We start from the raw sequence: 57,671 nt of genomic DNA, 5'->3' as shown, positions 1-57,671 counted from the left end.
TTCAAGAGCTGCGTCCAGGTGACCATCAGTATAAATTTCAGCTACCTCCATAGCAGTACTCATTTGCATCCAGGCATCGTAGTTGTACCCATAGGAGCCATCGCTAGAGGAGAAGTAATATCTACTGATGGTGGCAAAGAGTCGGTCAGTCAGATCAAAGTTACGGCTATCACAGGTTTCACCTGTATGAGAGTCGAGACTGCCTGCACGGCAGAGGAATTGCCCGAGCTTCTGCACCACAGGATCTTCGTTATCATCGCTAAGTCTCTGGTTATAATCGGCTAGCGAATCACTATTATTGATAAACTGCTCTGTTATCTGGTCATCACTAATCGCCGTAGAACCACAGTCGACATCGCCGTAGGTGTAATCTGCATTGGCATGACAAATCAGCTCTTGCAAGCGATCTAACCGGGTGTTGTTGCCTTCCATATTGGACTGGCCTGCCATAACCACAACTTTTACAACATCCTCATATGAAGTATCACCCACTGGATCGGTATTTACGTCACCACCAGATGGATAGATAGCAAAATCATAATCATAAAACTCAAAATCCCTGAAGGTGTCAGGAGTTGTGACTACGAGAGCATAGAGTTCATGATTGGCAGGTACCGGTACTACGGTACTTGAATCTTCCCCGGAGCTATCAATATCAAATGGATAATAGCTACGAGAGCCAGTAGATGGGTTGTAAACCACTGCACGACCACGGAAGTCCGCATGAGCTGGGTTATTTTCAGCATCAACCCTAACCGCAATGGTGTAGTTACTGTCTTCAGTAATACCTTCTACCTTAAAGGCATTAAAAGCCCAAGAGCCTGGTACAAAACCGGTATCCATATCAGTCCAGCTGTTACCCGTCCCCTCCTGATCAAATGTTTGAGTGTACTTATTATCGTGGGTGCTGGCATCAGGGTGCTCACTCAACATCCGACTCAAAGAGGCTGCCTCCGATACCTGGTAGGCCTCACTCTCAACCATATCCCAGGTCGTGATTTGTGCGGCAAAATCTGCAAATAGGGCCTTCATATCGTGCCCTTGTGCTGTTAGATAGGCATCCGCTGCTTCCAGGTCGTTGAGCCCATCCCTGGAGTCACGGAATACACCTCCCATCAGATCCTTACTCACAGCATAATTAGTCAGCCAAGACCAGAAAATATATGCACCGTACTGATGCCCGCCTTTAAAGTCATAACCATATTGGTGATCGACGGGAGAGTCTTGAATGGCCCAAAGGGTAATATGTGGGTGGAGGGTGTAGTAACCCAGCAAGCTATCTTTAACGCCCGGGATATTGTGATCCGCGCCCCAGCTTGCGGAGGATTCCAGGGTGTACTTACCACTGGACTCACCTGTAACCCTGTTTAGCTTACCCTGATAGGAGTGGAAGTTCTCATGCATCCAGTGCTGGGCGTTAGACTGGGTAAGCGGGTTATCCTCCAGGGTGTAATTCTTAACGAACGTATTACTAATTGAGTCATTGAGTTCTAAATCACGGGTGGAACCTTCATCACTGAAGTAAGTGCAAAGCTCGCCTTTTCCATACATGCCGGCTTCAAAGATATTCCTCTCCCATACCCGCTCTTGAGCCACAATATAATGCTCAAAATTAGCCATGGTTTTGTCGGTATCATCCGACCACCATTGGCACTGGTACGTTGAACAAAGATAGTTGTTGTAACCATCATAGGGGCTGGTAGCAATCATGGATTCATTGCACTTACTGCCACCCAGGTCCATGACTTCATCGTATGTCAGCACACGCTCATAGAGTCGCGCATCCCAGATTTTTCCCGCAAAGGGCCCAAATTGCAGCATGTCGCCCAAGTAAGGATAGCTATCACCATCAACAGATATCGAAGTAGAAGCCTCACCGTTTACGTACACGGTTAGCGTGCCATTGTCGACCGTAACTGCGACATGATTACAGCTACGGGTTTTTAAAGTACTTTCTGCGTTAGAAAACTGCTGGCTGTCTTGGCCGCCCAATTGCCCTACAACAACCTCATCACTGATGCCTATATAAAAGCTGCCGGAGTTATTATCACCATTAGTATCGGCAATTGATCTCACCATCACTTCATCGTCTTCAGTACTATCCGGGATGAACTTAAAAGACAAGCTAAAATGCGCGAGGCCATCTTTCTCAGGAAGAGCCACCGTCATGTCTGCATTATTAAAGTCGTTGCGACTGACAAACATTGTGCGCCCTTCTACATCTGGATCCGAAGATGCACTTTCTGTTAGCGCAGTACCCTCAACAATCACAGAATTTCCACCCGCTACATCACGGAATTCCAAGTGAGACGGGACATGCACCAGAAGGCTGTCAGCTGGTCCATCCAGGAAATCGCTGGCACAATCATTTGCCGCAACTTCAATAGTAACTGTCGCAATATTACTAGCACCACTACTATCTGACGCTAGATATGAGAAGCTATCAGTACCCGTAAAGTCTGTTGCAGGGAGGTACTCCCAGCGACGCCCACTTCCTGTTAAAGTGCCATGCGCCGGCTCCGACTGAATAGAATATTCTAGAGAATCCAGATCTTCATCATACGCAGCAAGAAATATAGATTTTGCAAGTCGGCCGTGTGCGGCCATCTGTACCAACTGATCATTGGCAATGGGCAGCGTGTTAGAATCATCACCTTCATCCGGGGTATCTACCACTCCCCCACCCGAATTTCCACCGCCTGAATTTCCACCACCCGAGTTATCACCGCCAGTGTTCTCTTGCGGTGTCGTCTCATCGTTACTACTACCTCCGCCACCACAGCCAAAAAGTAGTGCGCTTAATAATAATACGAGGGGGGCCTTAAATGCCTTTTCGGAGCGATTTGTTTTGCTGATACGTATAAACATTACTTGTCATTTAGAAATACTGAAATTAACAAACGAAGCTTATCCGTATCTCCTCGCGGGTACCGTGAACCAGTTCTTTGATTGAGTCACCCTGACTTAAAATTAAAGCCACCACTAAAATTTATTGACTTACTTAACTTTTCCACGACGGCTCTTTTTGACTACTAAGGCTTACAAATCTATTGGCTATTTATAGAACATAGAAAATTATCAGTCTTCTCTTGAGGCTTGATAACTAGCTATCTAACGAAAGCAAGGCGTTATAAGTGCACTTAACTTAGCCTTCCCTTGAGTTAGCTTCCCATGCTCATTCATCAGGCAATTAAGGCATACCTTGAGTATTTCAACATCTACCAAGACACTGGACCCTAAGCTTGCTGCCAATGTTGGAAATATATTTGATATCAGAAAGAGTACGACAAGACAGGTTAGACGGTTAACCAAGTCGCACTTAAAAAAACGCTTCTTTATCTCTCAGGTTTTGCAGACCATATCACAGCATTATAAACAAGGCTCTTGCAGTAAATCTTTTGCAAAGCGTTGGGCATAACTTCTCTAGTTATTCACAACACAGCCTAGTCAATTAAAAGTAAGAAGGTATAAATTTTGCTTACCCAATACAGGAAAAAGACACAACCCCAGCTTCATAAGATTGAAAATATAATTATGCTCTTTTCACCCGCAATCAAAAAGTAATTATTGATCACATGGATAGAGGTGAGTGTCCACAAAAATTAATACTCCTATTTTTGCACGATACGAAACCCTAACCCCTTACAAAGAAAAGGCAAGCCAATTTTCTACATTTTGTAGAAATCGATCCGCACCGAAAAAAGAAAATTTATTCGCAACAATCATCAACTTGACTACACTGTAGCTCCTACAAAAAGCCCAATTTGATATAAGAACACCTTTATGTCTAGCAGAGAAGATTCTCATCAAATTAGAATCTGTAATGCTCAGAAATGACAATTGCTGTTCACATGGATGTTTGCGATAACTACAAAATTAGTTGAAAAGACTTGCGAGCCCTTTTTGAAATGCAAGACATAGCTGATCAGTTTATTATTTCGTTTTATGGGGAAGCTTTAAGACTCATATACGAGGCAATAGCCGGCTCTATTCTCGAGCACTAGCTTCGCAAACTACACAGATATAATCCAGGGATTTACAGACAGCTTGCCCGCCAATTTCAGCGCCCGTGTAGCTTATTCAATGATTTAGATCGATAATATAGCTAAATCAAATACCGCCCGGTGACGTTAACTATCGAGCATCTTTAATCAAAATTATCCGCGGCTTGTCTTGAATGCCACCCACTCCTGGCACTCGCGAATTGTTTTCAGCTATTACTCTGTAAGGAGCCCTCTGAATACTGCGCTTCTGGCTGCATACTCCATAGAAGCGCTAATGCCATCTGTCACCATTTGGCTGCTAAAGATGGCGGCAATGGGCACTCTCTACTAACGCATTGCACCAACCAGTCTAAGGGTCGCTAGTAAATGGCCATCCCAAAAGAAGGCCAATTATTTGGTTGCAAATGAAACCCTCGCCCTATTCTTGATGGCAAAGTAGGATAGGTACTCCGCCTGCAGGTGCAGCGCGGCACTAAGGAATAGAGAAACCAGAAGACACCATGACCACACAGCAGTTCGACGACTTAAATGTTGTCTCCCAGGAAGTACTGATCAGCCCGGAGACGCTGAAAGCAGAACTCCCCATTAGCGATGCCGCCGAGGCGACTGTCGCTGGAGGACGCGCCGCCGTGCGCGACATCCTAGATCGCAAAGACCACCGCCTGATGGTGGTAATCGGGCCATGCTCCGTTCACGATGTGAACGCCGCAATGGATTATGCCAAGCGCTTGAAGGCGATTGCGGACAAGGTTTCCGATACCCTGCTAATTGTAATGCGCGTCTATTTTGAGAAGCCCCGCACCACTGTTGGCTGGAAGGGCTTGATCAACGACCCTCACTTGAACGACTCCTTCAAGATTGAGGAGGGGCTGCATATTGGCCGCAAGCTGCTATTGGATGTTGCCGAGCTAGGGTTGCCTACTGCAACAGAAGCACTAGACCCAATCTCCCCTCAGTACCTGCAGGACCTAATTTCATGGTCTGCCATTGGCGCGCGAACCACAGAGTCACAGACCCACCGGGAAATGGCCAGCGGCCTATCCTCTGCCGTGGGCTTCAAGAATGGTACCGATGGTGGCCTGGAGGTGGCTATCAATGCCCTACAATCGGTCGCCAACCCCCATCGTTTCCTCGGCATCAATAAGCACGGTCAAGTTGCGATTATCCACACCGCGGGCAACCCATACGGTCACGTTGTACTTCGCGGGGGCAATGACAAGCCAAATTACGATTCAGTGAGTGTTGCAATGTGCGAGCAGGAGCTGCGTAAGTCTAATATCGTGCCAAACATTATGGTCGATTGCAGTCATGCCAACTCCAATAAAAACCACGAATTACAGCCCCTGGTGGTCGACAATGTGACTCACCAAATCCTCGATGGCAATCAGTCGATTATTGGCATTATGGTGGAAAGTAACCTGAAAGCCGGCAACCAGAAAATTCTGCCAAACCTAAGCGATATGGAGTATGGCGTTTCGGTAACCGATAAATGTATCGATTGGGAAACTACTGAGTCCCTGCTATTAGGCATGGCCGAACAGCTACGCAAACCCCTTAAAGCACGCTCCTCTTAGATCTCCCCCTGGAGAGGCCCATAGCGGGCCTCTTTCCTTCCGAAAAGATAACCGCCACAGCTTGATCTCCCTACAAATTACGCTATCCACTTGATAAAGACCCTACAAAAAGAGTACTTTTGCCCTGCCGTAACAGATAGCTGTCGTATGTTTCCTTCAATCAGCTAAATAAAAATAAGCGGCTTACTAACTGAGGTTGAAATCTGGCACCTAATTTTACATTTATGGGAAATAGGAAAGCAGCACATATGGAACTGCAGTCCAACAAAGTACCAATCTATATCTTTGGTGGGTTTACTCTGACCTGGCTACTTGTCAGCCTAAGTTTTGCTCTCGATGGGGGCTCCACCATCTCCTGGCTGGCCACCGCACTCTGTACTCTTCTCGCAGTAATCACATTCTCCTTTCGGGCAACACATTACATTGATGGAGAATCAAAAAGCTATGTTTCCAAGAGACAAGCCCTCTGGCATAGCTGGACCGAGAGGCAATCGCTAGCGGCGTTCAAAGGGGTTAAGGTTGTCTCCTACTCACCCCATACCACAGACCGTAAAAGTAGCCACTCCAGCTGGCGGGTAGTACTGGTCCCCCGCCAAAGTAACGGTAGCAATAGTATCCAGGCGCAGGCCTTCCACTCCAAGAATGATGCGCTGGCCTACGCGCATGAACTCGCGCTCTTTACCGCGCTCCCCCTACTGGACTAAAGAGCCAGTACTCTTAAGGCACAAGTGGGGATATAGCCCTTCTCACTCTAACCTCCTTTGTTAAAGCTGTTGCCACCCAACTCCGCAGGGGTGCACAAATCAACTCTACTCGACCCTCCAGTCGAGACACAAAAACAGAGGAGCCTCGAAATGGACCCAATTCAATGGGAAATGTCGAGTTCTACCATCGTTCGCAAGTTGGACGAGAATGCACTCCAAGTAACCTTCCCTCCCCCTCACCTCGATAAGGTGAAACAAGGCGAGCTGCTGAAGTTTCACGCTCATATTAATGTCGAACAAATGCCTGAGGGGCATCACCTAAAAAAAGCCACCATATTTTCCAACGTTCCTAATGGTGGAACATGGGAGCTTATCTGTGATGAAGGCACAGCCGTCGGCGGTAGAGGCAGTGCCCCATCTCCAATTATGTACTTCTCTGCAGGACTAGCCCTTTGCATGATGTCTCACATCGAAATGCTGGCTAAACTTGGCGGGATCAAATTAAAAAGTGTAAGGCTAGAGCAAAAAACTGAGTTCTCAACCACTTTGAATTTTGGGGGTATCAAACCGGAAGAAGTCTTTGGCAAGGGGGATAGAGTGGAAATACACTTGATTGTTGAAAGTGATGAGCCAGAAGAAAAACTTGTAAAATTCATGCATTGTTGCCGGCAGGCCTGTATGTCACTTCAAACCGTTTCCAGTGCTACACCCGTTGATACCCACCTCTTTATCAATAGTAAAGCGATTGAGTTCAATTAAATACCCTGGGATGGCCTCACAGACCAAGAGGCCATAGCCTAATAGCGCTTGTTATTAATCGTTTTCTACATCCTCAATCCGGGCTTTAGATAAGGCAGAAGCGACAAGACCTGTCGGAATTGCAACCACCCCCAAACCAATCAAAAGCACAAAGAAAGTAAATATTCTCCCACCGAGAGTAACTGGATACATGTCACCATAACCCACAGTGGTTAAGGTTGTAACTGCCCACCACAAACTGTGAAAGATAGATTTAAATTGTTCCGGCTGAGCAGCGCTCTCAAAATAATAGATACCTACAGATGACAAATAAAGCAAGATCAGAGCTGTTACTCTAAACAATACCAGTTCCTCTTTAATCATACGAAATGCACGACCGAATCGCGCAACAGCCTTGCTATAGCCGGCCAATGGAACTTTTATATGCAAACCAATGGTGTGAATAGAACTGTACAGCGGCTCGTATGGACCGACTGGAGTTCCTACCTACCCTATTTTGCCTACTAATAATCAGGTTTCTAAAAAGGCCAGATTGGTTGAATAGAGTATCAATCTGGCCAGCAGAAGGTCGCATATAGCATGTACGGAAAAGGATACCTGTTTGGTATTGATGCTGCACTTGTCTTATGGCTACTGCTTAGATATGTCGACAAGCGCTACTACCAAGAGAAAAGAGAATTAAAAAGAAAGAAGCTTCAGGAAATTCAAAAGAACAAAAGAGATGATACGTAAAACCCTGCCATATTTGCTTTTAAGGCTGGATTAAATCCCTCTGCAAGCCCTCAACCAATGCCTGCCAAACTACCTCTACCGCTTTACTTCTTATAGACCTTCCCAAGCACACTAGATGGATCGGTTGCAACTCAGGGCTTCTCCATTGCTGAAAGATAGATATCAACTTGCCCTCCGCTAATTCCCTGCGCACCAGAAGAGGATCAATCATAACTATACCTTGGCCCATTGTAGCTAATTCAACTAATGTACGGCCATCATCGACCACCATCGCCGGATCAATGGCAATGGTCATTATTTCGTTACCATCGTTAGAAAAGTGCCAGTGGTCAATGGTTGTTGTTTGGTTACTAAACACTAAGCATTGATGCTGGCTTAAATCATCTGGAGAATTAGGTTCCCCCCTACTCGCCAAATAATCCGGGCTGGCAAACCACCCCCAACGCTTTTCACCTATTCGGCGCGCTACCAATGAAGAGTCCGGCAAGTGCCCCGTGCGAATGGCAATATCAACTCCTTCATCCAGTAAGTTCACAACCCTATCGCTTAAGTTCACTTGAAAAGTAATTTTTGGGTAGCGTTGCTTTAGTAGTGGTATGGATGGCAATAAGTACCGCTGCCCCATTAAGGTAGAGCAACTTATCTTAACTCTACCAACAGCTTCATCCTGTTGGGAGAGGATCAGGTGTTCGGTATTGCTCATTAGCTGAGCCATAGTCTCCGTTGCTTCCAACAAAGCAGCACCGGCATCCGTAAGGCGCAATTGCCGCGTACTTCTGTGCAATAGACGCTGATCAACAAACCCCTCCAGCTGTGCCAGCTTCTTGCTGACTGATGAGCGAGGTAAGCCCAGCTGATTAGCAGCCCCCTGAAAACTGCCTTGCTCAATGACCAACCGGAAGACGTACAAATGTCCCAAGTATTGATGTAGATGCTGCATTCTGCCTCATTGCTTCCAAATTAGAACCAAAGTGTTGCCCTAACGGTGCCTTATTGATACCAGTCTAACAACATATCCTCCTAAGCCTAATCTTGGCAACTGCCATTCATTGCACCATTACAATCGCAAGAGAGGATCTATGGGACACCAGCAGAGAACAAAAACCATCGCAATCACTGGTGGCACTGCCGGTATTGGACTCGCAACAGCTAAGCACTTTTTATCCGAGGGCTGGCAAGTCATCATCACGGGCCGAAACGCTGAAAAACTGGAACAAACAGCCGAGGATATCGCGGGCCTCTTTGGGAGTAGCGGCCAACTGACATGCCACCTATGTGATAGTGGAAAACTCGACCAAATTGAGCAACTGGGAAACAAATTACAAAACGATGAGGTTAAACTGGATGCCCTTATCTTGAATGCCGGTATTTTCAAGCCTGGGATATTTGAGGAAACCGATGAAGCCCTCTTCGATCACACTTTTGATATCAATGTGAAGGGGCCTTTTTTCACGCTGCAAAAATTACTACCGGTGATGAATAACCCCTCCAGCGTGGTTTTGCTTTCGAGTATTGCCGTAGAGAAAACTTTTTCGGGAACTTCCGCTTATAGTGCGAGTAAGTCTGCCATTGAAGGTTATGCCCAGGTCCTGAATGCGGAGTTAGCGGTGAGAGGAATTCGTATAAATAGCGTACGCCCCGGAATCACCCTGACCGAAATCCAGGAAAAAGCCGGCATGAGCCAATCAGACATTCAAAGTCTCGCAGAAAGTATGATGGTAACGCCACTGGGCCGGGCACTTGAGGTAGATGACATAGTGCCAGCAATCCACTACCTGGCCACAGATCACTCAGCCGGTATGCGAAATGCACACCTGAAGGTTGATGGGGGCTACTGCCTCTAACCGGCTTGAAAGTGCACAAGTGGGGGCCAAGCCCTCCACTTGTGCGAATGAGTACCTTTTGCCGAAGCTTTCTCGTAGTTCACCCCGGCATTCTTAAACACGGGAAATAAGCTACACTGCAAGTCCCAATGCAGCGCGATTACAATATGTAGCTCGCACAATCTCGCGGATCTCTACAGAAACCATCTCCACATCGGGCACGGCTGCACATAGGGCCTTGGCTAGTAAATGAGCCAAGCTTTGTCGCTGCTCAATACTTCTACCTGAAAGCAAACTGCACTCCAGGTGTACAAACGGTGCTGGTTCAGGTCCAACCAAATAGTGCTCGACAGGTAACAAACGAACTTTAATATCCCCCGACTCAAACAGTGCAGACTGATCTGCAGCGGCATGGATAGAAGTCAGTAAGCTATCAACATCTACCAACTCAAGTAGGTTAGAAGGACACTGGATAACACAGTGAGGCATAAATACTCCCAGGTGAATTTTGAAAAAAACTTGGTTTCAACTATTAAGTGCAATCGTTTTATACTACAAGCAGATCATCTTGCAGATCCATAAATAACTCATTCGGTAACCTTCCACCCCGACTCGCTTTTGGTCTACTATTCAAGCGACCCATTACAAATTGAACCTGCTCGTCTGTTACTTTATTAAAGTCAGTATCCTTTGCGAAATTCTGCCAAGTGTCCGGGTTTTTTTAAGCTGTAAATCTGGTATCGTTCGTTCTCGCTCATTTGGTAGTAGCTCATCTGTGCCTTTCTCTTGGTCGGGAGAGGTGCCGACTCTACCAGCTGAGCCCTCCCTTGCCAATTGCACTTATTATCCGAAACCAAGTGAGATTAAAATTTAGAACCAAACTCACATTTCACTAGCTGAGCTTGATTACAAGCTCAGACTTAAAGAGAGTTATAAATTTTAAAGATATCCTTTTCTTTCACTATCCAGCTAAGCTTTAGCTAAAATTCTAGATATATTGCTGCTCTAGGAAAATCTTTTGATTTACCTGAGCAGCCTAAAATCTATACTTAGAATAAAGATCTCTAAAATTTACATTGTACGTATTCCGTTCGGTCTAGATTAATGATAACAATACCATTTAAAATCAAACAACTAACTTTATACATAAATACAAATTATACAGTCCAATCAATAAATATAAACCGCTCCTGCAGAATAAGCTTCATTGTTCTCAGGATTTGCGAGCAAACCACTATCGGAACTTCCTTCACCGTTCGCCCCTACTGCTAAACTAGCTCCATCTCCACTTAGCGCAACAGAGCCACCAAATTTGTCTCCCGAGTCTGTGTTGCTCGCCTTAATATAAGCCTCACTAGACCAGTCTACGCCATTAAATATATAGGTATAAACTGCTCCTGCTTTATTTGAAGATTCGTCTGTACTATCTCCGAACAATCCTTGGCTATAGCTTTTCTCTCCCCATGCTCCCACGGCGATAAAACTGCCATCATCACTCAGGTTTACCGCCTCTCCAAAGTAAGCCGATACATGAGGATTGGAAGCTTTCAAATAGGCAGTTTGCTCCCAAGCGTTTTCTTTTCGAGAAAAAATGTAGACAGCGCCACTGTTAGATCCACTTTGTAATGGGGCGCCAACTGCTAGAGTTTGCCCATTACCACTTAAATTGAGCGCAAATCCAAACCAATCACCAGCGACAGGATTACTAGCCGATATCTTTCTATCTTCTACCCAAGATTCACCATCCAACTGGTATAGATAAACGGAACCTGCCTCTGCATTGTCAGCATAAGCCCCAACTGCGAATGAAGCCCCGGCATCATCAAGGCTTATCGAAGAACCAAAACCTAACCCCTCAGAACTATCAGTAGCCTTAATGTAGGCATACTGCGACCAACCTCCCTCCTCATTACGGAACACATATACCGCTCCAGAATCTTCAATTGAATCGCCATCAAGACCACCATCTTCACTGGGTGCGGTTACTGCTAAAGTAGAACCATTCCCACTAAGACTAAGGGCATAGCCAAATAGGTCATTATTTCCTTGATTGTCTGCTTGAAGTCGGGCGCTATGGACCCAACCTTCATTACTTCGGGAAAAAATATGAACAGCGCCCGCAGAAAAATTATCATTTTCCCCGTTCTCCTTGAATGCCCCTACTGCAAGCGTATAACCATCATCGCTAAGGCTCAATGCAGTTCCAAACTCTGCAGCTTCTTGAGGATCTGGAGACTTAAGATAGGCTTGCTGTGTCCATTCGCCATCTTCCCGACTAAAAATATAAACTGCACCTGAATCAGGTGTCAGGTTATCCTCTTGGTCACCACCGCTATCTTCGCGAGGAGCACCTACTGCAAGCAGGTTGCCATCATCGCTAATTGCTAGATTCCAACCAAACTGATCGTCAGCATCCGTATTACTGGGTTTAAAATAACCGATACTACCTATCACATCCTGATCAATCGCTACTGCATCAGAATCGATACATCTCTGATCATCGCAGGTTTGCAATAAGTATTGAGCATTAAGCTTTTTGAATAAAGGCACCACTAATTCAATGCGTTCTTCTTTTGGCGCAATGGGATTTCCAATAGGTTCAAAGCCAGAGTGCCCATCAGCATTTTCAAATAACTGATAATAAGTTGCCCCAGAAACATCGCTCCAGCGAAAGGTTAGCGTTTTAGGTTTCTCATAATGGACCGCCATCGTAGCAGCTGTAAGCTCGCCACCTGTGTCTGGATTATCTCCCCCACTCGAAGATCCATTACAACCTGAAAGATATACACTGAACATCAAGATTGCTAGGTTAATATTAAATTTCACTATATGCTTTCCTTATAGGTCATCGTATCATTTTTCAAAATTCTCTTATTCTTAGTTCTGGATCAGATACAATTGTTATTATCAATACGAAAATATAGAATATTCTCGCATCGCCCTAGCACTAAAATATCTCCAACAAGAACCACTGCGAGAAGTAAAATTCGAATAAACTTCGAATATATTCCTTGGTTTCAACTATTAAGTGCAATCGTTTTATACCACAAGCAGATCATCTTGCAGCCCTATAAATAACTCATTCGGTAACCTTCCACCCCGACTCGCTTTTGGTCTACTATTCAAGCGATCCATTACAAATTGAACCTGCTCGTCTGTTACTTTATTAAAGTCGGTATCCTTTGGGAAATTCTGCCAGGTGTCCTGCTTTTTTAAGCTGTAAATCTGGTATCGTTCGTTCTCGATCAGTTGGTAGTAGCTCATCAGTGCCTTTCTCTTGGTCGGGAGAGGTGCCGGCTCCACCAGCTGAGCCCTCCCTTACCAATTGCACTTATTACCCGAAACCAAGAAAAGCTACATGACCGGAGCGGGTAATGTATCCGCTGGCAGTAAGCGATTAATGCTCCAATTCAAGATATGGGACACCCAAAGTCCGTCGTCATCCACATAGATCCCATGTACAAAGCCAAATTGCTTCTGTCCCCGCCCAGGCTGGCCTTTATAGCGCATCTTTAGATCACCAGACAGGTCGTACTGTCGCACTTCCTCGGCCCGTGCATCTGTCATCCACAAAGCATCACCTTTGAGAAACAGAACATAGGGGTAACCTATTCCACTCCATTGAGTTAAATATTTACCCTTTGAATCAAAGATCTGTACCCGGCGATTTTCACGATCGGCAATATATAACTGCCCCTCAGAATCAATCACAATGGAGTGAGGGAAATTAAACTCTCCAGGGGCCTCCCCCTGACCACCCCAGGTGGTTACCAAAAGGCCATTCTTATCCAGCTTTACGATGCGGCTGTTGCCTTTATCCACCACATAAATAAATCCATTTCTATCCACTGCAACATCTTGGGGCTGATCGAACAGCACCAAGTTGTAGTCGCGATCAAACCAGCCTTCACTGGCTGCACCTCGCTTCCCCAATACCATGGCTACTTCGCCATCAGGTGCAAATTTCAATACCAGGTGCGTGGCAGTATCGGTAGTCCAAATATTGCCCTTATGGTCTATACGAAGACCATGCGGATTTTCAAACAGTCCCGCGCCAATTTCACGAACAAAACGCCGCTGTCCATCGAACTCCAACAGCGAATGAGACCCTCGGTGAAACACAACAAAGTGGCCATTCTCCCTGCGGACCACCCCCGCAACCTCCCCAAAGTGCCAACCCACTGGCAACTTAAAATCACCCCCCTTGACGTGAAATGGCTGGCTGTTTGGCGGTGCCTCGGCCAGCGTAAAGGCGCTGGGAACCAAAATCAGGCATAGCAATACAATCACTCTCATCAGAAACCCTTCTTAACTTGTCGATCTGCCAAGATATTGTGACTTTTTCCTATAAATGCGTTAATAGCATAATTTTGATATTCACTCTTTCCTGCCAGGAAATTATTGGAGGTTCCTTTGGACCGGTTCCACTTAATTCAGGTGTTCACTACGGTGGCGCGATTGGGGTCATTTACCCGTGCCGCCCGGGAATTGGGGTCCACGGTGTCCGCTGTGAGCAAGGCCATCCAACAGCTTGAGCAGCGACTGGGTACTCGGCTAATTCACCGTACTACCCGATCCCAAAGCCTTACGGATGCGGGGCGGGACTACCTGGAAACCACAGAGCGTGTCCTTAATGATCTACGGGAAGTGGAAGAGCGACTAACCAGCTCCAAAGGGCAGCCCTCTGGATTGTTGCGGATTACCGCCCCAACGGCTCTGGGGCAGTTCTGGCTGGCACCTAGGCTACCGAAGTTTACAACTGAGCACCCAGATATCCGTTTGGACCTGATTCTGGATGATCAGCTTCGGGATCTTACCGGTGAAGGGTTTGACCTGGCATTGCGATCCCAACCTGCACAGCCCCAATCAACGCTCTACTCTCATCAAATCGGCCGGCACGATCGGCTCCTGGTAGCATCTCCTGAGTACCTGGCAAGGATTAAGTCCTTTTCCTCCCCGGACCAACTCAATAAATTCCAACTACTGTGTTACAAGTACAGCCGCGATCCACTTTCCTGGACTTTTAAGATGGGGCAGGAATCGATCACGATTGCCCCCAAGCCCTACTTTTCAAGTAATAACTACTATTCCCTCTATCAAGCAGCCCTATCTGGCGCCGGTATAGCTTGCCTTTACGATTATTTGGTAGAGCGGGATATGACGGCGGGTAACTTGGTTCAGGTTCTGCCGGATTGGCAGCAATCAAGCAGGCCACTTTTTGCGGTGTATCAGCAGAGAAGAGCCGCCTCCGCCAAGCTGGATGCCTTTTGGAGGTTTCTGGAGGAATGTTTTGAGAACAACGCCTGCTGACACTCCTGTAGCATAGGCGTTTGTATATTTAGTTGGCGCTGGGGGGGCGAACCATTTCATTGGCAAGTACAGGGACCCCGCTGTAGGTAGTTTGCAGCTCCCTGGTCACCACAAAGCCATATTTGCGATACAGGTTTTTCACCGGGTCATTGGTCTTGGCAACCTGCAGGTGTACAGCGCCACTGATGTCCCCTAACAGGTACTCCAGCAACTCCCGCCCTATCCCCTGACCTCTAAACGAAGGATGCACAAATAGTGCACGAATCTCATTCTTATATCGCGCGCCATAGCCAAGAACATCACCTTTTTCGTACACATAAATATCCGACTCCATCAGCTGGGCCAAACGTTTTTGATCTTTATCCAGTGGCAGTAGATTGAAACTCCGGCTTTCAAACCGTAGCTCATCGAGTTTCGAACGGGCATATATATCCAGCACACGTGGATAGTCATTTTTATTGTATTTTCTAATCATTTTGAGAGTGAATCTGTACAAAAGAAGACAAGTTCAAATTTATCTTCCTGATTATCAATTGAAGTAAAGGGGACAACAAGGGCTGCTCTAAACTAATTAGGTAACCTAACTAAAGGAACAACAACTGTGTTTAAAAAACACCTGCATCTTACCTGAACGAAAGAACCATTTTGAGTTACTGCCTAATCAAAAATTTTCATCAAATTTTTGAGGGGACTAATTTATAGTAAATACTAAGCATGTTCAGAAAGAAAAGAGCTTAGCTGTTCAACATCACTTCTCTCCAGTCTAATTGATAAATTAGCACCAAATACAAGCATCCAGCTGTTTAGTTCAATTTTTACCGGAGAGAACTTGCTTTCTCTTTCAATAAGTAGATACTCTTTAAAAATTCCTTTACTTTGCCCCAGTTTTAACCTATCAATCATTCGAGAGTCGAGAAATCTTTTGAAGCGGCTAATACAATCGACCGGTATTTTTATCACGAGACTATCATAAGATACACCTTCTGCCGGCGTCCTTATTTTAATCGAAAAATGATCGCCCCTAATTCTCCCAAAACTAATTTTTCCAGACTTATTTTGAATAGTAAATGACTTCACAGGTCGTCCTTTCTATATTCCTACATCAACTACTCGTTACAGTAACTTCACACATCAATACTCGGCATTACCCGACTTTAGACACGAGCTGCAGTAGCTGCGCCGACTTGAGATAAATTACTCTGCTGCTCCCGCGTTCGCTCGGTCAAGTCAAAATCCTCAAGAATGCCATAAAGAGCCGGCAGCACCAACAGAATCAAAACGGTTGAACTACTTATCCCAAATACAATACTGGTCACCAGTGGAATCAGTATCTGGGCTTGAAGACTGGTTTCGAACATCAGTGGCAACAATCCGGCCACTGTTGTCAGTGAGGTAAGGAAAATAGCCCTGAACCGGTCGCGACTGGCTTGACTCGCCGCCGAGTGAACGTCCATTCCCTTTCGGACACGAAGCTTCACAAACTCTACTAACAGGATTGAATCATTCACCACAATTCCAGTGAGAGAGACAAATCCCATCATGCTGGGCATCGTCATATTCTGCCCCATAATAATATGTCCCCAGACTACACCTATTAAAGCCAGGGGAATCGCCATCATCACAATTACAGGTTCGGTATAACTACGAAATTGAAGCGACAGTAGTAAATAGATTCCTATTGCCCCGATCAACAAGGCCTTACCCATCGATAGACCTGTAATGAGACTATTCTCAATCTCTCCTTTCATGGTTACCCTTAGGCCCGGAAATTCCTGCTCCAATGGTGCAAAAAAGTTCTGTTGGGTATCCAGCAGAATTTCACTGGCATTGGCCCTCTCTGTAAAAACATCTGCAAAGACCGTAACAACACGCTCACCATTTATTCTCTGGATACGCGCATAGTCCCGGTGCATTTCAATATCGGCAATTGCCATCAAGGGTACACGCTGCCTTGTTTCAGGGTGGATAATGACAAGCTCGTCAAATCGTGACAGCGCACTGCGAGATGGCTCATCCATTCGAACACGAATTTCGTAAGTCTCTCCCTGATACTGCACTTCATCAATCTCTGTGCCCTGATAGGCAGCTCTCAGTTGAGTGGCCACAACACTGGCATCAATACCAGAAGCATAAACCCCCTCCCGCATTCGGACCGTCAGCTGTGGCTTACCAGGACGCAGGTCATCCAGTACATTCACCACTCCTTCGTAACTGCGCAGCCAGTTTTGTAGACGTATAGATATTCCTTTTAGCTGATCAATATCCAGCCCGGCCAAGCGAAGGTAAATAGCTCGTCCAGCTGGACCAGGCGATGGCTCCTTATACAAAATCGCGATCGCACCAGGTATATCGCCAGCAGCCTTACTCCAGGCCTGACGTAACTCACTGATACTTGTATGGCGAACCTCTGCAGCCAGTAGGTCGACATTTATTGTGGCTACATGAGCTCCACTCTCAAAAGCATCGCCATTCACACCGTAAGTAACACTAATGTGCTCGATAAGTGGCGCTACCTCTTTCCCTGAGAGGTTTCCAGCAGCTAAATACAGGGCCTTCTTCTGATACGCCACCAGTTTTTCCATTTCTACGAGGGAGGTTCCTTGAGGCATTAGAATTCGGGCCTGTAGTAAATCTCCCTCCAATGTAGGAAACCCTTGGAATTTAACTAAACCCGCTGGAAGAAGACTCACCGTAACAAAAAATAGCCCCACTACGCCGCCGACAAAAGCATATCGGTATTCCACCGCTTTATCAGCGACACGCCCGACATACTCTCTCCACAACTCAAATCGCTGAGCAAAAGCGACTTTCCAGGCTGATGGGTTTTCCTTGTGCGAAAGGGCATGACGCAAATGGGCGGGGAGAATAAGAAAGGCTTCAATCAGGCTAACCACTAGTACAGAGATTAAAACAACTGGCAAAACTTTGAGGACCTGCCCCATGTCCCCTTTGATAAAAGCTAATCCAGAAAAAACGATCACGGTAGTGACAAATGAGGAGATAACCCCCCTTGCAACACGCTTGGTTCCGATAACCACCGCCTGAAGAGGTGTACGGCCATCTCGGTATTCGGTGGCGATACTTTCCGAAAGCACAATGGCATCATCCATCAAGATGCCAATTGCAATCAGCAGCCCCACCAAGCTGATCATATTGATGGATATACCCAAAGCAGTAATCACAGCAAAGGCGCCGAGAAATGAAACGGGCAGGCCCATAACCACCCAAAACACATATCGCCCGCTAAAAAACAAATAAAGGGTCAGCGCAACAAGAATAAGCCCTTGCCAGGCGTTGGTAATAATCATCCTTAAACGATCAGCAACAATTGAGGCGCTATCCTGAGTAAGAATCAACCGCATTTCTTCCGGCAAACGGGCATTTTCCGCTTGTACAAATTCGCGAACCGCTTCCAACACCCTCAAACTGTCATCCACACTGTTTTTCTGAACAACAAGCAATGCGGCTCGCTGCCCATCAAAAGTGATTTTGTCCTCCTCCTTTTCAAAACTGTCGTAGATAGTGGCAATATCGCCCAATCGCACCTCTGCGCCAGCCATTCCTTTGACAACAATAAGTTCTTCAAGCTCTGCTGCGGTGCGCCGCTTTTCGGTAAAACGAACCTGATACTCCCGATCAGGTGCAGTTACCTTACCGGCGGGCATATCAATTGCCTGCTTATCGATAATTGCGGCAAGATCGGCAACACTCAGTCCATACTGTCGCAAATTGTAATCTGAAATTTCCACTTGCAATTGATGGTCTGAAAAACCGGAAATTTTGACAATGGGCACCAACGGATGACGAAGTAACTCTCGGCGATAGTGCTCGGCCAATTGGTTGAGCTGGATCAAAGGCAAATCTGCGCTTAGGGCAACACTCACCACCGGCTGGGTACGTCCCAGCTCTTCTATTACTGGCCTTTCGCTCTCAGCAGGAAGGGAGTCTATCGCATCTACTGCAGATTCAATGTCGGCAAGAAACTGCCCCATATCACCTGCTTCCTGCATTTTCAGTTTCATCACGCCAAGATTGTCTGCAGCTTCACAGCGGCGCTCATCAATAAATGGGATGCCATCCGTTGCCTCTTCGAGGGGGAGGCAGATACTGTCTTCGACCTCAGCGGTAGCTGCACCAGGATAAAATACTGAGACTTGTACTTCGAACTTGTCGATTTCCGGCATAGTCTCTCGCTTCATCGTCGGCAATACGAAAAAGCCAGCCAGCATTAAACCCACCATAAGCAAATTGGCAGCAGTTGGGTGGATCGCAAAAAAGCGAATCACTCGCCAACTTCCTCTGCTGCCACGGCCAGGTCTGAAACTCCCATTTTGACATCGATGACAGATACTGCCGTCCCACTGATTGCTGGGATAACATCAGTAGTTATCACCTGATCTCCAGGCACCAAGCCAGAGCGGATAACAGCTAGATCACCCAGGTAGTAGTCCACCGTTATGGTGCGAATCTTCAATTGATTATTTTCAGCCAAGTAGACCCGCCCTTCATGCATGGCTCTGCGAGGGATAACTAAAGCTGGCGAAGGAGGTGCAATAAGCTTAATCCGGGCATACATACCACGAAATAGGGGCGGCCGACCCTCGGCTACTATATTTCGATAAGGGTTATCCACTGCAACCACTACGGAGAGAGTTCTGCTTGTGGTATCCATGGTACCTCCAACTCTCACTACCCTGCCCCGCCATTCCACCGGTTCAATACCACCTACCAGTCCAACCCTGGCCTCCAATCCCAATAAGGCATCTGAGAAGTCGTCAGGCGAGAAAGTTTGATCACTGGGAGATTCAATACTCCGAAAAAGAGGCACTATTTGAGCCATCGTCAGTTCGGCTGAAACCTCCACCTGATCCATACCATAAGCGACAAAAAGCGGAGTCCCATGGGCAACAGACTGGCCAGCCTCCACATAGACATCACCGATCCGCACGTTATAGGGCAGGCTTATCCGGGTTCGCGATAACTGGTAGCGACTTTCACCAAGCAGCGCTTCAGCACGACTTATCTGGGCCTTTATCACCTGCCTACGAGTGGGAAAGAGGGAGAGATTACCCTTTTGAAGTTCAACTTCTTGTCGCAACTTCAATACCCGTTGCTCCTCCGCATCAGCCGCTGAGCGAGAAACAATCCCCTTAACCGCCAACTGCTCTTTTCGCTGTAATTCCTGTTCCCCTAATTCCAGTGTCCTCTGAGCTATTTCCAACGAACGCTGGCTATTAGCCTTTTCAACCTCCAGTTCTTGTAATTTTGCACGATAAACAGCCAAGTCACTCTCCGCTTGAGCAACGGCCAATTGATAGCTGGTTTCGTCAATATTTAGGATTGGTGCCCCGGCAGATATTATTGCGCCAGGTTCCAAATCAGCCGACACTGAAACCACACGACCACCAACTTCAGAGTTTGCCTCAAGGATAAGGCTCGGCATCACCTCTCCAAAAGCAACAGTTTCAGCTCGAATAGGCATTCGCTTCACTTCGATGGCTTCCACCAGCAGTTCCGGAACTTGCCCTTCGTATCTTTGTGGTTTCTGTCGACTGGCCACCAGCGACATAGCCATTAAAATTCCACCAAGTATCAAAACGGGTAGCATTCGACGACGCTTTAGTAAGGCTTTGATTGCGCTACTTGTCATAGTTTTACCCATAAAGAACTGGCCGAACCAGACCTTAAAAAGCCTAGTGCCACTAAAACCCAGCAGTTGAATACTCTATTAAAGTTCGCAGAACGCACAACACCCTGTAAAGCTTAAAGTAGTTACTCAATATATTTATTTATCATGTAATCTGCGCCAACTCATATCAATCGACTATCAATATTGAATCTAATCCCACTTCGATTCGCTCCCCCCTTAAATTCACTGAACTATGCTTGGGCTACCAAATTCCGACCTAACTGACAGTGGGACAAAAATGGCGAACAATCACAAAGAAACATCAAAAGCGATACTGGAATTGTGGGGGGACAACTTCCCCGACAAAGCGACAGATTATTTATCACCGGATTATAAAAATCACCAAATGCCCTATGCTGGCGGTTCCACGTCGGTTTTATCGATAAAAGACTGCCTGGATCTAGTCGCTGAATTTCACCAGGGATTCTCCAACACAAAATTAGAAATTCTGGTACAAGTTGCCGAGGGTGATTATGTCTGCACCCGCTGGAGGATTACCGCCACCCATACGGGTAAATTCCTACAGTATGACGCGACAGGAAAAACCAGCAGTTGGACTGGCGTACATACCGATAGATATAAAGATGGAAAAATGGTGGAAAGCTGGGTGGACTGGGATAAATACACTTTCCTGGAGCAATTAGGTTTAGTTGAATAGCCGACCACGAACCAGTCAAAGGTAGCCTAGACAACGCTACCTTTGACAACTAACCATATATCAACCTTTCTGTGCCAATTTACGATAACATCTCTATGGCAAAAGTTTTATTGACTGGCTTTGAGCCCTTCGGTAACACACCGATAAATCCAGCAGAATCAGTTATGCGCATGCTGGACGGAACACGGATAGCCAGTGGTGATATTCATGGTCTTTTGATACCCAACAACTTCTTTGAAAGCATTGAAGTTGTCACGGATGCTATTGAAGAAATAGAACCGCAATTAGTGGTGATGTTAGGAGAGTACAGTGGCCGTGCAATCATTACGGCTGAGAGAATTGCACAAAATTATAATGATTCCACCAGATATAATTTGAAAGATAACCGGGGAGTTGAAATGCAGGGTGAGCCGACTGTACAAAATGGTCCTGTCGCTTATCACAGCACACTCCCTATCCGCGCAATGGTTATGGCAATGCGCGATATTGGTGTTCCTGCCGATATTTCTGATACTGCGGGTACTTTTTGTTGCAACCATATGATGTATGGCGCGCTTCACTATATCGCGACTAATCAGCTGAATATCCCCGCCGGCTGGATACACCTTCCTCAGCTACCCCAGATTGCCGCACTGCCCGAAAATATCGGCAACCCCAGCATGTCAAAAGAAACTGCCGCCCTTGGGATACAGGCTGCCATTGAAGCCGCACTAGCTAACCCGCGCGACACTGACGATCCGATCCCTTCTCACTTACAAATCTAATTAAATTGAACTGTTTAGTAAGGTCATATTCTCCCTACTAGTAATTTTTATGCAATCAACATACAAAGAAGGAAATATCAACGAGATAATTCAAAGCACCAAGTAGATCAATAAATGCTCTTACCGCACAAAAAAGGCCATATCGACACTATAAAACAACCCCTTCTAGTACTACTAATTTATAGCAACATCATCACTATATTTATCTCCTCCGGACAGACCCGACATCACAGCTACTGTGCCAGTCCAAAGAGTATTTCTACAGAAGAGACAATCAATGTCATTAAAGTGATGCCCCTTTTTCGCCAAGGTATCCAAAACCCACTTCAGGTTTACTGCTGCCATAAACTGTCTATTTCTTATGGTCAGAATACTGGGCGGCTGAAAGGACTGAATGCTATTTGCCTTGGCAACCATTCCGATATTATTAGCATTCTGAATTCTGCGTCTTCGACTATCACTATCATTGTGAGACATAATCGCATTAATCGAAGTGTAAGTTTCATTGTTAGTATTGTGTCTATTAGTAGCGCTACTGGTATACTTCGTCAGGATGTAGTTAAAACAAGTATCATTTAAACCTAAATCTTCAACAGAATTGGCCCCCCGATCATAAAACCTCCCAAGTCCAGGATCATTCACACTGAATTTATCACGCGAGTAAAAATGCAGGTTAACATTGTGCTCTATTTTGAAACTGGATGTGGTTCTGCGATACCCGTGAGCAGTTACAATTAACCGGTTTGTTGTCATTCCACGAGGAGTCCACAACCAAGCACGACCATCAAGATCTACACACTGATAGTTCCCTGCCACCGCCACTTCAGAATCATCAAAGGTATGCCAAAGTGCTGTTGCCTTATTACCAAAATAGTCCTTTAAAGCACTTTTGACATTACTGAAAAACTCCTTTGCAGGCATAAACCCTCCCCAGCTCTCAAAGCCTAAGTTAACAAATAGAATTATCTCGAGAAAAATCGTATTCCACTCAACAACCGAAGTAAATGTTTAAAATATGCGATTTTTTAATCAAAAATAGCTTTCAATAGCTACAGGAAATATGATCCGGAGCCTATCAGGCAAACCATTAGATACTCACTCTTCAGGAGCAGGAAGCAAAGAGTCGACAGTTAATATAAGTAATTTCGCGGGATCTGTTTTGGAGGGATTAATCGTACAATGCCCCTGCTGGTCAATAGCTATACCATTAACAGGCGTATCTCCCCCAAAATGAACATCTCCAGGCCTATATGTCACCTCAACACCGTCCCGAGTTGTCGTACGCCAACAGCCAGATAATGTAATAACCCACTGAGGGTTCGGAGTAGAGTGAAAATCGCTTTTCCACCCAGGAGGCAAAATTGCAAGCTCACTTCGAATAACTTTAGGCAAATCACGATAGTGATATTCGGGCACAGGATTGGAGTATTGAATCAATTCAAAATCTGAAAAATGTCCTACAGTGGTTCTTGACCTTCCTCTTTTATCATACCAAAGATGATAAAAATCTTGGCGAACGATTTCTTTTTGCACTACGAGTATCTCACCTCATCAGCAAAAGCTAAAAATTGCCTCATCGATAAATCACTAATTATCCATAGGTTACACCTAGTTTCAGACAATCCAGATCACCTACTTAGAAACTGTAACACCGAAGAATTTGTCTTCCTCAAATATTGATCTACAGACCACTTTCTGCCACCAGTTAACACAAAAGATAAGCAAATAAAAGCCCAAAAAAGAGGGTATTCCCACCCACCATAAACGGTTTGTATATTTCCACTAATATCTATACCACTGACATGACTTGCCCATGAAAAACCTGCGAGATAATGCCGCCCTTCAAATAATGCAATCATCAAATAAAGAGCAGTCCCAACAGCGGCAAACCGCGTAAACAAACCGAAAGTAAATCCAACAAATGCAGAGAACGCACAAATACCAGAGATAATCACCATAGAGGATGAGTATCCAATCCCCTCAAAATAATGAACAACAAAATTGTAAGCGTCTGCGCCCAACAGACCAAACTTCTCAGCAAAATGATGGGTAAAATTGAGCCCGATATAAATTCGAATCAAGGCCAACTGTAAATCAGCTGCAGTCTCATAGCTTTCGTGCGTGCTCTGCTTCATATAACACTTCCTTAACACACAACTCAACCACAGCCATACCTTCCTTTTTAAGAGATATCATAAAAGGGTTTACAGTCATCTATAATAATAGGCCAAGCCCACCCCGTTGAACCGCAAAAATTGCCTAATTCGCAACACCATATATATTATTGCGGTAAACCAGGTTTACCTAAATGACAAAAGAGGCACTTCAAAGAATGCCCCAAACCTATTCTTCGGAGGAGGCCAGCAATTCATTGATGCATTTACACCGTAAATCCAATCTCACCGGCCTTTCTCTGAGTAAAGCCGCCCTATAAAAGCTGTAGGAAAAAGCTACTGCTCAAACACAGTGGATTTTATAGTAATTAGAGCCGTACCCATAAATATCAAAGCAACTCCACTCACAGCGTATACGTCAAACTTTTGCTGCCAAATAACCACAGAAGCTGCACAAACAAGAGCAATACCGACGCCTGACCAGATGGCATAAGTCATTCCCACATTCATATTTTTTAGTACAAACGCAAGAAATAGACTCGCCAGAGAATAAAAAAAGATAGAGGCCATTCCCAGCCACCACTTTTCCCAACCGTTGGAAGCCTTAAGTAGTAGGGTAGCTGTAACTTCGGTAATGATTGCAAAAAATAAAAACAAATAGGTCAAGTTCTACTCCATTAGAATTTATTGTAGTCAAATCACTTGATCAGCTAGATACTATCAAATTTATGACGAATAGCGCTATTGGAAAATAGCGGGGATTCTGCTATTTACTATGCGGCTGTACGAAATACAATGCTGGACTTTACAGTCAACAGTCAGCCCTCTGGCTACCCAAGATAACTCATGTCTTCCCATTGACAAATCAGCAATATAAAGAAGAGCTAGATTTCAGCCCCGACAACTACCTAGCCTATCGATACCAATAGATCTAATTGTAGTATTACAGCTGTTTCTTATACTCCTCCAGAAAAAAACGTGACTAATTTTACACTCATATTGGCCCCATACCTGCGATTACTGACTTGTTGAAAAATACTCAATATATGCAAATATTTATTAAACAGAGGAGTGCGGACCAAATAACATCTACCTCACGTAGCAGGCAAGTTGCATCGAGCAACAACTAAACGATATTTGGGATATAGGATTGAAATATCGTGAAACCGATACTTGGTATAATTTTTGTGGTTACACCCTATATCGCCAATGACGTACCCCTTTTTAGACCTGTGTTACTACAGGCATACAATCACGATAATTACAAATTTCTCGATTTAGCGTTTAGAGCGCAAAACACTTTTCTACCAAGCTATCGACAGAGCAGTATTCTTAGCACCTACCAGCTGAAAATCGTATCTTCTATTTTTATTGGAAGGGCGGTAGATAAAATACCCCCCCCTACTTCACAAGGGTATTGAAGAAACTAAGTAGTATGGTCTCAAAATGCACTGGAATTGGTTGCTCAGAAGTTGGCTGCTCAAAATATCGCAGAAAGTCCTACAGAGATTTGAGGCATTACGAACATCAAATCCTTCCACAAATTTCATTACACATAATGATTGCTTCACAGGCAATCCATGTTCAAGCCCCTTACAGGCAATCTCGGATATCGAGGCAGACCATCAGCAACAAATGAATGCACAACAGAGCGGCGATACTTATGCGCAACATTATAGTCCGTTCCGTAACGGGAAACTCTGACGAGGCCTGGTCTGATTGGCGCTGGCAAATGCGCAATCGCATCAGCACATTGGATGGCCTAAAGCGATGGATCAATGTTTCTACTTCTGAATCTGACGCTATCCAACAGCTAAAAGGAATCTATCGGTGGAGTATTACACCCTACTACGCCTCCTTAATGGACCCTGATGACCCTAATTGTCCAATTAGATTGCAGGCAGTTCCTTCTCCAGAGGAAACCATCGTACCCGACAGTGCAGACATTGACCCTGTAGGTGATCAGTATTTTCGTAAAACCAACCGCGTCGTACATAAGTACCCAGATCGCGTCATCTTTCTGGTAACGTCTGTTTGCCCTGTTTATTGCCGTCATTGCACAAGGAAATTTCACACCACAACGGTGGGCCCGGAAAGTTATTTTGAACAAGGCGAAGCAACCAGCTGGGATGAGGATATTGCTTACATAGAATCACATCCACAGATTCGCGATGTATTACTCACCGGCGGCGACCCACTGATGTATTCCAACGACCGCTTGGCCAAACTATTGGAGAAGCTGAGAGCAATAAATCATGTGGAAATTATTCGTATTGGCTCACGCTTTCCCGTACTGGCCCCCCAACGTATCACCGACGAATTGTGCGAAATGCTCGCATCATTTCATCCAGTGTGGCTGAACACACACTTTAATCACCCCAAAGAAGTCACAGAAGAAGCCGCCGCTGCATGCGACCGCTTGTTGAGGGCAGGCATTCCGGTAGGAAATCAAACAGTGCTTTTAAAAGGCGTGAACAATTCACCGGATGTTATGCGCCAATTGATGCTCGCTCTGGTAAAAATACGAGTCAGGCCCTACTACCTCTATCACTGCGATAATGTGGTCGGTGTCTCTCACTTTATGACAAGCTTGAAGGAAGGACAGGCAATTTATGAGTCATTGCAGGGGCACATCACGGGTTTTGCGGTCCCTCAATATGTACTCACTACCGAGCTGGGCAAAAACCCGGTCACGCCCTACGAATATGTAAAACAAGGCGATATCGAAGGCGAATGGCACATTCGAAATTTCAGAGGGCAAACGGGTATATATCTGGAGTAACAAAGTGCTAACTACCAGAGAAGGTAATCATAAGTCAAAAATTTATTGCGCTGATGCCTTTTTGGATGTTCCTGAGATATCCAAAATACCAAGTGTTTGGCAACGGTAGTATGCACCGCAATATATCGCAGAATTTTTCGGAACCCAGGATATCTATAGATGACTGCTTATAGCTGATTCCACAATACGGTTGATCATGGCTCCATACTGAATACCCGCCAATTCACACATCACGGGTAGTTCAGAAACTTCAGGCCGCAAACCGGGTAGGACATTGACCTCCATAACCATGGGGGCCCCCTGTGCATCATAGCGAATATCAACTCGACCACCATCACGACACTCAAGTACTTCCCAAGTCTTCTGCGCAATTGCTCGGACCTTTAGCGCCTGATCATCGTCAACAAGCCGGCCGGGGAAAGCTCCATCATACTTGTAATACACAGGTTCATCGCCCAATAACTTTTCCATCACGCCAATGCACTCGGCAGTTGCACCCGTCCCCAAAAAGCCCACAGTAAACTCTCGGCCAGGTAGGAATGTTTCAACCAGTACTGGCTGATTAAACCGACTCAAAAGGTATTCACAGCGGTTTTTCAAAGCTGCCTTGTCGATAACTTTGGATTCAGGCGATACCCCCTTACTGGTTCCCTCCCTAAGCGGCTTTGTCATCAAGGGATATTCAAGCTCTACTCGATTGACATCTGTAACACTTCGAACAACTGCAAACTGTGCCGTTGGAATACCCATATCCCGCAATATGCGTTTGGTCATCTCCTTATTAAGGGTCACTGTGTTGGCAAATGGATCAGAAAATGTGTACGGTATCCTCCAAGCATCCAACAAAGCGGGAACCTGTGCTTCACGCCCAGTTCCGTACATCCCCTCAGCAACATTGAACACTAGATCCCAGCTGTTACCCTCAACCAGTTGTTGCGCCAACCTGTGAATATTGCCGACCCGTTCGATATGGTGGCCTGCGCACGTAAGCGCATCGTGAATCGCATCTATCGTCTCCAGGTGATCAAGTTCAGCGACGTCCTCTTCACTAAACCCCATCCCGAGATAATCATCACGAAGGTCGTAGACTATACCGATACGCATCGGTCATGCTCCGCTGCCACTACACAACCTATCGAATGCCGGACTGGAATATTAGCTACGCAACTGGTTTTCACTTTAACGCCCCCCCAGCCTCTACCCAGAAAACTGCACGTAAAAAAGAAGTTAATAACCTTCATTAGTCCTGAGTTTTGGATAGGGTTGAAGTCGAAAGTACTTGCAAGTAACCATTAATAAAGACAACTAACCAAATGCCGTATTGCCCGTAGAGCTAATTAGCACAAAAGCTATCACGCAAGGTTCTTCACCTCGATTGACCCAATTATGAACTGTCCCCCGCTGGACAAGTGCATCTCCCGCAGACAGCTTCACAACAACCTCATCTCCCATTTCCATCTCGATATTCCCAGACATCACTACCGCATAATCAATGCTGTCAGTTTGGTGAGATCGTGGCGTAACTCCCGGCCCAAATTCTACGACCTTAAAAACCGAGCCTCCCGGAATCGTAGTTCCATCAAATTTTCTCCCGCCGTTGTCTCTACCATCGTCACAAAGCTCTACGGGCAAGTCCTGAGTAGTCCATAACTGCTGCTGAACCATATGAGGCCGCCAACTACTGGTATGCAAACCCTGATCATCTATGAGCACTACTGGCTTTCCCTCTGGGTCGTGCCCTGTAACAACTCGCCGGACATTCACACTCATCGCACTCTCCTTTCTCCTGGGAAGCAACCATCTAGTTACGGGAGAATATAGTTCAGCCAGCAGCTAGCCAGCTTACCGGACAGTGCTGGTATCACCGATGTTGCGAAATCACTATAATCGCGCCCATGTCTGAGTTACCTATTCACAGTATCCTCCCCGAACTGCTCCAGGCCTTGAGAGGGCATAGTAATGTCGTGCTCCAGGCACCCCCCGGAGCGGGTAAAACGACCGCCGTACCACTGGCATTAATGAATGAGCCTTGGTTGAGCGGAAAGAATATTATTATGCTGGAGCCGCGACGTTTGGCCGCTAGAACGGCAGCGGCGCGCATGGCTAACCAGCTGGGTGAGAAAGTTGGTGATACCGTTGGATTTCAGGTCCGGGGCGAGCGGAAGTCAAGCAAGAAGACTCGCATCCTGGTTGTAACCGAGGGAATTCTCACGCGCCTCTTACAGGCTGACCCTGAATTGGCATCCAGTGCTCTGGTCATATTCGATGAATTTCATGAGCGCAGCCTGCAAGCCGACCTCTCCCTCGCCTTATGTCTTCAGTCCCAGGAGTATCTTCGCGAGGATCTCAAGATTCTGGTGATGTCTGCCACCCTGGATACCAGCGGCATCTCCTCACTACTAAATAACGCACCCATCATATCCAGTGAAGGACGCAGCTATCCCGTCGATATTGAATACTTAAACCAACGAGAAGAGCCCGAGGACAAACGACAAATCCCAGCTTTGATGGCAAGTAAAGTTGTCGCATCCTTAGGCAAACAAGAAGGTAGTGTTCTCGCCTTCCTTCCTGGTGTCGCCGAAATCAAACAGGTTGAGAGCTTATTGGAGGAGCGACTATCTGAGGAAACCGAAAAGGGCCGCATTATTATTGCACCGCTTTTTGGGGATCTGAGCCGTGAGCAGCAGGATCAGGCGATAGCACCAACGGCACCAGGCACGAGAAAAATCGTACTGGCTACAAATGTGGCCGAGACCAGCCTGACGATTGAGGGCATCCGAATAGTTATCGACTCAGGATTAATGCGTGAATCGCGCTTTAATCCCAACTGTGGCATGAATCGTTTGGTGACAAGCTCGATTTCCCAGGCCTCAGCTACCCAGCGCACAGGGCGCGCCGGGCGCCTCAGCGCCGGCTACTGTCTGCGACTCTGGAGTGAGGGCCGGCAACGGTCATTGAGTACCAAAAATACAGCGGAAATCACCCGCAGTGACCTGGCTCCCCTGGCACTTGAATTAGCCAAATGGGGGGTTACCGATGTCAGCGAGCTCAACTGGCTCGACACACCACCCCCAGGACCCATGGCCCAGGCCCAACAGCTCTTGCAGCAACTGGGGGCACTGGATGACAAACTGCGTATTACCCCTCACGGGAATACCATGCTGTCCTTTGGCGCCCACCCTCGCCTCGCACATATGTTAGTTGCCAGTGTCGGCTGGGGATTACAGGAACAGGCCTGCCTGCTGGCAGCGCTACTATCTGAACGGGATATTTTTCGTGGCGAAGCACGATGGGATCGGGACATTAGCAAACGGATTCAGGCTCTGCAGTCCCAAGGCAACGATCGGCGGGTAGATCGCAGTACTGCTCACAGAATACGCCAGCAGTCTAAAACCTGGCTCTCTCAATTAAAGAAATTTGAGTCAAGTTCAAGTCCTGCACCACAGAGTATCGATCACTCCGATGAAACTGGTGCCCTGCTTGGACTCGCCTACCCAGACCGTATTGCGAAATCGCGCAGTGATACCGGCAGCCGGTTTCTACTCTCCAGTGGCCGAGGCGCACATTTCTCCCATGATGACGCCTTAGCTTTAAGCGAATACTTGGTCATTGCCGAACTGGATGGCCAGGGCCGAGATGCAAGTATCCAGCTGGCAGCAGAGATTTCTCTGCCCGCTTTGAAGTCGCATTTCGCCGCCCAGATCAAAGAAGAGATTTCAGTTCGCTGGGACGAGACTACCGGCCGCGCTGTCGCCCTACAGCAAACGCAATTGGGGGCGCTGGTTTTACACCAGCGGCCTGCAGCAGATATTCCCCCGGAGACCCTCAGTCTCGCATTATTAGAAGCCGTACGAAAGAAAGGTCTCTCCTCCCTCCCCTGGAACACAGAAGCTAACCAGTTACGTTTTCGAGTGAAATTTTTACGCCAAAGTGAAGAGTGTGGGGATTTTCTCGGCGACACTCGAGTACCAAACTGGAGTGATGAGGCTCTATTGGAGACCATGGAGGATTGGCTGCTACCTCATTTGCAGGGGTTCAGCAAACTTGAGCAGCTAGGGCAGCTTGACTTGCAAAACATCTTGCGCGGACAGCTTGAGTGGGAATTGCAACAAAAACTCGATGACTTGGCCCCCAGTCACTACCTGGTTCCAAGTGGCTCCCGCATAAGAATCGACTACGGAGAAACTCCACCTATTTTGGCTGTGCGCCTGCAGGAGCTATTTGGATTGGCACAAACTCCAACAATTCTAAAAAACCGCTATCCATTGATGATTCATTTACTCTCTCCGGCACGGCGCCCCGTTCAAATTACCCGTGACCTGGTGAATTTCTGGGCCAATACTTACCAAGAGGTAAAGAAGGAGTTGCGTATCAAATACCAGAAACACTACTGGCCCGATGATCCCCTGACGGCTGAGGCTACTACTAAAACGAAGAAGAGAATGGATATGGGACGGTAGTTCTTTTTTTAGATTCACTGCCCCTGAGGCAGCAAAATTATCTTCTGGGCGGCGGTTAAGTTAACATTCAGCAACAACCGGATAGCATAAGCTGCCGCAAGGGATAGGAACTCGCGCCAATAGAGATAGTCTGAATTATTTTGGCCCGCAGCGACGCCCCAAAACCAGAACAAACTCTAACTCGTAGCAATGGAGATGTATTTTGCGCCGAATACTCTTAGCAGCTCTCAGCCCATTACTGATATTTGGCTGTAGCCTCGATGATCTTCCCGATGATTTGAATCAGTCAACTATCAAGTACGATAAGGAAATGCGTTACCTGGTAGAGGATATCAGCGCCTACGCCAAGGGCATCAACCGTCACTTTCTCATCGTACCCCAGAATGGGGTTGAGTTGATTACTACGACAACCACTACCACTGGTCCAGTCGATGAAGCCTACCTGGATGCCACAGACGGCATTGCACAGGAGGCCCTCTTCTTTGGCGCAAATGGTGTTGTCAACGAGCCCACCAGCGAGTCAGAGACCAAGCGCCTGCAAACTTACCTGGACTTGGCGAAAGATGAAGGGGATACAATCCTAATCACGGACTTCACCAATATTGAGCGGGATATTCAAGAGTCATATGAGAATAACGAGGAGGCTGGGTATATTTCTTTTGCCGCAGATAGCGAACTCCTGAACGATGTACCGCTATATCCCGATGAGCCCTTCAATGTTAACTCTCTGGACATTGATGACCTTGAGGAAGCCAAAAACTTTATCAATATCACCAATACCAGCAACTACTCTACGCCTCAAGATTTCATCGATAAACTGAGTGAAACCGATTACGACATATTGATAATCGACTTTTTCTTTGACGGTGAACCTTACACAGAAGAACAAATTGAGCAGCTCAGGGTAAAAGAAAACGGTGGGCGCCGCTTAGTGCTAGCCTATGTCAATGTCGGCGAGGCACAAGACGATCGTTATTACTGGAAATCCTATTGGTACAACACTCCTCCCGAATGGCTATTGGGAAAAGTACCCGGTGAGTCAGGTAATTACTACGTGAAGTACTGGCAGGAGGGCTGGCAAAAAATTATCTTCGGCAACGATGATTCTTATATTTATATGATCGTTGATGCAGGATTCGATGGGGCCTATATGGATGGAATCGATGCATTTGAATACTTCGATTCCGACGATGAGTAATCATTAGGCCCCAACGCTTTAACTCAGCAGGCATCAGGCCTGCTGAGTTTCCTTATATTGAGTCACATACTGGGAAAGCCGCCCGGACATTTCCTCTGCCAATTTTTGCAGGGCGTTGAGCGGGCGTATCATCACCTCAAACTCAATAATCTTACCTTCATCATTAAAGCGGATAATATCCAATCCCTTCAGGCTCTTATCACCGATGGAGGCTGCGAATTCAAGAGCCAGATCGTGTCCCGATTCGGTAGTAAATTCACGGTCGTATTCAAAGCTCTCAAAAACCTGCATCACCGTATTGAGAATCAGGCACACAGCAGCGGAGCTGTGGTAGGGCTTAAAAAATGCCGGTGAACGGAAAACAGCATCTTCTGCAACGATCGCTGGCAAGCGACTCAGATCTCGCGCAGCGACCATCTCGTGCCATAGGGCAATAGATTCCGCTATTTTATTATTGGAATTGTTCATTGGAGACTTCCTCTTCACTCATTTGTTTTTGTAAAAATTTTCTCCCATCAGCACACCCCAACTCGTAAGTTTTTTGGGCCAGCTCAGGATTTGTGTAATCCCAAACACTGATGAATGGCGGTTTCGAGGGCTGGACATAAGTCCAATCCTGATCGCCTTTGCGCTGTGTAAATATGTCCGGGAACTGATCGTAACGACGGGTCAACAACACCAGCACCCTTCCCTTTCCATTATCCAGCCCCGCAACCGGGATGTTATCTACCACCCCACCATCGAGTGCTGTTCGCCCCCGCAACTTAAGTCTTGGGGTGAATGGCGGCGTACAGGAGGAGCACAAAATCAGGTCCACCAACTCCTCAATACTGGAACAATCCCGGGCTCGATAAAATTGCTGCTTAAAACCTAAGCGCTGGGCGATCTTGGGGTGAAGGCTGCGTAAAAAATGCTTATCGGCATAGTAGGCCATGGCCCCCACTCCAAAAGCCAAACCTCCAGATAGGCCTTTTGGTGGGTGAACAACCGCAATTCGCAACTCTGCGCCCTGCTGAAGGGTCTCCAGTCCATCGCGAAACAGCTCTAACATCGCATTGCGGTAGATTCCATATTGGGGGAACACAGGTTCTTTACCAAAAAGGTTTCCCCAATAAGCATTTTTTTCATTAGTCTCGAACGCAGTCCAGAAATGCTCTCGAGCCTCCTCCGTCTTACCCATCAGCACCAGGCTCGACATTAGGCCCCCTGCCGAAACCGCAGTAACCACCTTCGGAGAAAGACTAATTTCGTTGGCTATGGACTCCCAAAAGCCAATCTGCCAGGTACACCGCCCACCACCACCGGCAAAAACAACTTGGTCAAACATGATCGCGCTTCCCTGCAGCAGCCTTCCGACTGGAACTTCCTGAGTCCATTCTGTGTTTTACATCCTCTCAAGTGCAGTTTCAGGCCGCTCTTTGCGTTACCGCCAACACTTTTGACCAATTAGTTTCAGCCTTCATGATGACATATTGATGACGACAACAATATGCAACTAATTGCATAAGCTAATCGAATCACAAGCATTGTGCAACTGATCGTCTTGACCCTGAACTCACTGAATACTCAAATTTCCACCAGGCGTTCCTTACCGGACACAAGCGCATCAAGAAAGGCATAACCGTCTGCAACCCCAATTTTCAAGGTGTGCCTCATCGCACTGGGGTCAGCAAAATTCCACATCCCGATGGGCAACGGACTGGAAGGCTGAACATAAGTCCACACCTGATCCCCCCTTTGCACACTGAAACTGTTCGGTAGGTGTGGAAAGCTCCCTGTATCCAAAATCAGAACCCGCCCTTTGCTAGCATCCAAGCCGGCGACCGGAGCATTACCTACCAGAGCTCCATCCAGCACCTCTGCACCATCAAGCGACAACCTTGGGGATATGGGGGGGGCACAGCAGGAACTCAAAATAAGCTGCTCAAGATCTGTCCCATCTTTGCATTTACTCACGGGGTGAAACATTTGGCGGAACCCAAGATGTAACGCTGTATTTGGATGCAAGTCGTGAAAGATGTGTTTGTTAGAGTAGAAAATTGCCAGCCCCAGCGTTAGAGCGAGAGGCACAGGCAACCATTCCGGGGGATAAGTCACTGCAATTCTGAGGTCGGCAGATTGACGCAGAGGCTCAAGACTATCGTGAAAAAATTCATGTACCCCTTTGCGATAGATCTCAAAGTGCGGAAAAATTGGTTCTTTGCGGAATGAATTATTCCAGTAGAAATTCCTTTCATTTTTTTTGCAAACAGAGTGAAAGTAATTAACACCCTCACGGCAGCGATCCGTAAGCATGAGTGCCGCTACCATGCTGCCTCCGGATGCAGCACAAACAACTTTCGGCCGGATCGGTAATTCGCGACTTAGGGATAACAAAAAACCAAGCTGCCAAGTGCAACGGCTTCCACCGCCACCAAAAACCATTTGATCAAACATGACGACACCCTCTAAAAAAGGCTATCGAAATAGATACGGGTATTTTTGATTTTAATTTTAGGCAGGAGTTTTTGTCTCTATCGCCACCAAGCGTTAAAGCGAGATCACAGTTAATGGCTCTCTCCCAACTATTACGCATCACAATCAGCAAACCTGCCAACCACCTTGATACAAATAGATATAAAAAAGGCTTCACTTTTCAAACCAACTAGGCATTGAGACTAAAGGTGTCTTTATCTCAACACTCAGTGCAAACCTATGAGTAACTTTAAGATCGTAACCTTCCAATCAGTAATTCAAGATATCCCCAGTCACATCAGGGAGGACTCTCAATTAACCGCCCTTCGCCACTCAGTGCCGCTAAAAATGCACGGCCATCTGCAATCCCCATACGGAAAGTATCTTTCACCTCTTCCGGACTGGCAAAATCCCAAACATTAAGTGGAACATGTCCAGAGGGCTGAACATATGTCCATTCCTGGTTAAATTTTTGTACCGTAAAACGGTCCGGCAGCTGCGGGAAACGTCGGGTTAGCAAAATAAGCACCCGTCCTTCACCAGTATCCAGCCCACCAATAGGCACACTATCTACAACCCCTCCATCCAATACCTCTGCACCGCCCTGCTTCAGACGCGGTGTCAGAGGTGGCGTGCAGGATGAAGTAATAACCAGCTTCTCTAACTGGGACGGATCTGAACAGTGACGAACTTTATAAAAAGATTGGCGGAAGCCCAATTTAAGTGCAGTAGTGGGGTGAAGGTTCGGGAAAATATAAGTATCAGAGTAATCAATCGCAGCTCCAATCATTAATGCGATTGGACCAGGCAGCCATTTCGGCGAAGTACTGACTCCTATACGTAGGTCTGCGGCTTCCCTAAGTTGATCAAAGCCTCCAGAAAATAAGTCGCTTAATGCTCGCCGATAAATTGTATAGTGCGGGAATACTGGGTCCTTGCGAAACATATTGCCCCAATGGATATTTTTCCCATTGGACTTAAATGCCGAAACGAAGTAATCCACCCCGTCGAGTGACCTGTCCATCAGAACCAGGCTGGCAACCAGGGAGCCAGCGGATACTGCACTGACCACCCGAGGTGCCAGATCAATTTCCTTTGCAACCGACTCCCAAAAGCCGATCTGCCAGGTACAGCGCACGCCGCCACCGGCAAACACCACTTGGTCAAACATAGATTGTTCTTCCCTGGAGTTGGCGCACAAGCAATCACTAGCATGACCAATCACTGGATCGCTGCACCGGCACTTTACATTGCCCCAGCGCCTCAAAAGCACCGAGGAATATTTCAAATATATACAGTGTGGGAGTAGTTCGTAGGGAGGCTTACGCGGGATCTAACCTGAGAGGTTCACTGCAATAAAAAAGGCGAACACAAGGTTCGCCTTTTTCTTTTGAGCCACTTGGCCGACTCAGAATGGTCTCAGGAACTCAGTAGTAAGCCTGGGACTTGTCGGTGTGGTCAGTAATATCTTTCACGCCTGCTAATTCGGGGATTTTCTCTTTGAGAGTCTTTTCCACGCCTTCCTTTAAGGTCATATCAACCATGCCACAACCCTGACAGCCGCCACCAAACTTCAACACAGCAAACATATCCTCGGTCACTTCTACCAGGCTTACCTGGCCACCGTGAGCTGCCAGGCCCGGATTAACCTCGTTGTACAAAACATAGTTAATACGATCCTGGATAGGGCTGTCGTCAGTAATTTTCGGCATACGGGAGTTGGGCGCGCGAATCGTCAACTGCCCGCCCATCTTGTCCGAAGAGTAATCGACCCGAGCATCATCCAGATAGGGAACGCTGCGCCCTTCGAAGTAAGCTTTGAGACCGTTCATTTCCAACATCACATCACCTTCTTCCTCCTCTCCCGGGCGGCAGTAGGCGATACAGGTCTCGGCGTTAGGCGTGCCGGGACTGGAAACAAACATGCGAATGGCAATTCCCTCACAGTCCTGTTTGGCCAACAGCTCTTTCAGGTATTCCTGAGCGGGTTCAGTAATAGTGACATTCAAATCAGACATATAGGCTCTCAAATAACCAAGCTTCTTTGTCGGGTATTCTACTCTCAGAAAGACTCAAGGGAAACCGGTCAGTTGGAACCCTTTCGACCGACCGGCCTCACCACTCTCCTAGGTGGGGATAAATCCCATAAGAGTCTGGGCGGTTTCCTCTGAAGAGGCCGGATTTTGACCAGTTACCAGTTTGCCGTCTACCACTACGTAGGGTGCCCAATCACCACTTTTGGAGTAGTTTCCACCATTTCCCTTGAGCATATCCTCAACCAGGAAAGGCACGACATCCACCAGTTCAACCGCAGCCTCTTCCGAGTTGGCAAACCCGGTCACACCTTTTCCCGACACCAGGTAAGCGCCATCCTGACGGCGTGTATGACGGAAAATGCCCGGAGCATGGCACACAGCACCGATCGGCTTGTCTGCGGCAAAAAAGTTCTCAATCAGTGCAATTGAGACCGGGTCTTCCGCAAGATCCCACAAGGGACCATGGCCACCGGGATAAAAGACTGCATCAAAATCAGACTCATTCATATCAGCCAATTTGTGGGTATTGGCCAGAACCTGCTGAGCATCGGCGTCAGCCTGAAAGCGATGAGTCGCCTCCGTCTGAAAATCTGGCTCATCACTCTTAGGATCGAGAGGCGGCTGCCCGCCTTTTGGAGAGGCCAGGGTCACTTCAGCACCGGCGTCCTTGAAGGTGTAGTAAGGTGCGGCAAACTCCTCCAGCCAAAACCCCGTTTTCTTACCGGTATTCCCCAGTTCATCGTGGGAAGTCAGAACCATCAGTATTTTCATATTTCTGTCCTTATAAACTTTGTCAGCTTTGCTTCAATCATCATTTCCTATGCGCACAACTAACTTGCCGAAGTTCTTTCCTTCCAGAAGCCCGATAAATGCATTGGGTGTTTCTTCCAACCCTTCGACCATATCCTCAAGATATTTAATACTGCCTTCGGCAACCCACTGGCTTAATGTACGTACCGCTTCATGAAAACGTTCGTAGTAATCGAAAATAATAAAGCCTTGGATTTTTAAGCGTTTGGTCAGTACATCCCGCATTAACAAACCGGTGCGATCCGGGCCTTGCGGCAATGAGGTTGCGTTGTACTGAGAGATAAGCCCACATACAGGAATCCGCGCAAAATCATTTAATAGCGGTTGCACCGCATCAAAGACCTTGCCACCAACGCTTTCAAAATAGATATCGATACCGTCAGGGCAAGCCGCAGCCAATTGATCGGCAAAATCTTCGGCGCGGTGATCCAGGCACAGGTCGAAGCCCAACTCCTCTACCGCATAGCGACACTTTTCCTCACCTCCAGCAACACCGATTACCCGGCACCCTTGCAACTTGCCGATTTGTCCAACCGTTGCCCCCACAGGACCGGTAGCAGCTGCAACCACCAGAGTCTCCCCTTCTTTTGGCTCCCCAATTTCCAGCAAGCCAAAGTAGGCGGTGATTCCCGGCATACCCAGCACTCCCAGGGAGAAGGAGGGGTAATCCGGATTTTTACCCAAGTTAATCAACCCGGTACCATCAGAAATGGCGTAGTCCTGCCAGCCGCTATAACCGAGTATCCAATCCCCCTCCTCGAAGCCATTCAATCGGGACTCAACCACACGGCTCACCGTCCCTCCAACCATGGTCTCTCCCAGTGAAACAGGCTCTGCGTAGGACTTCGCATCACTCATTCGCCCCCTCATATAGGGATCGAGCGATAGGAATACCGTGCGCAACAGCACCTCGCCGACCTCCGGCTTGACCACAGGGGCATGCTCCAGGCGGAAGTTATCTGTCGTCGGGGCACCTTCAGGGCGGGATGCCAATACCAGGCGGCGGTTTATATCGCTCGATTGCATTCTCTATTCTCCATAACTTCGTAAAATGGAAGTCAAAGTCGCCAAATTAGACCGGTCGTCTAGAAAGGCGCCATAAAAATACCCGCAACGGTTTTCCCCTCGCGGGCTCAGTAAAAAACTCAGTGTTTCCCCAGAATCTCCTGGGTCGCCAGCATCGCCTCTGCCATTGGCGTATCGTTGCGGTTTAACTTGGCCAACAGGCTGGCTCCCAGCCACAGCTGGTACAAGGAAGCTGCGGTGGCAGGGGCATTGAGGGTGCTAGGCAGAGAACCGTCTTCCCCCGCCAGCTCGATACAATTCTGGAGCTTCTGAATAATATGCTCAGTCCCATCTCTGAGGATAACCCGCATCGATTCAGACAGGTCTGCCACCTCAGCGCTAAGCTTAACCACCAGGCAGCGGTGTGCATCGTAACGCTCCCCACTACTCTTCTGCCAAGCATCAAAATAGGCCAATAAATTATCGGCGGCAGATTGATCCCGGGAGGAAAAGCCAACGTCCATCTGTTCCAGGTAGCTGCGAAAATAATCTTCCAGCAGCGCCTCGCCAAATTGCTCCTTGGACTTAAAGTAGTGATAAAAGGATCCCTTTGGCACACCGGCGGTTTTGAGAATTTCACTCAAACCCACACCGGAGAAACCTTTTACGGCCATCACGGTATAACCGGTATCCAACAAATGTTGGCGAGTATCTTCATAGCTGCTTTTCATGCCTAGCACTCTACGCAAAACTAGACCGGTCGTCTAGGGATTTATAGTGATTAGGCGCTGTGAAGTATCTATAAATTGCTCAACTTTAATCAAAACTGCTCTGTTATTGTGGTGGATCAACCAAAAAGGCGTAAGTCGCAGCCAGTGAGTGGGCGTGACTGTGCTAAGATTGGCGCCATTCCCACCATCGGCAAAAGATCGACAACATAAGGATTGGTAAATGTCCCAGCAGTCCCGCGACCAACGTCTCGAGCAAATTAATGCCGCGCTTGCGCAGCGCATCCTGATCCTGGATGGCGCTATGGGGACGATGATCCAGAGGGAGAAGCTGGAAGAGGCCGATTACCGGGGTGAGCGCTTCGCCGACTTCCCACGCGATTTGAAAGGCAATAACGACCTGCTCAGCCTGACCCGCCCGGAGCTGATCGAAAAGATTCACAGGGAGTACCTTGAGGCGGGCGCGGACATTATCGAAACCAATACTTTTAACGCGACCCAGCTGTCCCAATCTGATTACGATATGGAACACCTGGTGGTAGAGATCAACCGGGCCTCCGCAGAGATCGCGCGCCGTGCAGCAGATGCACTCTCTACCCCAGAGCGCCCGCGCTGGGTAGCCGGGGTCATCGGCCCCACTTCCCGCACCGCCAGTATTTCACCAGACGTCAATGATCCAGGGGCACGCAATGTCACTTTCGATGAACTGGTAGAAAACTATGTAGAAGCGGGCCGTGCTTTGGTCGAAGGCGGCAGCGACCTGATCTTAATCGAAACCATTTTTGACACCCTCAATGCCAAGGCCGCTATCTATGCCATGCAGCAGCTCTTTGAGGAGCTGGGTTTCGAATTGCCAATTATGATTTCCGGCACCATTACCGATGCCTCTGGCCGCACCCTTTCCGGCCAAACGACTGAAGCTTTTTACAATTCCGTTGCCCACGCAAAGCCAATTTCTGTGGGGCTCAACTGTGCCCTGGGCGCCACCGAATTGCGCCCTTATGTGGAAGCCTTATCGGGCGCCTGTACCTCTAATGTCTCCGCCCACCCCAACGCGGGATTGCCCAATGAGTTTGGCGAATACGACGAAACCCCTGAGCAGACCGCCGCAATCGTAGCGGAATTTGCCCGCAGCGGATTTATTAATATCCTCGGCGGCTGTTGTGGCACCACCCCCGATCATATTCGTGCAATTGCCGACGCAGTGGCCGATATACCCCCACGACAGCAGCCGGAAATAAAACCTGCTCTGCGCCTGTCCGGACTGGAGCCATTTGTCGCCGATGAAAACGCCTTATTCGTCAATGTGGGCGAGCGTTGCAACGTCACTGGCTCCGCCCGATTTAAGCGCCTGATCCTTGAAGAGGACTACGACACCGCCCTGCAAGTGGCTGCCGCCCAGGTAGAGGATGGTGCACAGGTAATCGACTTCAATATGGATGAGGCGATGCTGGATGCCCTCGCCGCTATGCGCCGCTTCCTCAACCTTGCCGCTACCGAACCGGATATCGCCAAGGTGCCATTTATGGTGGACTCCTCCAAGTGGGAGGTGATCGAGGCCGGCCTGCAATGCATCCAGGGCAAGCCCATTGTGAACTCCATCAGCCTCAAGGAAGGCAAAGAGGAGTTTATCGAAAAGGCTCGACTGTGCCTGCGCTACGGTGCAGCTGTGGTGGTGATGGCTTTTGATGAAGATGGCCAGGCGGATACTTTCGAGCGCAAAATTGAGATCTGCAAGCGCAGCTACGATGTGCTGGTCGATGAAGTCGGCTTCGATCCCACCGATATTATTTTCGACCCGAATATTTTTGCTGTCGCCACCGGTATTGAGGAACACAATAATTACGCGGTGGACTTTATCGAGGCGTGCCGCTGGATTCGCGCAAACCTGCCCGGTGCCCAGATCAGTGGCGGCGTCTCCAATGTTTCCTTCTCTTTCCGGGGCAACAATCCAGTACGTGAAGCCATTCATTCAGTATTCCTGTTTCACGCTATTAAAGCCGGCCTGAATATGGGTATCGTGAACGCCGGGCAGTTGGCGGTTTACGACGAACTCCCAGAGGAGTTGCGGGAAAAAGTTGAGGATGTGATCCTCAACCGCAGCCCGGATGCCACTGAAGCCCTATTGGACATTGCCCCCAAATACCAAGGGGATGGCGGTGGGGCCGCGCGCAAAGAGGACCTGAGCTGGCGCCAATTGCCCGTGAAGGAACGCTTGGCACACTCCCTTGTGAAAGGCATTAACAACTATATCGAGGAAGATACCGAAGAGGCCCGCGCAAGTTCCTCACGCCCACTGGATGTGATCGAAGGTCCACTGATGGACGGTATGAATATCGTCGGCGACCTGTTTGGCGAAGGGAAAATGTTCTTGCCCCAGGTAGTGAAATCCGCCCGGGTTATGAAACAGGCGGTAGCCTACCTGCAACCCTATATTGAAGCGGAAAAAACCGAAGACAGCCGCTCCAACGGCCGTATCCTGATGGCCACTGTTAAAGGGGATGTGCACGATATTGGCAAAAATATTGTGGGCGTGGTGCTGGCCTGCAACAACTATGAAGTAATCGACCTCGGCGTGATGGTGCCAGCGGAAACCATTTTGCAAACAGCAAAGGAAAAGGAGTGTGACATTATCGGCCTGTCCGGCCTGATCACCCCATCCCTGGATGAAATGGTTCACGTAGCCGCCGAGATGGAGCGCCAGGGGTTTGATATCCCATTATTGATCGGCGGAGCCACCACCTCCAAAGCCCATACCGCCGTAAAAATTGATCCCCAATTCCATCGCAACCAGGTGGTGTATGTAGCCGATGCATCCCGCGCCGTAGGCGTGGCCAGCAGCCTGATTTCCAATGAGCTGCGCCCAGCCTTTGTGGAAAAAATCCAGGCCGAGTATGAAAAGGTGCGCACCCGCACCGCCAACCGCAAGCGCAATGACACCCGCTTAACCTACGAGGAAGCGCGGGATACCGCTCCGGAATTTGATTGGAAAAACTACCAGCCAGCACGACCCAACAAGCTGGGCCTCACCGTGATCGACGATTTCCCTCTGGAGAAACTGCTCGACACTATGGACTGGACGCCTTTCTTTATTTCCTGGGATTTGGCGGGTAAATTCCCGGCAATCCTTGAAGATGAAATTGTGGGAGAAGCCGCAACCGATCTCTACGACAACGCCCAGCGCATGTTGAAAGAGATTATCGATAAAAAGCTATTGCGCGCACGGGCCGTATTCGGCCTATGGCCAGCCAATAGCGTCGGCGACGATATCATCGTCTACAAGGATGAAAGCCGCAGTGAGGAGCTGGCTCGCCTTCACCATATGCGCCAGCAGGTACAGAAACGCGGTGGTGATGGCCTTTGCCGCTCCCTGGCAGATTTCGTCGCGCCGCTTGAGTCCGGCCAAATAGACTATGTGGGCGGCTTCGCGGTTACCACTGGCATCGGCGCAGACGAGTTAGCAGACACCTACGAAGCCAAGCACGACGATTACAACGCCATTATGGTAAAGGCCCTGGCAGACCGTATGGCAGAGTCCTTTGCTGAGACACTGCACCGTTTGGTGCGAAAAGAATATTGGGGCTATGCCGAAGACGAAACCCTCAGCAATGAGGAGCTGATCAGGGAAGCCTACCAGGGCATCCGCCCAGCCCCGGGCTATCCAGCCTGTCCCGATCATTCGGAAAAAGCTACCCTGTTCAAATTGCTACAAGCGGAGCAAAATGCAGGCGTCAGCCTTACCGAGCACTTTGCCATGATGCCCGCAGCTGCGGTGAGCGGTTGGTACTTCGCCCACCCCCAGGCAAAGTACTTCAATGTGGGCAAGATCGGCAGGGATCAGCTGCAAAGCCTGGCTAAACGAAAAGGGGTCAGCGAACCGGAATTGGAGCGCTGGCTACGTCCCAACCTCGAGGAGTGAGCCTGTGGAAGATAATAATAAGAAAGCGAAAAAGCCCAATTTCGGCCAGGTGGTAGTCAGTACCCTGGCCGCCGCAATTGGCGTGCAGAGTGATAAAAACCGCGAAAGGGATTTTCAAAGCGGCAGTATTATGACGTACGTTATTGCCGGCGTTGTTTTTACCGCTGTATTTGTAATCGGATTGGCTCTTATTGTGAAAATAGTACTCGGCAATATGGGCTAAGAGCGCAGAGTGCTTTTCATCAGCTAGCAGCTACACAAATAAGCCGAGCGAAATGCTAATGCCCGGGACTACACAACTCCGGGCCAGCGGCGGGCTAGCGCGTGGCCACCCAAAAAACACAGGTGGCTACGAAAATTGCGACCAGTGCTACAGCAGCAATTGCATCCACTACATTATCGTCTTCAGAAATTACAGCTACTTCATCATTCATCGAATCTCTCCGATCGTTCTTTATTGTTATTTAAAGTAGTTGGGCCGCTGGATGCGGCAACCCAAGTAGAGCAAATTGAGCCCGCAGTTGCAAGACTGGCTCTAAAACGGCGGTAGAGTTAGCGACCAAGTCTTTTTTGCAATACACCACTGCTCCGCTGTCACAGATCCCGAGCATACGAACAAATTCAACTAGGGTTACATCCTATCCTGCATCATAAACCGCGATAACAGAAAGTGACTTTTACACTTTGCCAACATCTTATCGCAATGCACTCACGTCCGACATAGTGAGAAGTACTGTAACTATGTAATACTTAGAGATTATGAAACTGAAGTTGATCTGATAGAACAGCCAGTGGAGGAGCGGCACCATCAGATCAATAGTAATTTTCTAATATTTAAGAGCTGTAAGCCTGTATCAACTTATTTAGCTCAGACAGTAAAAGCCTCTCAACCTGACCATTACTCATCCTAGCCAGCTCAACATATGAGTATTTTTCCCCCAGACTTTTGGACAAAATATAACCCAAATAATAACCCCTCCGAACAGGCAAACCTGTATCATCAGCTGCGAAGTTATTAAATGAAGATTTTATTGCAGGGTCTTCAGAGTGAAACTTTACTTTTAGATCATTCAATGCAAACAGCAATCGGGCATCTATATCAGGCACCATGCCTGCAGGTATGTTAAGCATTAGCTCATTATAATCAGCACTTGGATTTAGTTCGTGAGAAATATAAGTAGCCAATCCTTCAGTCCAAATATCGCACCATAACTGCTCACAACCCGAAAAATATTTTTCATGGTAAACATGGAACAACTCATGATGAAAAAAGGAGGAATCCACCTCCCACGAATGATACTCAGCCATCATATCCAGCCCGAACATTAAATATCCCTGCCCATCCAGCTTGCGATAAGTACCATTAAATTCCCCAAAAGAGTGAAGCATATAGATAGGAACATCCATAGCCATATCTGAAAAGGTATTGGAGAAAGATTTCAAGTTATCCTCCAGACTTATATTTAGGGATCTCTCCTTTGAAAGATACTTTATTTCGATGTCTGGAAAATTTGAAACTGCACTAAAAACTCTATTTTTAAGAGAGTATTTACCCCCCTCCTCTATCTCACCACCATCTTTATAGTACTCAGGAAATCGATCGCTCAGTTCTTTAGCAATTAAAAATGCTCTAGCTTCATCATCCATCCCTTCTGATGAATTGTATAAATCGTAAAAATCATCCGCCAGGTTATTAACCACGTACCCATTATTAAACTTCTCGCCATCTCCACTAGCCAACCCCATAGACGGCACAAGAAAACACAGCAAAATTAATAATTTTTTCTTATACATCATTCAAACAACCACAATAACAATATCTATACGACTATTTTTTGAGACAACTGCCTTTCTCAATTTTGAAACCCAAAAACACATTGAGATCACCTAAGAACTCTTTTTTAATATAACGCTCCAAGACCAAGTTTTGCGAATAAATAACATGGAAAGCAACTAGATGCAACTTGTACACCGGCACCACTTAACCTCCTAATTTTGACCGAAGCAAGAAACCAATCACTGCAAACCAGCCTCCATTGTAAGTACTTCTTTCACAGTTTAATCCTTGCAAAAATACTGCTCATATTTTCAAGCGCACATGGGATATGCACCTATTAGCCCTAGCCATGGGTAAATATACTTAAAGTTCACACCCTCAGATGACTATCATTTATATTCACACAAAGATCAAATCGCAGCACCTAACACACAGGAAATCAATTGCGCACAGGTTTGACAGCGAAGTTTTACGCTTAAAGAGAGGGAATCAATTAAAAACTAGAAGATTCATCTAAATTTCAATGATAACTCGTAGCGAGAGTAGAGCATTACAAACTTTTGTGCTGGCAGGCATAATCACTTAAAACGACCAAAGGAAATGTTAAAGTGCGACATATAATTGAAATATGGATTTCAATAGGCAATAAACTTCCATGGGCAAGTGGCGCTTTCTCTCGTAAGAGGACAGTGGCAACAAAGAGCAAAAATAACATCAAATAATTTGACAAGCTTCCATTTGCTCAAATAAAAATCTAGTTTAGCGATGTAGGACCCAGCAGGCTTGTAAAGCACCATAGTATCAACAATTAGCAAAGGGTCAACCTTACGCTGTCGAAAGCGGCGTGGTTCTTAATTATCTGAATAAAACTATTCTTTTTTAATTGAGGCTCATCATCGGAGGTAGCAGTTAATTCAGCCCCTAATTACGGCGCTTCTCCGTAATATTGAAACGGGCATCTGGTTCTAGCCAGGTCCTATTTCCATCAAGAGTTAAGTAGGCTTCATAGTCACTCATGTGACTTAACAAAGAAAGACCCAAAGCCCACAAGTTTTGGACCAAGCCACGAAGAGCATGAAGGCTAAGCAACTAAAATTGCGCTGTAAGTGATGTCCAGCTCAGAGAAATCACTTTTGCCTACACCAGAGACCCCAGTTGTTAGTATACAAACACCATCAGTAAGCTCTCAGATGAGAACCTTAGTCAGCTCATCGCTACGAGTACATCTCGACAGTTGCCAAGACAAACTAAGGGCTCACAACTCACAGCACCGAAAAACAAAGCCGCTATAGTCAACATACAGACCTGTGATCAAAATTAAATTGAGCAAAAGGCGGCCACCTCTGAACACCCGGCACCACAAACTAGCACCACAAAAAGTACCCCTTATAACTATTGGTTACAGATATAGCGGAAAATATTGTTATTTATTGCATAAGAGCGCTGGTATGTTATGCGCCAGCGGAGAATCGTCCGGGGCCTGCCCCTTTCTCCACCATCAGCGCACAAAGGCAATGGAATCAAGCTGTTATGTATCGATACGACGACCGGGACCGCGCCATCATCAACGATCGCGTAGCCCAGTTCCGCGGCCAAACGGAACGTTACCTTGCCGGCGAGTTGAGCGAGGAGCAATTCCTGCCGCTGCGCCTGCAAAATGGCCTCTATATTCAGCGACTGGCCCCCATGTTGCGTATTGCCGTTCCCTACGGCCTGCTCAACAGTGCCCAGTTACGCCGTCTCGCCCGCGTAAGCCGCGACTACGATAAAGGCTACGCCCACTTCACTACGCGCCAGAACCTCCAGTACAACTGGCCGCAGCTGGAAGATGTACCCGCTATTCTCGATGAGCTGGCGGAGGTGGAAATGCACGCGGTACAAACCAGCGGCAACTGTATCCGAAATACCACCTCGGACCCCTACGCCGGCATTGCGCTCGACGAGATTGCCGACCCGCGCCCCTACTGCGAGTTGATTCGCCAGTGGTCTACATTCCATCCGGAATTCGCTTTCTTGCCGCGCAAGTTCAAGATCGCCGTCAGTGGTTCAGAACAGGACCGCGCCGCCATCCGTGTACACGATATCGGTGTACAGATCGTCAAGCGCGGTGAAGAGATTGGCTTCCAGGTATTGGTAGGTGGCGGTCAGGGCCGCACACCGGTTATTGCCGAGACCATCCGCGACTTCCTGCCGGAAGAAGACCTGCTCTCTTACCTTGAAGCGATTGTCCGCGTTTACAACCAGCTGGGTCGTCGCGACAACAAGTACAAAGCGCGCATTAAAATTCTGGTCAAGGCCCTCGGCCCGGAAGAGTTCGGCCGCCGCGTGGAAGAAGAGTGGCAACACATTAAAGACGGCGCTGAAAAGTTAACCCAGGAAGCATTGGATTGGGCTAAATCCTTCTTCACAGCCCCGGAATATCGCGAGTTTGACGGATCAGCTGCTGAAGCTGCACTGTATCAACAAGCTGACAGCGACAAAGCCTTTGCCCGCTGGCTTGAACGCAACACCTACCCTCACCGGGTACCCGGTTATCGCGCGATTAAGTTGTCCACCAAACCCACTGGTGTACCCCCGGGTGATGTAACCGATGCCCAACTGGAGGCTATTGCCGATCTAGCCGATACTTTTAGCTTTGGTGAAGCTCGGGTAACTCACGACCAGAATGTGGTACTCGCAGACGTCGAACAGGACAAACTGTTTGAACTCTGGCAACAAGCCCGCAAGCACGGTTTCGCCACACCGAATATCGGCACCCTGACCGATATGATTTGCTGCCCCGGCGGTGACTACTGCTCACTTGCTAACGCCAAGTCCATCCCAGTAGCCGAAGCCATCCAGCGTCGCTTTGACGACATGGACTACCTGTACGACCTGGGTGACCTCAACCTCAATATCTCTGGCTGTATGAATGCCTGTGGCCACCACCACGTGGGACATATCGGCATCCTCGGCGTCGACAAAAAAGGCGAAGAGTTCTACCAGATTCAGCTGGGCGGCAGTGCATCCAACGAGGCCAGCCTGGCCAAAGTATTGGGCCCCAGTTTCTCCCGCGCTGAAGTGCCAGACGTGATCAGCAAAATCCTCGACCTCTATGTCGAGCAGCGCCAAACGGAAGAGCCCTTTATCGACACCTACAACCGCATCGGCCTTCAGCCCTTCAAGGAGAGAGTTTATGCCAAAGCCAGCTAAACTGGGCCCACAGCCGGGCAACCCCGCAGAACTGATCATCGATGGTGAAGTAAAGACCAACGAATGGCAGCTGGTGCCCCAACTGGAAGCGGGAGAGGAGTTGGACCCAAGCACCCTGCCCTCCGGCAAAATTATCCTGCCACTGCGACAGTGGCTGGCGCATCGCGATGCGCTGTCATCCCGCAGTGACGAAGTCGGTGTTTGGCTGGACAGTGAAGAAGGTGCCGAGCAGATTGCGGAAGAAGCTGCCAAATTGCCGGTAATTGCCGTGCACTTCCCGGCATTTGCCGACGGTCGGGGCTTTACCGCCGGCCGTATGCTGCGCGAGCGCTACAGCTTTACCGGAGAGTTACGCGCAGTAGGCGGGTTTATGCGAGACCAGCTGACCTATTTACAACGCTGCGGCTTCAATGCCTACGCATTTGAAGGCGAGCAGCCGCTGGCTAGCCTTAAAGACTCGATGAGCGATTTTGGCGATAGCTACCAAACAGGGGTAGACCAACCGCTGCCCATGTTCCGTCGCCGCTTCTAAAGCTCAATTTAGACCTCTGAATACTCAGAGGTCTAAATTTCCACTTCCATCACGCCTCCAGCCCCAATCCATTAAGTGCAAACTCCAAAGAGGGCTCCACCTCCTTGAGTTCTCGCCCGGATCGCAATACCGATGCTGTGCCATGCAACAAGGTAATCAGGTATATAGCGCACTCCTCGGCACGCCGATCCAGCCCTATAGCCTGGGACTCTTTATCAAAACGAAACAAGTCAACCAGTTGCTTTACCGCTTCTGCGTCAGCAGCTTTTAAAGCGTCAATGGCATCAGAAGGCAAAGCATCACCGGCAGTTTCCGATAATCCAAACGCCAGATAACAACCCCTCGGGGTTCCCTCCCCCGCTTGCCCTTTAACGGTAGCCAGCAAATAACTATGCAATCGCTGCCGTAACGGCACTCCCTCTTCCGTCAGGAACTGCATACGATCTTTGGCATATCTATCCAGGTATTGCCCCAATGAAAGAACAAACAGTTTCTCTTTATTACCAAAGGAAGAATACAGACTGGGCTTATTAATCCCCATAGCCTTGGTCAGGTCGGCCATTGAGGCGCCCACATAGCCCTTTTTCCAAAAGACTTTCGTTGCTGATTCCAGCGCATGCGCCTTATCAAACTCCGGCTTGCGTCCCGCCATTGGCAATCTCCCAAAAATTGTTTTGACAATATTGTACCGATCGGTAAGACTTAGCTCAAACCTTACCGATCGGTACAGTATTGATCAACCCTTCACAGGAGAACGGAATTGAGCATTTCAATCGAAGGAAAAACTGCCCTTGTAACTGGAGCGAATCGCGGAATTGGCAAGGCAATTGTTGAGCGCTTTCTCGACGGTGGCGCAAAAAAAGTCTATCTGGCCGTGCGCAACCCAGAGACAACGACAGAACTGACAGAAAAATATGGCGACAAAGTAATCACATTGGAACTCGATGTGGCAAAAGCCCAAAGTGTAGGGGCGGCGGCAAAGGCGATTCAGGAATTGGATATTCTGGTGAACAATGCCGGGGTACTTGCGCCTGCAGACCCGCTTAGCGACCATGTAGAGGACTCCCTTAAGCAGGAACTGGAAGTGAATACCTTTGGGCTTGTCCGTGTAGCCAAAGCATTCACCCCCCATTTGGAAAAGAGCAAAGGCGCCCTGGTACAAATGAATTCGGTCGTATCCTTGCGTACCTTCCCACACGTTAGCACCTATTCCGCATCCAAAGCCGCCAGCTACGCAATTACCCAGGCACTTCGAGAAACGCTTCAGGAGCGAGGCGTACAAGTATTGAGTGTTCACCCCGGCCCCATCAAAACAGATATGGCCAAACAGGCTGGGCTGGAGGACGGAGAATCCCCCAGTGCAGTGGCTGAGGAAATTGTTGGCGCGCTAAAAAATGGGGATTTTCACCTCTTCCCGGATGCCATGTCGCAGACTTTTGAAGCCGCTTATCAGAGCTTCTCTGATTCGGTGATCACCGCAGACCTTAGCGAATAACACGGCCGAAGATTGTCTGAGTAAGAAGTAAAACAAGCCTCGAAGGAACCCGATCTAGGGTTCTTTCAAGAGGCTGGAAAATTCCTCTGAAGCCATAACGGGTACAAACTCAGTGATCGTAAAAGTCGACGCCCCATGTTTTGTGAAAGGGTCTTCTTCCAGAACCTTTCGCAGCTCTTCCTCAGAGGGATGACGTGAAATAATTATCGCGCCAGTTCTAGGTTCTTTCGCTCCCCCAAAAAGCAGGTCCCCCGACTTGTAGTGTCCTTCCAGGTAGCTCACATGCTCCGCCATTAACTCTGGAGTCAGTTTTTTAAGATCCGGGAAATTCAAGTTCACTAAAAACATAACATCTCCCCCCTCCTTAGGGGCTATATATCAACTCTTTACACCACTTTAAGCTTGTAGAAATAGCCTCCACCAATCTAATAGATAGCAAATCTTTCCACCTTGGCGATAGAGGATAATCCCCAAGTAGTAGCTTAAATGGAAACCATCGGAGATTGATGATCGGGCATCATTTAATTTAATGGTGCCATCAAGTACCTTTCCTTAGGCAATAGTGCTAACTAGACGATACTTCAGATTAATCAAGTTACATGTGGCCTGAAGAGCTTCATCTGCCTTCCAGGCTATGGTATCCCCCTCAAAGCCACATACCAAACTCCCCTCAAAACGTTTGGTGATTAATGCGAACTCATTTTTAGAAGGTGTAAAAACTGTTCAGAGGCCATAACAGGCTCAAATTCGATTAGCGAATAAGCTGCCACTCCACTTTTTATAAAAGGGTCCTCATCAAGCACTCTCTGTAATGCTTCTTCAGTGTTGTGACGAGAAACAATAATCCCACCAGTCCTGGGATTTTTCCTTCCTCCAAAGAGTAAACTTCCAGACTTGTACTCCCCCTCCAGATAAAGCCTATGCTTCGCAGTCAGCTCTGGGGTTAGCTTTTCCAAATCCTTAAAATGCATATCCACTAAAAACACACCCATTCCCTCTTCTCTAAAAATACCATAAAATTGCTACTGATTTCGTAGCAACTGTAACGCTACTAATTTAGAAGCGCAAGAACTATGGCAACTCCTCTACCGAAAAAAACTGTCAGAGGCTCGACTAGCGGCATAGCCATCATGGCTGTATTCGATCTGCTCGGGCGAAAATGGAATATGAGAATACTGTGGGAACTGAGGAACACACCCCGGAGCTTCAGGGAACTCCAAGCCCAGTGTGATGCCATGTCCCCTTCGGTACTAAATACAAGAATCAAACAGTTGAGTGAAGCTAAATTGATTAATAAGTGTACGAACGGATATCAACTGACAGATCTGGGAGTTTCGTTAATGGAAACCCTTGATCCACTGAGGGAATGGGCTAATAACTGGGAGGAATCCCTCAAGGCCTAATAGACACTCTGTAAAAGCCAAAACCCAAGAGCCTTGCAGCCTAGATGCCGCTGGGTTCTTGGAGGCAGGTCAACAATCGCGAAAAAATGGACTAAACCGATGGGGCAGTCTCATTATCACTCGCATCATGCGCTAGCGAAAACGAATAATATTTATCGCCGCGCAAATCAAATCTACGAATAATTCTGCCAAACAATGCACCTGCTCACCATCAAGGGTAAAGGAGGGTTCAATCTCTTTAGAAGTCAACAAACCACTGCTCTTAAGGGCACTCTTATGAGTTACCTTTTTGTGCCCGTAAGCAGCGAGTCACGGGGATTGCAGGGAGATAAATTGAGAGAAATGTGATTTTCAGAAGTTTCCTTAGCCCAAAAACAGCTGTGCGCTACATCCCCTACTTTTGATTGTTAAGGTCACATTTCTGGCATTTTTTCAAATTTTTGTAATTCCGGGTCCATATAGTCCCAAGATGCACCACTACCAGCATATACCACCATTGTCGGGTTGAATTGCTCCAGATCATGAAGACTTCCAGCGCGGATAAATTCAAACTGCGGCATACCGCTATTTTCCGCATAAATATGCGAACCGCAGCGAGGGCAAAAACCTCTCCTTACTGTATTGCCGCTATCTGTCTGCTTCTCATGAAATGCAAGATCGCCGCTAATGGCTAAGCTTCCGCGAGGAATAGCTATGTTAGCGATGTGTCCAGCCCCGCTAATTTTCTGACAATCTTTACATTGGCAATGACCCGCCATTACCGGCTCTTCAGAGCAAGAATAACTAATATAACCGCACAGGCATTCTCCAGATATTTTGGACATAAATTTTCCCTGTTACTTACGAAGTTGAAGCAACCTTAGCCTAAATCAATAACTTCAACTTCGCAAGTAACTAGGCTAGTATTTCATTTTCTGGCAGTAAGAGTGTGAGCATGAGTCCTGATAATCAATTTTTACGTTCGGGATGCCCTATCGTGAACGGACTGGACGTATTCGGCGATAAATGGACATTAGTTATTCTAAGAGACTTACTGTGTGGTAAAGAGACCTATAGCGAGCTAGCTGACTCACCAGAAAAAATACCAACCAACAGACTCGCAGAAAGATTAAAAATGCTAGAAGCAGAGGGAATGTTGGTGAGGGAACAATATCAATCAAAGCCTAAGCGATATAAGTACCTGCTAACACAGAAAGGCAAGGATGTCTTACCGATTCTTCAGGCAATCGCCAAATGGGGAAATACATATTTTGAAGGCTCATGGATTCCCCCGAAGTGGTTTATGGAAACCTAACCCTTTGATTCGGGGCCAGAAGCGCAACAATTCCGCAGGACCAAGCTAAGCTGAAAATTTAGCAATAACAGCAACTTTTATGCATTTTTACTCCGAAATTGCTCTCCATAAATGGCCAGAAGCTTATGATATTGACTCTGCCTGTTATGCTCCCCCCCAATCTCATTAAGAAACCCTCCTGAATCACTAACGAACCTGGCGGCAGCTGATACTAAGAGTATACTTTTTTACTGGAACACTTTTGCCCCTAACGGCCCGGCAGCTCAGTGCCGCCAAACTCTATGGATTAGCTCATCTATAGAGACAAAATAGACTGAACCGCTGCGACAACCTCATTATCACTCGCATCATGTGCTAATGAAAATGAATGATATTCATCGCCCCGCAGACCAAATCTGCGATCAATTTCAGCCAAACAGTGCACCTTCTCACCATCAACGATAAAGGAGAGTTCAATCTCTTTTGAAGTCAACAAGCCACTACTCTTAAACTCTATCTCCTGGTAGCATCCAGACTGGGAGACAAAATTGCTTCCACGCAAATGCCCCTTTTCAACATCCGCTTTTACCATTTTAAAGCCACTTTCCTCGATCATGGAAAGTACCTTCTCTACAACGGGTAAAGGTCTTATCCGCAAGGGATCCCTGTCTTTCGGATCCAGCGCAAAATCAATATCCAGGGAAGTTTCCAGCCACACATAGCTTTTATTTCTACGGGTGTTTAAAACAGTGACTGGCGTCTCTTCATGCAACGCCAACTGAAAAGGAACTTCCCGGCTCTCTCCAGCGCCAATAGTAAAAGGGTCCTGTACCTGCAATTCATTCAGTACAAAACGCTCATGGCTTACCCCTTCATCAGTCTCTACCTTGATCTCGGTGCAGAGCTTTAAACTTATAGCATCCACCTGCTGGTCGACATCGCCACCAGTGATATGGATAGCCCCTTCAATGATTCCACCCTGAACTTGCTCAGAGTTTTGTAGAACTGTATCAACTTTAGCTGCACCAATACCTATTGACGCTTTGAGTTTTTGAAACATAGACATACTTGGGGTACTCACCTAACCAAACAACCTAGCCTTAAAATATGGACTTCAACCTATTTCTTAGCCCAATAAATAGAGTCCAATATTAACATAAATCCAATTTAGGTAATACCAGGCCCAATAAGTTCATTTATGCCTTGAACTTCTACATAAATAAATGATAACACCTACCTCTACCAGGCTCAGGGAGAGCTTGCCTGATTAAAAAGAGATATTTTTATTACATATTTCCCCCAACAGTAAAAAATTTAATGCTTGAATAAGGCCACTTACTTTTTCTGAATGTGTCATTTTTCGTTGGAATATCGGCAAAATCCTAACTGTTGTTAAGAAAATTCCAGCAGTACCATAGTATCTGAGCCCTATTTATACCGAAGAAGTAAAAATATGATCAGAAATAATTTCAAAATTACACATTCTCACACCTACATCATGCTGCAAGGGCTAGACCACTATCTGCAGCATCAGAAGTCGATAACAAACCAAAGGTAGATTGTAAGTTTAAATCTGCAAATTGAGACTCTCCATCTCAGCCACTACGTATAGAAACTCCATCTACAGAAAATTGAGAATAATCAATTTAGGGTACTCCTATTCACTTAGAGCCCCCTAGAAACATTTCTCAAACCATTAAGCAAGGTTATGCACATTTTAATTATTTACGATGGAAAACCGGGCCATCTCAGTCCTTCGCTGGGGCTATACCAGCTACTCTCCCGCCACTCCAAGGGCAAATATTCTTATGAAATCACCACCAGTAAACCAGTTTTAAAGGCCCTAAATAAACCAATAAGACTATTGACTCGACATCTCGCCAGAAACGCACACAAATTTATCATGCTCTTTCACAGAAACCCCTCCTTCAAAAGAAAACCAGATCTAATTATTTCCTTTGGTGGAAATAGCGTTGCTGCGAACGTTGCACTAACCCAAAAAACACAATGCATGAATATTGCCATAGGAAATATTTACAGCTTCAGGAAAACCGACTTCTCTCTAACCCTATCTACCAAAGAGGACATTAAGAAATCTAGGCAATACCTTCCATTTAGCCGCATAGATGTAAATTTATGCAAAGCATTGGGCGACAACTTAAAGAAGAAACACCACAAACCCTTTTATACTTTACTTATCGGAGGCAATGGAAGCGGCTATAAATACACACGGAAGGATTATATAGACTTGATAGAAGAGCTAAAAAAAATAGCGGTCTATCAAAATATTTCATGGCTAATTAGCACCTCAAGAAGAACCCCTAAATATGTGGCTAAGCTAATTGAAAGCAACATGCCATTTGATACATGCTTCAACTTGCTAGATTATGAGGCCCCCAATGCCAGCCTCGAAGAAATACTCGGTGCAAGTGAAGCTGTCTTTATAACCGAAGACAGTTCATCAATGATTTCTGAGGCCCTTGCCCTATCTAAACCTATATATACTTTAGTCCCCCAAGAGAATAACATCTACGGAGCCCACAAAACTCTCATCAATAAACTTTACAGTGAAACTTATATAAAGAGAATGGAGATTTTTGAACTGGCCAAGACCTTTAATGATTCTCTATCAAAAGATTTCAACTTAGATTATGGATACCATTCTAAAGTAAGATACGATGAAATTATCTCTGCCCTTGACATCAGCAGCAATGGTAGGTGAGCGATCTCAACCCCTTAAATTGACCATCATGACGACAGGGACTTTAACACAAAGATCTATTGATATATAACCTGAGACAAACTTTTAACGGCAAGAGATCCTGCACATTCAAACTAGTCAATTGCAGTAGCAAAAACTACTAGCAGAAAATAATATTCTCTCTAGCCTCACCAAGCGAGTAGAACTTCATCAAAAGCCAACCTAAATTTTAATCTATACATCAACTGCCAACTCACAATTAAAAATACCGTTCTAAAAAATACAAGCAAGTATTTTGCGTGGAGAGCCAACCCCACACCACCCTGCACACTGTTAAAATGAGCCCATATCTTCCAGAGACCCTCTCAACAACCCCTTAATATAGTTGATGCGGCCTCCAAATTTAATTATTTCAATTTCTTCTTGAGAAAGGTCATTTTCCAACCAAATCTTAATACCTTTAGTCACATTTCTCAGCTCTAGTATCTTGTTACCCCCTGTACAGCTTGAGAGATCATAAAATTGAAGTTGATCATCTTTACTAAAGGCGTCAAAATCGCTTGGATTACAAAATGTTAAAATGAGAATTCCGTGGTCAATAAGATTCTTGCGATAGAGTCCAGCTACACTTTTGGCTATGACGCAGCGTACTCCTAAGTATCGCAGTGTAATTGAGGCATGCTCCCGGCTCGACCCATGACCTAAACTGTTGCCGGCAACAAGAAATATATCCTCCTTAGTGCTCAAAGCCCGCTGATAAAAAGATTCATCTACATTTGAAAAAGCAAAGCGGCTTAACTCTGGGACATTAGACCAATAAGGCAAAGCATCCGCGCCTCCGGGAATAATATCATCGGTTGAGACATTATCCTCCAGCTTTAAAAGAGCTGGGCCTTCGATCACACTTAACATTTTTTCCAAAACTGGCAAAGGCTTAATGTTGGGGCCCTTTCTCACCTCAACTTTCACTGGTATTTCCTGCGGTGGCTCCAATAGTGATCGCATATCCATTAGATGTTCAGGCTCTTCAAATACCGGATAATCCATGTCTAAATTTCTGGGGTCAGTTATTTTTCCTTTCAGGGCGCTGGCCGTCGCAGTCTCTGGGCTGCATAAATAGACGCTATCTTCTTTAGTTCCCGAACGCCCAGGGAAATTTCTCGGCACAGTTCTAAGACTATTGTGCCCGCTAGCTGGGGCTTGCCCCATACCGATACAGCCACCACAGCCGGTTTCATGCAAGTAAGCCCCTGCACCAAGTAGTTTTTCAAGGTCACCATTATGAGTCAGCTCATGAAGTAGTTGGCGCGACGCGGGATTAATATCTAAAGAAACCTCGTGCGGTACAAAGAGACCATTTACCATCCGGGCGGGAATAGAAAAATCACGCAACCCAGGGTTAGCCGAAGAACCGATATAGCTCTGAGAAACTGGCCTACCTTCAACTTCACGAACTTTAACAACCTTATCCGGCCGCGAGGGGCAAGCGATCATCGGTTCAATTTTCGATAGATCTATAGATCTAAAGTTGCAACCTCATCATAGGTTGCATCCTTATCGGCAAGCAACTCCACAAAGTCGTTCTCGCGCGACTGCTGCCGCAAGAAAAACCTCACTTGATCATCAGCAGGAAAGACACTTGTTACGGCCCCCATTTCTTGCCCCATATTGGCGATTACGTGACGATCCATTGCTGTAAGGTTTGCCAATCCAGGGCCGTGATATTCAACGATCTTGTTCCAGCAACCTCTCAATGTATATCTACGTACAAGCTC

The 57,671-nt window shown here is 47.1% G+C and carries 50 protein-coding genes and 2 pseudogenes (2 of these 52 running past the window's edge); 18 read left to right on the top strand and 34 right to left on the bottom strand.

Annotated features, from left to right (window positions below):
• Positions 1–2,868 carry the 5' portion of a sialate O-acetylesterase gene (locus tag ACJJI4_RS07530; RefSeq protein WP_413665537.1) on the bottom strand. It extends 705 nt beyond the left edge of the window, so the window shows 2,868 of its 3,573 coding nt (coding positions 1–2,868); the start codon lies at positions 2,866–2,868; its stop codon lies off the left edge, out of view.
• A gap of 1,636 nt (positions 2,869–4,504) precedes the next feature.
• Between ACJJI4_RS07530 and ACJJI4_RS07525 the strand changes: the two genes are divergently transcribed.
• From ACJJI4_RS07525 to ACJJI4_RS07515, 3 genes are all read left to right on the top strand, one after another.
• Complete coding sequence (locus tag ACJJI4_RS07525) at positions 4,505–5,578, top strand: 3-deoxy-7-phosphoheptulonate synthase (RefSeq protein WP_444927607.1); 1,074 nt, start codon at positions 4,505–4,507, stop codon at positions 5,576–5,578.
• Between the two features lie 248 nt (positions 5,579–5,826).
• Positions 5,827–6,282, top strand: a complete 456-nt coding sequence (locus ACJJI4_RS07520; protein ID WP_444912874.1) for a hypothetical protein — start codon at positions 5,827–5,829, stop codon at positions 6,280–6,282.
• A gap of 150 nt (positions 6,283–6,432) precedes the next feature.
• Positions 6,433–7,041 (top strand): OsmC-related (seleno)protein, encoded by a 609-nt coding sequence (locus ACJJI4_RS07515; protein ID WP_444927606.1) that lies wholly within the window; start codon positions 6,433–6,435, stop codon positions 7,039–7,041.
• Between the two features lie 54 nt (positions 7,042–7,095).
• On the opposite strand, the gene ACJJI4_RS07510 is transcribed toward ACJJI4_RS07515, so the two are convergent.
• Positions 7,096–7,452 carry a potassium channel family protein gene (locus tag ACJJI4_RS07510; RefSeq protein WP_444927605.1) on the bottom strand — a complete coding sequence of 119 codons (357 nt, stop codon included), beginning with the start codon at positions 7,450–7,452 and terminating at the stop codon, positions 7,096–7,098.
• A 340-nt stretch (positions 7,453–7,792) separates the two neighbouring features.
• Positions 7,793–8,713 carry a LysR family transcriptional regulator gene (locus ACJJI4_RS07505; RefSeq protein ID WP_444927604.1) on the bottom strand — a complete coding sequence of 307 codons (921 nt, stop codon included), beginning with the start codon at positions 8,711–8,713 and terminating at the stop codon, positions 7,793–7,795.
• Positions 8,714–8,852: 139 nt separating this feature from the next.
• Here ACJJI4_RS07505 and ACJJI4_RS07500 point away from each other — a divergent pair, with 139 nt between their 5' ends.
• Positions 8,853–9,617, top strand: coding sequence for an SDR family NAD(P)-dependent oxidoreductase (locus ACJJI4_RS07500; protein ID WP_444927603.1), 765 nt, complete (start codon positions 8,853–8,855; stop codon positions 9,615–9,617).
• A 111-nt stretch (positions 9,618–9,728) separates the two neighbouring features.
• Here ACJJI4_RS07500 and ACJJI4_RS07495 read toward each other — a convergent pair whose 3' ends face one another.
• From ACJJI4_RS07495 to ACJJI4_RS07475, 5 genes and pseudogenes are all read right to left on the bottom strand, one after another.
• Positions 9,729–10,085, bottom strand: a complete 357-nt coding sequence (locus ACJJI4_RS07495; protein ID WP_444927602.1) for a 5-carboxymethyl-2-hydroxymuconate Delta-isomerase — start codon at positions 10,083–10,085, stop codon at positions 9,729–9,731.
• 58 nt (positions 10,086–10,143) lie between these two features.
• Positions 10,144–10,299, bottom strand: a pseudogene (locus ACJJI4_RS07490) (IS30 family transposase); the annotation flags it as partial.
• Between the two features lie 467 nt (positions 10,300–10,766).
• Positions 10,767–12,422: a histidine kinase gene (locus ACJJI4_RS07485; protein ID WP_444927601.1), complete on the bottom strand. Its 1,656-nt coding sequence runs from the start codon at positions 12,420–12,422 to the stop codon at positions 10,767–10,769.
• A 213-nt stretch (positions 12,423–12,635) separates the two neighbouring features.
• A pseudogene (locus ACJJI4_RS07480) lies at positions 12,636–12,791 on the bottom strand (IS30 family transposase); the annotation flags it as partial.
• 159 nt (positions 12,792–12,950) lie between these two features.
• The gene (locus ACJJI4_RS07475; protein ID WP_444927600.1) at positions 12,951–13,892 is read right to left on the bottom strand and encodes a peptidyl-alpha-hydroxyglycine alpha-amidating lyase family protein; all 942 of its coding nucleotides are present in this window, start codon (positions 13,890–13,892) and stop codon (positions 12,951–12,953) included.
• Between the two features lie 117 nt (positions 13,893–14,009).
• On the opposite strand from ACJJI4_RS07475, the gene ACJJI4_RS07470 reads away from it, so the two are divergent.
• Entirely contained in the window at positions 14,010–14,906 is an 897-nt protein-coding gene (locus ACJJI4_RS07470) for a LysR family transcriptional regulator (RefSeq protein ID WP_444912868.1), read from the top strand.
• 28 nt (positions 14,907–14,934) lie between these two features.
• Here ACJJI4_RS07470 and ACJJI4_RS07465 read toward each other — a convergent pair whose 3' ends face one another.
• From ACJJI4_RS07465 to ACJJI4_RS07450, 4 genes are all read right to left on the bottom strand, one after another.
• Positions 14,935–15,381 carry a GNAT family N-acetyltransferase gene (locus ACJJI4_RS07465; RefSeq protein ID WP_444912867.1) on the bottom strand — a complete coding sequence of 149 codons (447 nt, stop codon included), beginning with the start codon at positions 15,379–15,381 and terminating at the stop codon, positions 14,935–14,937.
• A 233-nt stretch (positions 15,382–15,614) separates the two neighbouring features.
• Positions 15,615–15,983 carry a hypothetical protein gene (locus tag ACJJI4_RS07460; protein WP_444912866.1) on the bottom strand — a complete coding sequence of 123 codons (369 nt, stop codon included), beginning with the start codon at positions 15,981–15,983 and terminating at the stop codon, positions 15,615–15,617.
• A gap of 77 nt (positions 15,984–16,060) precedes the next feature.
• A complete protein-coding gene (locus ACJJI4_RS07455) occupies positions 16,061–19,192 on the bottom strand; it encodes an efflux RND transporter permease subunit (RefSeq protein ID WP_444912865.1) in 3,132 nt (1,043 codons plus the stop codon).
• Positions 19,189–20,556: an efflux RND transporter periplasmic adaptor subunit gene (locus ACJJI4_RS07450; RefSeq protein ID WP_444912864.1), complete on the bottom strand. Its 1,368-nt coding sequence runs from the start codon at positions 20,554–20,556 to the stop codon at positions 19,189–19,191. The genes ACJJI4_RS07455 and ACJJI4_RS07450 overlap by 4 nt, the downstream gene beginning before the upstream one ends.
• A 277-nt stretch (positions 20,557–20,833) precedes the next feature.
• Between ACJJI4_RS07450 and ACJJI4_RS07445 the strand changes: the two genes are divergently transcribed.
• Both ACJJI4_RS07445 and pcp read left to right on the top strand, forming a co-directional pair.
• Complete coding sequence (locus tag ACJJI4_RS07445; protein WP_282933128.1) at positions 20,834–21,253, top strand: ester cyclase; 420 nt, start codon at positions 20,834–20,836, stop codon at positions 21,251–21,253.
• A gap of 95 nt (positions 21,254–21,348) precedes the next feature.
• The gene (gene pcp, locus ACJJI4_RS07440; protein ID WP_444927599.1) at positions 21,349–22,017 is read left to right on the top strand and encodes a pyroglutamyl-peptidase I; all 669 of its coding nucleotides are present in this window, start codon (positions 21,349–21,351) and stop codon (positions 22,015–22,017) included.
• 174 nt (positions 22,018–22,191) lie between these two features.
• Here pcp and ACJJI4_RS07435 read toward each other — a convergent pair whose 3' ends face one another.
• The 4 genes from ACJJI4_RS07435 to ACJJI4_RS07420 all read right to left on the bottom strand — a co-directional run bounded on the left by ACJJI4_RS07435 (position 22,192) and on the right by ACJJI4_RS07420 (position 24,797).
• The gene (locus ACJJI4_RS07435) at positions 22,192–22,938 is read right to left on the bottom strand and encodes a putative adhesin (RefSeq protein ID WP_444905511.1); all 747 of its coding nucleotides are present in this window, start codon (positions 22,936–22,938) and stop codon (positions 22,192–22,194) included.
• 174 nt (positions 22,939–23,112) lie between these two features.
• Positions 23,113–23,550 carry a cupin domain-containing protein gene (locus ACJJI4_RS07430; protein ID WP_444927598.1) on the bottom strand — a complete coding sequence of 146 codons (438 nt, stop codon included), beginning with the start codon at positions 23,548–23,550 and terminating at the stop codon, positions 23,113–23,115.
• A gap of 95 nt (positions 23,551–23,645) precedes the next feature.
• Positions 23,646–24,152: a DoxX family protein gene (locus tag ACJJI4_RS07425; RefSeq protein ID WP_444905513.1), complete on the bottom strand. Its 507-nt coding sequence runs from the start codon at positions 24,150–24,152 to the stop codon at positions 23,646–23,648.
• 315 nt (positions 24,153–24,467) lie between these two features.
• On the bottom strand, positions 24,468–24,797 hold the full coding sequence (locus tag ACJJI4_RS07420) for a DMT family transporter (protein ID WP_413665519.1): 330 nt from the start codon (positions 24,795–24,797) through the stop codon (positions 24,468–24,470).
• A gap of 997 nt (positions 24,798–25,794) precedes the next feature.
• Between ACJJI4_RS07420 and ACJJI4_RS07415 the strand changes: the two genes are divergently transcribed.
• Positions 25,795–26,913, top strand: a complete 1,119-nt coding sequence (locus ACJJI4_RS07415) for a KamA family radical SAM protein (protein ID WP_444927597.1) — start codon at positions 25,795–25,797, stop codon at positions 26,911–26,913.
• A 153-nt stretch (positions 26,914–27,066) separates the two neighbouring features.
• On the opposite strand, the gene ACJJI4_RS07410 is transcribed toward ACJJI4_RS07415, so the two are convergent.
• A complete protein-coding gene (locus ACJJI4_RS07410) occupies positions 27,067–28,017 on the bottom strand; it encodes a D-alanine--D-alanine ligase family protein (RefSeq protein WP_444927596.1) in 951 nt (316 codons plus the stop codon).
• Positions 28,018–28,218: 201 nt separating this feature from the next.
• Positions 28,219–28,683 (bottom strand): cupin domain-containing protein, encoded by a 465-nt coding sequence (locus ACJJI4_RS07405; RefSeq protein WP_413665516.1) that lies wholly within the window; start codon positions 28,681–28,683, stop codon positions 28,219–28,221.
• Positions 28,684–28,808: 125 nt separating this feature from the next.
• Between ACJJI4_RS07405 and hrpB the strand changes: the two genes are divergently transcribed.
• A complete protein-coding gene (gene hrpB, locus ACJJI4_RS07400; RefSeq protein ID WP_444927595.1) occupies positions 28,809–31,373 on the top strand; it encodes an ATP-dependent helicase HrpB in 2,565 nt (854 codons plus the stop codon).
• A 202-nt stretch (positions 31,374–31,575) separates the two neighbouring features.
• Positions 31,576–32,571, top strand: a complete 996-nt coding sequence (locus ACJJI4_RS07395) for an endo alpha-1,4 polygalactosaminidase (protein WP_444927594.1) — start codon at positions 31,576–31,578, stop codon at positions 32,569–32,571.
• A gap of 33 nt (positions 32,572–32,604) precedes the next feature.
• Here the strand turns inward: ACJJI4_RS07395 and ACJJI4_RS07390 are convergent, their stop codons facing one another.
• The 8 genes from ACJJI4_RS07390 to ACJJI4_RS07355 form a co-directional block, all read right to left on the bottom strand.
• Complete coding sequence (locus ACJJI4_RS07390) at positions 32,605–33,039, bottom strand: nuclear transport factor 2 family protein (RefSeq protein ID WP_413665513.1); 435 nt, start codon at positions 33,037–33,039, stop codon at positions 32,605–32,607.
• Positions 33,023–33,898, bottom strand: coding sequence for a patatin-like phospholipase family protein (locus tag ACJJI4_RS07385; protein ID WP_444927593.1), 876 nt, complete (start codon positions 33,896–33,898; stop codon positions 33,023–33,025). The genes ACJJI4_RS07390 and ACJJI4_RS07385 overlap by 17 nt, the downstream gene beginning before the upstream one ends.
• A gap of 239 nt (positions 33,899–34,137) precedes the next feature.
• Positions 34,138–35,007 carry a patatin-like phospholipase family protein gene (locus ACJJI4_RS07380; RefSeq protein WP_413665511.1) on the bottom strand — a complete coding sequence of 290 codons (870 nt, stop codon included), beginning with the start codon at positions 35,005–35,007 and terminating at the stop codon, positions 34,138–34,140.
• 316 nt (positions 35,008–35,323) lie between these two features.
• Positions 35,324–36,196 carry a patatin-like phospholipase family protein gene (locus ACJJI4_RS07375; protein WP_444897566.1) on the bottom strand — a complete coding sequence of 291 codons (873 nt, stop codon included), beginning with the start codon at positions 36,194–36,196 and terminating at the stop codon, positions 35,324–35,326.
• A 256-nt stretch (positions 36,197–36,452) separates the two neighbouring features.
• Positions 36,453–37,043 (bottom strand): Fe-S biogenesis protein NfuA, encoded by a 591-nt coding sequence (gene nfuA / locus ACJJI4_RS07370; RefSeq protein ID WP_282933143.1) that lies wholly within the window; start codon positions 37,041–37,043, stop codon positions 36,453–36,455.
• Between the two features lie 108 nt (positions 37,044–37,151).
• Positions 37,152–37,832 (bottom strand): type 1 glutamine amidotransferase domain-containing protein, encoded by a 681-nt coding sequence (locus tag ACJJI4_RS07365; RefSeq protein ID WP_282933144.1) that lies wholly within the window; start codon positions 37,830–37,832, stop codon positions 37,152–37,154.
• A 33-nt stretch (positions 37,833–37,865) separates the two neighbouring features.
• The gene (curA, locus tag ACJJI4_RS07360) at positions 37,866–38,897 is read right to left on the bottom strand and encodes an NADPH-dependent curcumin/dihydrocurcumin reductase (protein WP_444927592.1); all 1,032 of its coding nucleotides are present in this window, start codon (positions 38,895–38,897) and stop codon (positions 37,866–37,868) included.
• A 119-nt stretch (positions 38,898–39,016) separates the two neighbouring features.
• Positions 39,017–39,607: a TetR/AcrR family transcriptional regulator gene (locus tag ACJJI4_RS07355; protein WP_444927591.1), complete on the bottom strand. Its 591-nt coding sequence runs from the start codon at positions 39,605–39,607 to the stop codon at positions 39,017–39,019.
• A 220-nt stretch (positions 39,608–39,827) separates the two neighbouring features.
• Here ACJJI4_RS07355 and metH point away from each other — a divergent pair, with 220 nt between their 5' ends.
• A complete protein-coding gene (gene metH / locus ACJJI4_RS07350; RefSeq protein WP_444927590.1) occupies positions 39,828–43,523 on the top strand; it encodes a methionine synthase in 3,696 nt (1,231 codons plus the stop codon).
• Between the two features lie 4 nt (positions 43,524–43,527).
• Complete coding sequence (locus tag ACJJI4_RS07345; protein ID WP_413665506.1) at positions 43,528–43,746, top strand: DUF2970 domain-containing protein; 219 nt, start codon at positions 43,528–43,530, stop codon at positions 43,744–43,746.
• 611 nt (positions 43,747–44,357) lie between these two features.
• Here the strand turns inward: ACJJI4_RS07345 and ACJJI4_RS07340 are convergent.
• Positions 44,358–45,320, bottom strand: coding sequence for a hypothetical protein (locus ACJJI4_RS07340; protein WP_444897571.1), 963 nt, complete (start codon positions 45,318–45,320; stop codon positions 44,358–44,360).
• 1,510 nt (positions 45,321–46,830) lie between these two features.
• Here ACJJI4_RS07340 and ACJJI4_RS07335 point away from each other — a divergent pair.
• Both ACJJI4_RS07335 and ACJJI4_RS07330 read left to right on the top strand, forming a co-directional pair.
• Positions 46,831–48,492 (top strand): nitrite/sulfite reductase, encoded by a 1,662-nt coding sequence (locus ACJJI4_RS07335; protein WP_444927589.1) that lies wholly within the window; start codon positions 46,831–46,833, stop codon positions 48,490–48,492.
• Positions 48,476–49,024: a DUF934 domain-containing protein gene (locus tag ACJJI4_RS07330; RefSeq protein ID WP_444927588.1), complete on the top strand. Its 549-nt coding sequence runs from the start codon at positions 48,476–48,478 to the stop codon at positions 49,022–49,024. Before ACJJI4_RS07335 ends, ACJJI4_RS07330 begins: the two co-directional genes overlap by 17 nt.
• Positions 49,025–49,073: 49 nt before the next feature.
• On the opposite strand, the gene ACJJI4_RS07325 is transcribed toward ACJJI4_RS07330, so the two are convergent.
• Positions 49,074–49,676, bottom strand: a complete 603-nt coding sequence (locus ACJJI4_RS07325; RefSeq protein WP_444927587.1) for a TetR/AcrR family transcriptional regulator — start codon at positions 49,674–49,676, stop codon at positions 49,074–49,076.
• Positions 49,677–49,784: 108 nt separating this feature from the next.
• Here ACJJI4_RS07325 and ACJJI4_RS07320 point away from each other — a divergent pair, with 108 nt between their 5' ends.
• Complete coding sequence (locus ACJJI4_RS07320; RefSeq protein WP_444897575.1) at positions 49,785–50,519, top strand: SDR family oxidoreductase; 735 nt, start codon at positions 49,785–49,787, stop codon at positions 50,517–50,519.
• Between the two features lie 54 nt (positions 50,520–50,573).
• Here the strand turns inward: ACJJI4_RS07320 and ACJJI4_RS07315 are convergent, their stop codons facing one another.
• Positions 50,574–50,867, bottom strand: a complete 294-nt coding sequence (locus tag ACJJI4_RS07315) for a YciI family protein (protein ID WP_444927586.1) — start codon at positions 50,865–50,867, stop codon at positions 50,574–50,576.
• A 338-nt stretch (positions 50,868–51,205) separates the two neighbouring features.
• Entirely contained in the window at positions 51,206–51,511 is a 306-nt protein-coding gene (locus ACJJI4_RS07310) for a YciI family protein (protein ID WP_444927585.1), read from the bottom strand.
• Between the two features lie 81 nt (positions 51,512–51,592).
• Between ACJJI4_RS07310 and ACJJI4_RS07305 the strand changes: the two genes are divergently transcribed.
• Positions 51,593–51,922 (top strand): winged helix-turn-helix transcriptional regulator, encoded by a 330-nt coding sequence (locus ACJJI4_RS07305; protein WP_444927584.1) that lies wholly within the window; start codon positions 51,593–51,595, stop codon positions 51,920–51,922.
• Positions 51,923–52,335: 413 nt separating this feature from the next.
• On the opposite strand, the gene ACJJI4_RS07300 is transcribed toward ACJJI4_RS07305, so the two are convergent.
• Complete coding sequence (locus ACJJI4_RS07300) at positions 52,336–52,746, bottom strand: GFA family protein (protein WP_444927583.1); 411 nt, start codon at positions 52,744–52,746, stop codon at positions 52,336–52,338.
• Between the two features lie 110 nt (positions 52,747–52,856).
• On the opposite strand from ACJJI4_RS07300, the gene ACJJI4_RS07295 reads away from it, so the two are divergent.
• On the top strand, positions 52,857–53,216 hold the full coding sequence (locus ACJJI4_RS07295) for a winged helix-turn-helix transcriptional regulator (RefSeq protein WP_444927582.1): 360 nt from the start codon (positions 52,857–52,859) through the stop codon (positions 53,214–53,216).
• Positions 53,217–53,511: 295 nt separating this feature from the next.
• On the opposite strand, the gene ACJJI4_RS07290 is transcribed toward ACJJI4_RS07295, so the two are convergent.
• Complete coding sequence (locus ACJJI4_RS07290; RefSeq protein WP_444927581.1) at positions 53,512–54,261, bottom strand: sporulation protein; 750 nt, start codon at positions 54,259–54,261, stop codon at positions 53,512–53,514.
• A 642-nt stretch (positions 54,262–54,903) separates the two neighbouring features.
• Between ACJJI4_RS07290 and ACJJI4_RS07285 the strand changes: the two genes are divergently transcribed.
• Positions 54,904–55,917, top strand: coding sequence for an ELM1/GtrOC1 family putative glycosyltransferase (locus tag ACJJI4_RS07285; protein ID WP_444927580.1), 1,014 nt, complete (start codon positions 54,904–54,906; stop codon positions 55,915–55,917).
• Between the two features lie 312 nt (positions 55,918–56,229).
• On the opposite strand, the gene ACJJI4_RS07280 is transcribed toward ACJJI4_RS07285, so the two are convergent.
• Complete coding sequence (locus ACJJI4_RS07280; protein WP_444927579.1) at positions 56,230–57,288, bottom strand: aconitase family protein; 1,059 nt, start codon at positions 57,286–57,288, stop codon at positions 56,230–56,232.
• A gap of 122 nt (positions 57,289–57,410) precedes the next feature.
• Positions 57,411–57,671: the final stretch of an aconitase family protein gene (locus ACJJI4_RS07275; protein ID WP_444927578.1), read on the bottom strand. Its footprint extends 459 nt past the window's final position; only the last 261 of its 720 coding nucleotides appear in the window; the start codon falls outside the window, past its right edge — the gene reads right to left on this strand; its stop codon occupies positions 57,411–57,413.

The organism is Microbulbifer maximicatervae (SeqCode), from assembly GCF_052467305.1.
Note: the sequence above shows the minus strand (reverse complement) of the source record. Positions and strands in the feature narration are given on the sequence as shown.

Coding starts and splice junctions, on each gene's coding strand:
- ACJJI4_RS07525 (WP_444927607.1), top strand. CDS start 4,505: ATGACCACACAGCAGTTCGACGACTTAAATGTTGTCTCCCAGGAAGTA.
- ACJJI4_RS07520 (WP_444912874.1), top strand. CDS start 5,827: ATGGAACTGCAGTCCAACAAAGTACCAATCTATATCTTTGGTGGGTTT.
- ACJJI4_RS07515 (WP_444927606.1), top strand. CDS start 6,433: ATGGACCCAATTCAATGGGAAATGTCGAGTTCTACCATCGTTCGCAAG.
- ACJJI4_RS07505 (WP_444927604.1), bottom strand. CDS start 8,713: ATGCAGCATCTACATCAATACTTGGGACATTTGTACGTCTTCCGGTTG.
- ACJJI4_RS07500 (WP_444927603.1), top strand. CDS start 8,853: ATGGGACACCAGCAGAGAACAAAAACCATCGCAATCACTGGTGGCACT.
- ACJJI4_RS07495 (WP_444927602.1), bottom strand. CDS start 10,085: ATGCCTCACTGTGTTATCCAGTGTCCTTCTAACCTACTTGAGTTGGTA.
- ACJJI4_RS07475 (WP_444927600.1), bottom strand. CDS start 13,892: ATGAGAGTGATTGTATTGCTATGCCTGATTTTGGTTCCCAGCGCCTTT.
- ACJJI4_RS07465 (WP_444912867.1), bottom strand. CDS start 15,381: ATGATTAGAAAATACAATAAAAATGACTATCCACGTGTGCTGGATATA.
- ACJJI4_RS07450 (WP_444912864.1), bottom strand. CDS start 20,556: ATGACAAGTAGCGCAATCAAAGCCTTACTAAAGCGTCGTCGAATGCTA.
- ACJJI4_RS07445 (WP_282933128.1), top strand. CDS start 20,834: ATGGCGAACAATCACAAAGAAACATCAAAAGCGATACTGGAATTGTGG.
- pcp (WP_444927599.1), top strand. CDS start 21,349: ATGGCAAAAGTTTTATTGACTGGCTTTGAGCCCTTCGGTAACACACCG.
- ACJJI4_RS07435 (WP_444905511.1), bottom strand. CDS start 22,938: ATGCCTGCAAAGGAGTTTTTCAGTAATGTCAAAAGTGCTTTAAAGGAC.
- ACJJI4_RS07425 (WP_444905513.1), bottom strand. CDS start 24,152: ATGAAGCAGAGCACGCACGAAAGCTATGAGACTGCAGCTGATTTACAG.
- ACJJI4_RS07415 (WP_444927597.1), top strand. CDS start 25,795: ATGCGCAACATTATAGTCCGTTCCGTAACGGGAAACTCTGACGAGGCC.
- ACJJI4_RS07410 (WP_444927596.1), bottom strand. CDS start 28,017: ATGCGTATCGGTATAGTCTACGACCTTCGTGATGATTATCTCGGGATG.
- ACJJI4_RS07405 (WP_413665516.1), bottom strand. CDS start 28,683: ATGAGTGTGAATGTCCGGCGAGTTGTTACAGGGCACGACCCAGAGGGA.
- hrpB (WP_444927595.1), top strand. CDS start 28,809: ATGTCTGAGTTACCTATTCACAGTATCCTCCCCGAACTGCTCCAGGCC.
- ACJJI4_RS07390 (WP_413665513.1), bottom strand. CDS start 33,039: ATGAACAATTCCAATAATAAAATAGCGGAATCTATTGCCCTATGGCAC.
- ACJJI4_RS07385 (WP_444927593.1), bottom strand. CDS start 33,898: ATGTTTGACCAAGTTGTTTTTGCCGGTGGTGGTGGGCGGTGTACCTGG.
- ACJJI4_RS07380 (WP_413665511.1), bottom strand. CDS start 35,007: ATGTTTGATCAAATGGTTTTTGGTGGCGGTGGAAGCCGTTGCACTTGG.
- ACJJI4_RS07375 (WP_444897566.1), bottom strand. CDS start 36,196: ATGTTTGACCAAGTGGTGTTTGCCGGTGGCGGCGTGCGCTGTACCTGG.
- nfuA (WP_282933143.1), bottom strand. CDS start 37,043: ATGTCTGATTTGAATGTCACTATTACTGAACCCGCTCAGGAATACCTG.
- ACJJI4_RS07365 (WP_282933144.1), bottom strand. CDS start 37,832: ATGAAAATACTGATGGTTCTGACTTCCCACGATGAACTGGGGAATACC.
- curA (WP_444927592.1), bottom strand. CDS start 38,897: ATGCAATCGAGCGATATAAACCGCCGCCTGGTATTGGCATCCCGCCCT.
- ACJJI4_RS07355 (WP_444927591.1), bottom strand. CDS start 39,607: ATGAAAAGCAGCTATGAAGATACTCGCCAACATTTGTTGGATACCGGT.
- metH (WP_444927590.1), top strand. CDS start 39,828: ATGTCCCAGCAGTCCCGCGACCAACGTCTCGAGCAAATTAATGCCGCG.
- ACJJI4_RS07340 (WP_444897571.1), bottom strand. CDS start 45,320: ATGATGTATAAGAAAAAATTATTAATTTTGCTGTGTTTTCTTGTGCCG.
- ACJJI4_RS07335 (WP_444927589.1), top strand. CDS start 46,831: ATGTATCGATACGACGACCGGGACCGCGCCATCATCAACGATCGCGTA.
- ACJJI4_RS07330 (WP_444927588.1), top strand. CDS start 48,476: ATGCCAAAGCCAGCTAAACTGGGCCCACAGCCGGGCAACCCCGCAGAA.
- ACJJI4_RS07325 (WP_444927587.1), bottom strand. CDS start 49,676: ATGGCGGGACGCAAGCCGGAGTTTGATAAGGCGCATGCGCTGGAATCA.
- ACJJI4_RS07315 (WP_444927586.1), bottom strand. CDS start 50,867: ATGTTTTTAGTGAACTTGAATTTCCCGGATCTTAAAAAACTGACTCCA.
- ACJJI4_RS07310 (WP_444927585.1), bottom strand. CDS start 51,511: ATGGGTGTGTTTTTAGTGGATATGCATTTTAAGGATTTGGAAAAGCTA.
- ACJJI4_RS07305 (WP_444927584.1), top strand. CDS start 51,593: ATGGCAACTCCTCTACCGAAAAAAACTGTCAGAGGCTCGACTAGCGGC.
- ACJJI4_RS07300 (WP_444927583.1), bottom strand. CDS start 52,746: ATGTCCAAAATATCTGGAGAATGCCTGTGCGGTTATATTAGTTATTCT.
- ACJJI4_RS07295 (WP_444927582.1), top strand. CDS start 52,857: ATGAGTCCTGATAATCAATTTTTACGTTCGGGATGCCCTATCGTGAAC.
- ACJJI4_RS07290 (WP_444927581.1), bottom strand. CDS start 54,261: ATGTCTATGTTTCAAAAACTCAAAGCGTCAATAGGTATTGGTGCAGCT.
- ACJJI4_RS07285 (WP_444927580.1), top strand. CDS start 54,904: ATGCACATTTTAATTATTTACGATGGAAAACCGGGCCATCTCAGTCCT.